We start from the raw sequence: 49,488 nt of genomic DNA, 5'->3' as shown, positions 1-49,488 counted from the left end.
CGTGAAAGTCGCCGTAAGCCGATGTCTGTGAAGTAGGTTTCACGCGAAAACCACGAGCGGGCGCAGGAGCGCCCCGTTAGCCTGAAAGACTTTCATGGTCAGGGGTGGCAGGCCCCCCTTCCATGGCCGTTAGCCGGTGGCAGTTTTCGTGATCACCATCTAAAATCCGTAAGGTACGCAGGCTTGGCCGGCTAAAACCTCAACCTCCGGTGGCCGGAGCCACGACCAAGGCCCTGCGGCAAATCCCGGACGCCACGCCGGGGGGACGTTCGAGCAGGCGGCCACGGTCTTCTTCGACCCATCGTGCCCAAGGTAGCGGATTACGACCCTGCACCCGGCGAACCTGACGCGGAAGAAGATTATGATGAACAACAAGAAGCGATGGACGAGGTGCTTTCAAAGAAGGCAAGAAGATACCTGCTTCACACATCGCAGGCGTTAGGTTTCAAGGGGTTAATGATGGCTGCCGACAATCGATACATAGCAAACGAAGACACTTACCTCCGGATCGCTAAATCAGCAGTCGCAGACCAGTTTTCGTCCGGCGCTGCCTTTGAAGCTTTCTAGAAAAATATCGAAAGCCCGGAGCGTAAGAACCTGTTCCTTTTAACGCCTCTGGCTACCACGCAGTTTTGGGCGAACGCTTACTTAATCCGCCAGACGATCAACTGAGAAAGGGGGCCGATCTCAATTAGATTTTTCTCCGCTGGCCGAAATAAATTGAGCCGGGCGGCTTATCGCAGAAATCTTAACCGAGCGTCACCGGTATGAAAGGCTTCGTTTACGTCATGTCCAACAAGGCAATGCCTGGACTGGTAAAAATCGGCTATTCGACAAAGCATCCGGAAATTCGTGCGGAGGAGCTAGATGGAACGGGGCTGCCTCACAAGTTTGTCGTGGAGTATTGCGCATTCGTCGACCGCCCAGATGTGCTTGAGCAACGAGCGCATAAATCGCTCGTACTTTACAATGAGGCCAAAGAATTCTTCCGTATTAGCGTCGAACAGGCCATATTCTGCATTCTGGACATTGCGCAACGGACGGAAACGCACCTGTTGTACGAAGAAGGCGACCTAGAGTCCCGAGAGGCAGCGAAAAGAGATAGAGACGAACGGGAGAAGTTCCACTCGTTTCTCGCCAACGAGAGAAGACTGATAATTGCTACGGAAAAGAACGCTCTCGACGCTCTCTTGACGATTATCTGGCGCCACTTTGATTCTAAGGCAGGGGATAGGCCGCGTGACGCATGCGGCGCACTACCTGTATTCACTGAAGCGTGGTTCCTAAGTGCGATGCGATCCGCTTCGGCACGCCATCTAAAGCCGGTCGCGATATACGACTGGATTAAGACTTTCCTCGAAGAACATAGAGCAATGCCGACGAGGGCGGAAGCGGATGAGTGGGCGCAAGAGGAGAAAACATATCGAGCCGCAGATACGGGCAACCGTTCCGACTATCGCATTCTCGTGAACCGTGTTTTCTCGGTTGACGAGATAGTGGCGGGGCGGACCTATTGGGAAATGGAGGATTTGCAGAGGCAATTGCGCAGACTATTAGGGCTGCCTCAGTGGAAAACGCAATTCGAGGAATCCTATTCTTGTCAACAGACTACCGTGGACCGCATAAAGAGCTTCCTGGGAATTGAGGGTGAATATCAGAAGCAAATGAGGGAGATATCGGACCCCCGGAACTGGCTTGATCTTAAAAGAACAACGTTCGGCCAATCCGTACAGCGGTACTGTCGCATCGCATTCCCGAACGACGAATTATTTCTTCGGCAACCCGGTGATGCCGAGATGAGCGAACCTCTTAGGGACGGTCAGGAGTCTCGAGTCGGAGACACGTTAGTCTTTGCCCATAAGATACACCCTCGCGAGATTGAAGAAATAAGGAAAGAGCTTGAGCGTGCGATTAAACCGAGGGTTCTCCAACGAATGGAAAAGAGCGGCTTCATCAAGTTGAAAGACGCTCGGAAGGAGTATAAGTCCGCAGGCTGGCGGTCGGCCTACGACTTTGGTGACCACAGCATCATTATTTGGAACACGGCCGATAATCTGGAGGCGGTGCTGTGGCATGAGGGGACGCACTCCGGAGATCTTGGAGTGATTAACCGGGGATGGCGCGCACTGCATGAGCAGTTGGGGAGGCAAGCGCAGAATGGAGATGCAGCGGTGAGACGTGCGCTAGTGACGGCAGATACAGCGATAGGTTTGGAACAGATGAAGGGGCCTCCCCTCGAAGTGATGACATTGAAGCAGCGAGAGACGCTGGCCTATTTTGTCGAACACGCGACGGAGAGGGAGCAAGCGAAGCCGAGTGGACTGTTGGGGAGGATCGCCGGAGAAGCAAAAGCGGCTTGGCGTGCAAGTCCACTGGGTCAGGAGTTCGCGCGAAAGGGAGTGCAGTTCAAACTCACGGATACTGAGGGGCTGGCGCTTGCGCGGAAGATGCTGAGGGGTGGGGAGGGGAGGAAAGAACTGCTGGATCGGTATGTGAGGGAGGGGAAGATTACGGAGGCCGAGAGGAGGGGGGAAGAGGCAGAAGGACGATGGTAGTCTCGTGATGTCCATGACCTATCCAGTCATCCAGGTTCCGGAAATGGCCTCGGCCCAGTTGGAGCAACTGGGCACCAAGGAAAAATTCTGGTTTCGTGCAGCGGACGGCGCCTGGGTTCTGTTCAAGGAGGGCTATCCGGGTAGCGGCGAGCACTGGGCCGAGAAGGTGGCCTGCGAAGTGGCGCGGCTGCTGGGATTGCCCCATGCCGAGTACGACCTCGCAGTCTGGCGGGGGCGTCTCGGCGTCGTCTCTCCGTCGTTGGTCCCCCAGGAGGCGCGTTTGATCCTGGGGAACGAACTGTTGGCGAAGAACTTTCCGGACTACGCGGAGGCCGGGCGCTTTCGGGTTCGGCAGCACACGGTGCGACGGGTTCTGGCGGTCCTCGGGGCAACCGGTGCGGGAACTCCATCCGGCTGGACCTGCCCAACAGCAGTGGCTGACGCCGTTGGGGTGTTTGTCGGATACCTGCTGCTCGACGCCCTGATTGGCAACCAGGATCGGCACCACGAAAATTGGGGCCTGATAAACTCGGCGAGGCATGGACTTACCCTCGCCCCGACCTTCGACCACGCGTCCAGCCTCGGGCGCAACGAGACCGACGAGGTCCGGATCGAGCGGCTGACGACCAGGGATTCCGGGCGCAGCGTGAGGGCTTACGCTGCGCGGGCCACCTCGGGACTTTACGAGACGCACACGAGTAAGAAGGCCTTGTCTACACTGGATGCCTTCACACATGCCTTGTGGGCTAATCCGAGTGCCGCCGCGTACTGGCTCGAGTGCCTCGACGGGCTGGATTCCGCCCACTTTGAGACCATCTTGAACGAGGTGCCGGGGGATTTCATGACGCAGCCCGCCCGAGACTTCGCCCTACGCCTGCTCTCGGCGAACCGGGACCGCTTGCTGCATCTTCCATCGGAAGCATTGATATGAAAGCATTATTCGTGGCCGTGCAGGATCATGACTCACGCTGCTGGGCGCCCGTGGCGAGACTGACCCGGGAGAATGGCAGCTACCGTTTCGTCTACACCGAGGGAGCGCGTGATCTTCCTGGCTTCACCCCCTTCGGGCGGATGACAAACCTCGAATCCCAATACATCTCCAATGAGTTGTTTCCGCTGTTCGCGAACCGCGTGCTGCCGAAATCGCGGCCGGAGTATCGGGACTATCTTAATTGGCTTGGCCTATCCGCGGCGGACCATGACGCACTTGATGAGTTGGCGCGGACGGGCGGCTTACGGGCGACGGACACGATCGAGCTGATCCCCTACCCCGAGGCGACGGCGGATCGCTGCTACGTGGTCTATTTCTTCGGGCGCGGGCTGCGGCATCTGGCCGCGGAAAATCAGGCACGGATTGGCTCCCTGGATGTCGGGGAACGGCTTCACCTTCTTCACGATCTTCAGAATCCTATCGATTGCATGGCGCTTATGTTGCGCACCGGTGACCCCGTGTCCATTGTCGGCTATGTGCCGCGTTATTACGCCGCCGACTGGACTCGACTCATTCAACTGGCAGGGGCCGAGGCCGTCATGGTCACCGTGGAACGCGTCAACCAGGACGCGCCCATGCAATACCGCCTGTTGTGTAAACTCTCCGCGCCCTGGCCGGCAGCGTTTTCGCCTTGCAAGGACGGACAGTACCGGCCGATCTCGACGCCTACCAGCCCTGCACCCCATTGAATACCGGGGAGAGACCACAATTTCGTGCTTTTCTCACGGCAGCACAAGAATGTGGTCTGCCCCGTGAATTCCTCTAATCCAAATAAACTGTCACTGGCGCTGCGAAATCGATCAGGACGAGCGTTTGGAGTAGCCGTCAGCGAATCCCGACCAGGAACGTTTGATGGGCTCCCGTTGTGCCTGATCGATCAGATCCCCGAAGCGGTTTTGGGCTTCGAACGCTGTCACCACAATCATGATGCGCTCCAAATCAGATGTTTTAGCTGGGCATTTCGCGGGCAGTATACCTATTTCCCGCCAATTGAAGCGACGGCCAGCACGAGGTAGCCGACATAACCACCCAGCATGTCGGTCACGAACCGCACCAGCAGTTCCGGCCGGGTCGGGAGGCGGATGCGGTCGCGCTCGTCCGGATACCAAACCGCCGCCCGACCCGGCGCCCAGGTCCGGAAGACCGCCCAATCTCAGGCCTAGCAGGCTGTCGGACTTAGTGATGCAACCGATTGAATGCAAAGAGTTTCCTCTTTTGCGCCAAAAAGTCGTTTTCCTGTTTAATCAATCGGTTACGCCATCAAGTCCGACAGGCTGCTAGGCGATCCGGGTGTTCGGCGCGGCGGCCTCCAGTGCGGTCGTGATGGAGAGGCCCGAGGTCGCCAGCCAATCGTCGCCCCGGAAGAGCGGGTAGGCGACCGCGCCCGGCAGACGGCCGGGGGCTGGATCGAAGCGCCCGCAGGGTGCGAGCGCGGTCACACCCACTCCATGGCCATACGCGATAAGCGCATGATCTTAAGATACAAATAATCCGATGTGCTAAACTTAGGCCAAGACCGCGGTTTTACAGATTGCAACTGCAACTTTCAATTTGTAAACTCGCCACATGATCCCCCGACATGCCACCGACACCGCCCTGCGCCTCGCGCGTGGCTTCCCGATCCTCGCGATCACCGGCCCGCGGCAATCGGGCAAGACCACCCTGGCCCGGTCGCTGCGTGCCGGGCGCGCCTATGTCTCGCTGGAGGAACCGGACCAGCGCGAGGCGGCCCTGGTGGACCCGCGGGGGTTTCTGGCCCGCTTTCCGGACGGGGCGGTGATCGACGAGGCGCAGCGGGCGCCCGAACTGATGTCCTACCTGCAAGGGCTCGTCGATGCCCGCCAACGGATGGGGGACTTCGTGCTGACGGGCTCGCAGCAGTTCGGGCTCATGTCGCGCATCACCCAGTCCCTGGCGGGGCGGGTCGGACGGATCGAACTCCTGCCATTCTCGTTGCCGGAGTTGGCCGAGGCAGGGCTGCTGCCCGGGGACCTGGATACCTTTCTGTGGCGCGGGGGCTATCCCCCGCTCTATGACCGGCCGCTCGCACCTGACGACTGGTTCCCGAGCTATATTGCGACCTACCTGGAGCGCGATGTGCGGCAATTGCTGGCGGTGCGGGACCTGGCACTCTTCCAACGGTTCGTACGGCTGTGCGCCGCGCGTACCGGGCAATTGCTGAATCTGTCGGCGCTGGCGAACGACTGCGGGATCTCGCACACCACGGTCCGGGACTGGCTCTCCGTATTGGAGGCGAGCTATCTGGTGATGCTGTTGCCGCCCTATTTCCGCAATTTCGGTAAACGGTTGGTCAAGACGCCCAAGCTCTATTTCCTCGACACCGGGCTCGCTGCGGCCCTGCTCGGGATCAAGGACGCCGCCGCGCTCAATCTCCACCCGCAGCGGGGTGCATTGTTCGAGACACTGGTGGTCGGCGAATTCGTCAAACAGCGCTTCAACGCGGGCCGGCCGGCCGGGCTCTGGTTCTGGCGGGACAATACCGGCAACGAGGTGGACCTGCTCTTGGAGTCGGGCACGCACCTGCAGCCAGTGGAGATCAAGTCGGGCGCCACCCTGGTCCGCGACTGGTTGCGCGGGATTGAGAAATGGCGCGCCTTCGCGGGCGACGACGCCTTGCCGGGCTGGCTGATCTATGGAGGCGAGGACGGCTATACACGCGAGGGGGTCGAGGTGTTTCCATGGCGCTCGATCGGGGCGGCGGCCGGGCGGACCTGAGCGCGGTATTGGATTAACCTAAATTCGGCAGTTCGCACCACAAAGGCACAAAGATCACAACGAAAGACAACGGGTTAATGTCATGATGCGAATCACCTTGCCGGTGATGAAATATTTCGCCTTAACGCATTGAAATTATTTGTGTCCTTCGTGTCTTTGTGGTGCATCTGCTCTTTCTAGGATTAAGAGTCGGGGCGGGACGCCCCCGCTCCGGTTAGAACCGATACCCCTTGGGCACCACCACGATGCCTTCGGCCGAGACCGGGAAGCGCTCGACATCGTGCTTGTGCTCGAAGCCGATGCGCTCCTTGGCGGGGACCTGCACGTCCTTCTCGATGATGCAGTTACGCAGGTTGGCACCGGCCCCGACCTGCACCCCGTCGAAGAGGATGGAGGAGTCCACGATGGCGCCGTCATGCACCCGCACCCGCGGGAACAGGATCGAGTGGTTGACCCCGCCGCCGCTGATCACGGTACCGGCGGAGAGCATCGAGTTCACGAAGATCCCCTCGGTGCCGCTGGCCGCCCCGGGCACGGTACGTGCCGGCGGGTATTGGCCCTGATAGGTCCGGATATTCCAGTCGGCCTGATAGAGGTCGAGCGGTGGATCGGCCCGCAGCAGGCCCATGTTCGCCTGGTAGTAGGCGTCGATCGAGGCGAGGTCACACCAGTAGCGGTCCGGCGTCACCCGGCCCCGCGCGCCGCCGAAGCGGTAGCCGCACGCATTCACCGCGCCGAGCAACGGGGCGATGAGGTCCAACCCCAGGTCCTCGTCCGGCCCTTCCCGGGCGGGGTCCAGGGCGGCGAGCAGCCAGGACTTGTCGAAGCAGTAGACACCCATGGTGGACAGCGGCTCGTCCAAGTCACCCGGGACACCGTCCACCGGGGCCGGTGACAACGCCAGAACCCGCCCGTCCGCGCCCAGTCCCACCAGGGGTTGCACGCCGGACCCCGGCTCACGGACGCCACGCACCGCCAAGGTCACCTGGGCGCCGGACTCGCGGTGGGCGCGGATCAACTCGGCGTAGTCCATGCGATAGATGGCCTCGCCCACCAGCACCAGCACCTGACTGGCGGCGCTGCGCTCCACCAGGTAGCGGTTCTGCCGGATGGCATCGAATGGACCACCATACCAGTTGAGGCCCTCGCGCTGCTGCGGCGGCACGGCGGTGATGAACTCGCGAAACTCCGGATTGAAGATCGACCAGCCGTCGCGCAGGTGCTTGTGCAGCGAATGGCTCTTGTACTGGGTGAGCACCAGCACCTGGCGAAGACCCGAGTGCAGACAGTTGGCCAGGGTAAAGTCGATGACCCGGAACATACCGCCGAAGGGGACGGCGGCCTTGGGGCGATCGATGGTCAGCGGCTCGAGTCCGGTGCCGCGGTTGGCGGCGAGGACCAGTGTCAAGGTGTTGGAAGGCATGGGTCAGTCCATCAGGTGTGTTTAGGTGGGTCTGAATCGGCCATGAACCCGAATGCCGATCCGACAAGCCATTCCCCTATTTGCGTTCATTCGCGTTCATTTGCGGACCCTACTCTTGGTGGATTGACCCCGGCCGCGCCACCGCGGCGTCGATGACCCGCTTCATGTCGCGCACCGCCTGGTCCAACCCGCAGAACAGCGCGCGGGCGACGATGGCGTGACCGATGTTGAGCTCCCGTATCCCAGGGATGGCCGCGACCGCCTTGACGTTGTGGTAGTCGAGCCCATGCCCGGCATTGACCTGGAGCCCGAGTTCCAAGCCCACGGCGACCGCGTGACGGATGCGCTCCAACTCCAGCGCCTGCTGCGCCGGGACCTGGGCGTCGGCATAGCGGCCGGTGTGGATCTCCACCACCGGCGCACCGACCGCGCGGGCGGCCTGAAGTTGCACCGGATCGGGGTCGATGAAGAGCGACACCCGCACCCCGGCCTGCGCCAGCATGGCACAGAAATCAGTGAGTTCGGCCTGACGACCGGCCACATCGAGCCCGCCCTCAGTCGTCAGCTCGGCGCGCCGCTCGGGCACCAGACAGCAGTCCGGCGGACACAGCCGCGCGGCGATGCGGCCCATCTCCGCCGTGGCGGCCATCTCCAGATTCATGCGGGTCACCAGGATGTCGCGCAGCAGCTCCACGTCCCGATCCTGGATGTGCCGACGGTCCTCGCGCAGGTGCAGGGTGATCAGGTCCGCCCCCGCCTGCTCCGCCACCAGGGCGGCCTGGATCGGCTCCGGATAGCGGGTACCCCGCGCCTGCCGGATGGTGCAGACATGATCGATATTGACCCCGAGCAGGACCTCGGGCGATGCTATGGTGCTCATGGGATATCCTTAATGCATATATTAAGAAAGAAATTTATCACGCCAAGGCGCCAAGACGCCAAGAAAAATCAAGAGCATCTGGACAACATCCGAATCACCCGACGGGTGAGTCAGCAAGCGGCGATAACGCATTGAAAACCCTTGGCGAGCTTGGCGTCTTGGCGTGAGAACTGCTCTTTCTTAGGGTTATCGACTCATCGACTGGTTTCTTGGCGTCTTGGCGCCTTGGCGTGAGACTCTTGAGAAATCTGGGTTGAGTCGTCTTGCTTGGCCTCTTGGCGTGAGATCATTCCTGGCGCCCACCCCGCCACTGCCGGAACAGTTCCCGGCTCTTCAGCGGCTTGGGACCAAGATGGGGTTGGAGCAGGCGTCGAAACAGGGCGCGCGCCTCGCGGGCTTGAGCGGGCGCAAGCGCCTCCCCGCGGGCCAGCGCCAGCAGGGTCGCGCCCGAGACCCGCTCCCCCGCAGCCGCGGCCGGGGCCGCTCGGGTGCCGCGCCCAGGCTCGACCAGATAGTGACGGTCGGGCGCCACCGGGGTACCCCCATCCACCACCAAATCCAGTGACGGGGCATAACCCAAACCCTCCAGCAGGCGCAGTTCGAACTGTCGCAGGACCGAGTCCAGGTGCGCGCCGGCGGCCAACTCGCCGAGGGCGGCGTGATAGAAGGCAAAGATCGGGGCCTGGGGATCATGGCGGCCGAGCAGGCGCATCAGGAGCTCGTTCAGATAGAAGGCACAGGGCAGTGCCGGCCCGCCGAGGTCGAAGGGGCGTGCCGCCGCCTCGACCCGGGTCAGGGTCAGCACCTCGCCACGCCCCACCACCCCCACCCAAAGCGGTTGGAAGGGTTGCAGGAGGGCGCTCGTCGGGCGGCGCCCCCGGCGCGCACCCTTGGCAATGGCCGGGAACCGGCCCTGGCCCTGGGCAAACAGCTCGACCAGGAGGCTGGTATTGCCATAGTCCCGCCGATGCAGCACCAAGGCCCGGAGCAGACCGCCGGCACCGCTCACCCGTCGTGATACCCCAGACGGGCCAACGCGCCCTCGTCGCTCGACCAGCTCTTCTTGACCTTCACCCAGACCTCCAGGTGGACCGAACAGCCGAACAGCTTCTGCATCTCCAGGCGGGCCTGGGTGGCGGTCGCCTTCATCGCCTCGCCGCCCTTCCCGATCAGGATCGCCTTCTGTCCCGGGCGCTCGACCCAGATCAGTGCATTGATTCGGTAGCGCCCGTCCACGGCCTCGAAGCGCTCGATCTCGACCGTCGTGCGGTAGGGCAACTCCTCGCCATAGCGCTGCACCAGTTGCTCACGCAGCAGCTCGGCGGCGAAAAACCGTTCCGAGCGATCGGTGATCTGATCCTCGGGGTACTGGAATTCACCCTCGGGCAGGGCGGCGACCACTGCCCGCTCCAGCGCCTCGATCCCGTCTCCGCGGGCGGCGGAGACCGGAATCAGTTCGAGGAACGGGTAGCGCGCCGCCAGCCCCTCCAGGTGCGGCAGCAGGACCGACTTGTCGGGGATCCCGTCGACCTTGTTGATCACTGCAATGGCCGGCAGCCCCGCGGTGGTCAGGGCCTCCAAGGCCAAGGCATCCTCATCGGTCCAGCGCAGGGCCTCGACCACCAGCAGCACCAGGTCGGTATCGCCGATCGCCGAGCGGGCCGCGCGATTGAGATAGCGATTGAGCGCACCCTCGCCCCGGCGATGGATGCCGGGGGTGTCGACAAACAGGATCTGGCCGTCGGGACGGGTCCTGATCCCTAAGATCGCGTGCCGGGTGGTCTGTGCCTTATGCGAGGTGATGGCCAGCTTCTGGCCCAGGATGCGGTTGAGCAGGGTGGACTTGCCCACGTTGGGCCGCCCGATGATAGTGACGTAGCCGCAGCGCGGCGGTGTCTGATCAGCCATGAGCGACCTGTCCTTCGAGTTGTGTCAACATGGCATCGGCGGCCGCCTGTTCGGCGCGCCGCCGACTGCTGCCCTCACCGCGGCTGTACCGCCGATCGTCCGGCAGCACGCAGCTGACCGTGAAGCTCTGGGCGTGCTGGGTCCCGCCGACCGTCAGCACCTCATAGTCGGGGATCGGCCGACGGTGTGCCTGCAGGAACTCCTGCAAACGGGTCTTGGGGTCTTTACTGGCTCGCGCGTCATCGAGTTGCTCCAGGGGCGTACGGAAAAGGTTGGCCACCACCGTCTGCGCACGCGCAAATCCACCGTCCAGATAGACCGCCCCCAGCACGGCCTCCAGTGCGTCCGCCAAGATCGAGTCACGCGTGTGACCGCCGGTGCGCAGTTCACCGGTGCCCAGGCGCAGATAGTCCCCCAGTTGCAGGCCGCGGGCAAGTTGCGCCAGCGACTCGCGCTTGACGAGCGAGGCCCGCATCCGACTCAGGGTTCCCTCGTCGGCCTGCGGGAAGCGGTCAACCAAGGACTCGGCGACGGCAAAGCCGATCAGTGCGTCGCCGAGAAACTCCAACCGCTCGTTGTTCACCGCCCCGGCGCTGCGGTGGGTCAGGGCCTGCTGGAGCAACTCCAAGCGGGCGAATGAATGACCCAGGACGCGGGCCAGGCGGCGGCTATCGGTAGTCACCGGCCCTTGACCACCACCGCGTGATGGAAGGTCAGCACCGCGTCGATGTTGAAAAAGAGATGCGTCCGCTGCTCATAATTGACCCCCAGATCGTAGGTGCCCTCCCCGGCACTGGCGACCGTGAACGACTTGAGATCGAGGTTACGGACGTCGTTGATATTCATGCGGGTCTCCACGGCGTTCAGGACTGCCGCCTTGCCCCCCAGGAAGGGCTCGGGCGCGGCGGCCACTTCGTTCATAATGGATCGCACCGTCATGAAGCCCATATAGCCCGGGCCCAGCTTAAAGACCAAGGTCATCACGAAAATGACCACGAGTACGACGAACAGCAGGCCGCTCGCCCCCATCCCCTTTTGCACAGCAGGCATCTTAGTCATCTTGATCACCCCCTATTGAATCAGGTTACCGAGTCGATCCCAGGCGATGGGCGGAAAACCCGCCCGCTCGCCGTCCCAATGCATCCAGATGGCAAAGGCCTTGCCAACCAGATTACCCTCCGGCACGAAGCCCCAGCAACGGCTATCGTTGCTGTTGTCACGATTATCGCCCATCACAAAATAGTGCCCAGGCGGCACCGTCACCGGCCCCTGCGCGAGCACGTCACAGCCAGGCGGCAGGTCCGGCCGCCCCGCGACCACCAACCGGCGGTGCGCGACGCCGTCCAAGGTCTCCACCGCGTCCCAAGCGCCGGTCATTCCCGCCCCGGAAGCCACCCCGGTATAGCGCCCGATCGGCACTTGACCCTGGGGCTTGCCGTTGAGATAGATCGTCTTGTCCCGATAGAAGATCGTGTCGCCCGGCACGCCGACGACCCGCTTGATATAGTCGGTCTTACCATCCATCGGATACTTGAAGACCACCACATCGCCGTGCCGCGGCTCCCCGATGGGCAAAAACTTGGTATTGAGGACCGGCAGCCGCAGACCATAGGCGAACTTATTGACCAGGATGAAGTCACCGGTCAGCAGGGTCGGCATCATGGAATTGGAGGGGATACGGAAGGGCTCGACCACAAACGAGCGCAACAACAGAACGATGAGGATAACCGGAAAGAACGATCGGGCATACTCGACGAGCATGGGTTCACGCCCAGCGGCCGCCCCACCCGGCGCCGCGCGACGTCGTGGCGCAAAGGCCACCGCATCCACCAGCCAGATGCCGCCCGTCACGGCGGAGGCCAGCACCAAAAAGGCCGGAAAATCGAAATTCATGGACATCTCAGATAGTCAGATTCAAACCCGGCCAGGCGCAACCAGTCCGCGACCAGTCCCCGCCTTGCCCTCAATTGTCCTTGCCCACTTGCAACACGGCCAGGAAGGCCTCCTGGGGGATCTCCACACGCCCCACCTGCTTCATGCGCTTCTTACCCTTCTTCTGTTTGTCCAGCAGTTTGCGCTTGCGTGACACATCCCCGCCATAGCACTTGGCCAACACGTTCTTGCGCAGGGCCTTGACCGTGGTGCGGGCAATGATCTTGCTGCCGATGGCGGCCTGGATGGCCACCTCAAACATCTGCCGCGGGATCAAATCCTTCATCCGCACCGTGATATCCTGGCCGCGGGTCTGGGAGATCGCGCGATGCACGATGGTGGAGAGGGAGTCCACCTTGTCGCCGTTGATCAGCACATCGAGCTTCACCAGGTCCGAGGCCTGAAAGCGCTTATGCTCGTATTCAAATGAGGCATAGCCGCGACTCGCCGACTTGAGGCGGTCGAAGAAATCGAGCACCACCTCGGCGAGCGGCAATTCAAAGGTCACCTGCACCTGGCCGCCCAGATACTGGATCTGCTTCTGCACCCCACGCTTCTCGATGCACAGGGTCATCACGTTGCCCAGATAATCCTGGGGGGTGAGGATGTGGGCCTCGATGATGGGCTCCCGGACCTCGCTGATCTTATTCGGCTCCGGCAGATTGGCCGGGTTGTCGATGCGGATGAGCTCACCGTCCTGCCGCAGCACCTCATAGACCACGGTAGGTGCCGTAGTAATCAGGTCCAGGTCATATTCGCGCTCCAGCCGCTCCTGGACGATCTCCATGTGGAGCATCCCCAGGAAGCCGCAGCGGAAACCGAATCCCAGGGCCTGGGAGACCTCCGGCTCATAAAAGAGCGAGGCGTCGTTGAGACGCAACTTGCTCAGGGCCTCGCGCAGGTCCTCATAGGCATCGGAATCCACCGGGTAGAGCCCCGAGAAGACCCGCGGGCGCATCTCCTTGAACCCCTCGAGCTTCTCCCCCGGGCGCTCGGGCCGGGTGATGGTGTCGCCCACCGGCGCGCCGTCGATTTCTTTGATGGAGGCGATGAGATAGCCGACCTCGCCGGGGCCCAGGCTGGGGCGCTCAATCTTCTTGGGGGTAAAGACCCCCACCGAGTCCACCAAATGGCTACGCCCGGTGGCCAGCATGACGATCTTGTCACGGCGACGGATCTCGCCGTTCATGACCCGCACCAGCGAGACCACGCCGACATAGGGATCGAACCAGGAGTCGATGATCAGTGCCTGCAGGGGGGCATCGCGGTCGCCCTTGGGCGGCGGTATGCGCTGCACCAGCGCCTCCAGCAGGTCGGGGATACCCTCGCCGGTCTTGGCACTCACCCGCAGCGCATCCTCGGCCTCGATGCCGATGATCTCCTCGATCTCCTTGATCACCCGCTCCGGCTCGGCATTGGGCAGGTCGATCTTGTTCAAGACCGGCAGCACCTCCAGCCCCTGCTCGATGGCGGTGTAGCAGTTGGCCACGCTCTGCGCCTCCACCCCCTGGGCGGCGTCCACCACCAGGAGCGCGCCCTCGCAGGCGGCCAGCGAGCGGGAGACCTCATAGGAAAAGTCCACATGGCCCGGGGTGTCGATGAAGTTGAGCAGGTAGGTGCGCCCGTCCTTGGACTTGAAATCCAGGGCGATGCTCTGGGCCTTGATGGTGATCCCGCGCTCGCGCTCCAGGTCCATCGAATCGAGGACCTGGCTCGACATTTCGCGCGCGGTCAGTGCCCCGGAGAGCTGGATGAAGCGATCCGCGATGGTCGACTTGCCATGGTCGATGTGGGCGATGATCGAAAAATTACGGATATGGCTGAGGTCGGTCATCGTTATGGACCGTCGCTGGTCTCGTCAGGTGATCGCGGGGAGCGGCGGCGCGCGGATGCGGCGGCGTTGCAGGCCGCCCAGGGGAACCGCAAGAAGTTCGCCATGATAACAGAAACGGGGCGCACCGAGCGTTCATCCCAACTCCGGAAATTGCTCACGCCAAGACGCCGTGAGCAAATCTCGGCTTTTGGCTCAGTCATATTTCGAGTCCTTCCAGTGTCGCAGCGCAGTAAAGACCGCCGCGTGCCCCTGGAGTGGATGCCCCACAAAGCGCTCGGCGGCGGCGATGACCTGGGGCTCGCCGGTACGCAGGAAGGGGTTGGTGGCGAGCTCCTCCGCCAGCGTGGACGGGACCGTCGGCAGGCCCTGGGCGCGGCTGGCCGCCACCGCCCGCTCACGCTCAATCACCGCCGGGTTGTCCGGCTCCACCCAGCGGGCGAAGCCCAGGTTGGCCAGGGTGTATTCGTGGGCGCAGTAGAGCCGCGTCGCCGGGTCCAGGGCCGCAATGCGTCGCAGGGAGGCGGACAGGCGTTGCGGGGTATCGCCGAAGACCCGCCCGCAGCCGGCAGCAAACAGGGTGTCCCCGCAGAACAGCACGCCCTCGCCCAAAAAGGCGATATGGGTCGTGGTATGCCCCGGGACCTCCCAGGCCGTGAAGCGACTGGCAAGCCCCGGGGGCGCGACCACCTCCCCCTCCCCGACCCGCTGGGTCAGGCCGCGGATGTGTGGGTCGTGTGGGCCGATGATCGTCACGCCCGGGAAGGCCAGCGCCAATTCACCGAGCCCGCCCACGTGATCCCCGTGGTGATGGGTCACCAGCATGGCGCGCAGTCGCAATCCCTCGGCCGCCAGGGCCGCCAAGACCGGGTCCGCATCGCCCGGGTCCACGACCACGGCGTCGCGGCCGGGCGGCTCGGTCAGGAGCCAGATGTAGTTGTCGTCGAAGGCGGGGATGGGGCGGATGTTGAGCATGGATAAGGGTCCTTATTGGCTTCAGGATGACAGGTCCGCCAGGTCATAGGTCGCCGTGGCCTCCGCCACTGCCCAGCGAATCGCCGCGGCGGTCTCCTGGCCGATGCCCGGTACTTCGGCCAGTTCGTCCGCCGGGGCGGCCATCACCGACTCGATAGTACCAAACCGCTCCAGCAGCCGCTTGGCGCGCGCCGGCCCGATCCCCGGCAGCCCTTGCAGGATGCGGCTTTGTACCCGTGCCTTACCGCGCGGCCGGCGCCCCTTGCGGGGCAGCGACCCGGCCGCGAAGGCCCGCCCCTGACGGGCCGCGAACAGCATCAACCGCGCCGTCTCCGCCGGGTCCAGCGAGCGCAGCAAGGGGATACCAAGAAACAGGGTCAGGGCGACCAGCGCACCCTGGATCGCCTCGCGCCGCATGCGGCACTCGGCCAGGTCCCGCGTGGAGCCCTCCAGGATCACGGCCGTACGCAGTGGCGCCTGCGCCAACCGCAACCCCTGCGCAAAGAGCCGCCCGTCCTTGATCGAGGCGACCAGGTCCGGCAGGGTCTTACGCTCGAACAGCCACGCATCGTCGACCAGATAGTCGCCGAGCGGCAACCGCGCCACCCGGGTCTCGATCCCCTCATGGCCGCGCAGGGCCGCCAGGACGGCACCGGCAGACTCGCGGTCATCGACGACGACGCAGACGGTTTGGCTGGCGGCCATGGAGCAGCGCCCGACTACCCGCCCTCGATCCCATCGAAGAACTCGACCACCCCGGTGGCCAGCGAATATTCCGCACCCACCACGACCAGGCCCTCGTGCTCGATCAACTGTTCCAGGACCTCCGAGCCATGCCGCAGATGGCTGACCGACACCCCGACGTTGGCCCGCACGGCGTGCCGCACCAGCGTCTCCATGTCGTGCCGCAGCTCGGTCCGCAGCAGGCCCTCGACGGACGGTCGGATGCGATCGACGATGGAGCGCAGGTTACGCGACTGGCTCGCCGTCGGGCGCTGCAGCTCCTCCAGGGTGGCGAGCACCGCCCCGCACTGGGAATGTCCGAGCACCACCACCAGGCGGGTGCCATAGCGCTCCGCCGCGAACTCAACGCTGCCCACCTGCGAGGGCGCCACGATGTTGCCGGCCACCCGGATGACGAACAGATCGCCGAACCCCTGGTCGAAGACGAACTCCGCCGGTACCCGCGAATCGGAACAGCCCAGCACGATCGCACAGGGCGCCTGTCCCAGCGCCAACTCGGCGCGCCGCGCATGACTCAAGAGCGGCTCGCGGCTCGACGTGCCCGCCACAAACCGTTGGTTTCCCTCGCGCAGACGCGCCAAAGCCTCAGATGCGGAAATCATTCAACCTCATGTATCAGAAAAGTAGGGTCCGCTGTGCGGACCTGTGACCGCACCGCGAGCGCGGTGGCCGGGGCGCCCAAACTCCAGCAGAGCGGCCCCCGTAAGTCAACCGCATCCGCGACACCGCGGCGGATGGCGACGGCGCAGGTTGGCAATCCCCACCCGCCGCCCCCAAATCGGCGACTTCAGCCCGCGCGGAGAGCCCCATGCCCAAGTCCACTGCCCCGATGACACTGCGCGAGTCGCTCGCCTTTCTCGACTGGGTCTACAACCCCTTCCAGTCACGCGACGTGATCCGCGTCTATGACCTGCTGTCCACCCGCACCCCGAGCGCGCGTGGACTCTGGCTGAACCTCGGCTACTGGCGCGACGCCAACACCCTGGACGACGCCTGCGAGGCGATGGCCGCGCTGTTGGCGGAGCGCGCCGGGATGGGACCGGCGGATCGGGTGCTGGATGTCGGATTCGGGTTCGCCGACCAGGACATCTACTGGACCAAACACTACCAGCCGCAGTCCATTGTGGGGCTCAACATCACCGCCAGCCAGGTGGCCGCCGCCCGCACCCGGGTCGCCGACCTGGGGCTCGCGGACCGGATCGACCTGCGCGAGGGGTCAGCGACCGCCATGCCGATCCCGGACGCCAGTGTCGATATCGTGACCGCGCTGGAGTGCGCCTTTCATTTCAACACCCGCGAGGCCTTCTTCGCCGAGGCCCTGCGCGTCCTGCGCCCCGGCGGGCGCCTGGTGGTGGCCGACATCCTGCCCATGCCCGTCGAACAATGCTGGGTCGGACGGCAGCAACAACGGCTGTCCTGGTGGGCGGTGGCCGCCAAATTCCCCATCCCGGAGGCCAACCGCTACACCCGCGCCGAATACGGCCCCCGGCTCGCCGCCCAGGGCTTCACCGACACCCAGGTCGAGTCCATCCGCGCCGACGTCTATGCCCCGCTACACCGCCACCTGGCCGCGGACCCGAGCGTCACGCAGCGGCTCCACCCCCTGGCCAGGCCGCCGCTGCAACTGGCGCTGATGGTCTCCGCGGAAACCATCTACCGGGGGCTCGACTATGTGCTGGCGAGCGCGCGCAAGCCGGGGTGAACCGCGGGGATACTCAATCAGCAGATAGACCATCGGGCGGATGCCCATAAGGCGATCCGCCGTCAGACCTCAGATCATTGCCCCAGGACGGCCCGCCAACCACCGCGGCTCGGCAGTACCAGCGCCCTCTTAAGATAGGTTGCCGTGACGGCCTTGGCTGAGGTGATATTGCTCAGGGTGCAGGTCGCGCCGACCTGCCCCGCGCAGTCCCCGCGCCAACCGGCGAAGATAAAACCAGCGCCAGGCCAGGCATTGCAGACGCTGGTGCCGGCCAGCGCGACCGGGTTGGGTGTGCAACTCACCATGCCGCTACCGGCCGGACTCACGCTGGTCACGATGGGGAGTCCGGCGGCCAGTTGGGCATTGATGTTGGGGACAGTCTGCCCGGCGGTGACGGACAGGTCCATAGCGCCACTCACATCACTGGCGTTGTCATAGCACTCGGAGGCATAGGCGCCGTTCCAGCCATTGAAGCACACCCGATAGGTCCCGGCGGCCAGCCCGCCGAGGTCGTAGGCCCCGCTGAACGCGGTGGATACACTATTGCCCACACCTTGCCAATAATTTTGATTGGCATTCCATGTCAGGGCATATACTTGGATACCACTCAGGGGAACCGCGCTACCGTTGGTGACGACACCGGTGATATGTCCGGCAAACGCCAGTTGGGCATTGATGTTGAGGACGGTCTGCCCGGCGGCGACCGGCAGGTCTCTAGCGCCATTCACATCACTGGCGTTGTCATAGCACTCGTGGAGATAGATACCATTCCAGTACTCATTGAAGCACACCCGATAGGTCCCGGCGGCCAGCCCGCCGAGGTCGTAGGACCCGTTGGCCGCGGTGGATGCACTATTACCCGCGCTTTGCCAAAAATTTTGATTGGCATCCCATCTATAGGCTTGTACTTGGATACCAACCAGGGGAACCGCGCTTGCGTTGGTGACGACACCGGTGATATGCCCGGCAAGCGCCAGTTGGGCATTGATGTTGGGGACGGTCTGCCCGGCGGCGACCGGCAGGTCTCTAGCGCCATTCACATCACTGGCGTTGTCATAGCACTCACCGGCATAGGAACCATTCCGATCATCGAAGCAGACCCGATAGGTCCCGGTGGCCAACCCGCCGAGATCGTAGGTTCCGTTGGCCGCGGTGGATGCACCATTAACCCATTGCCAATAATTTTGATTGGCATCCCATGTCTGCGCTTGTACTTGGATACCAGCCAGGGGAACCGCGCTACCGTTGGTGACGACACCGGTGATGTGCCCGGCAAGCGCCAGTTGGGCATTGATGTTGGGGACGGTCTGCCCAGCGGCGACGGGCAGGTCCATAGCGCCATTCACATCACTGGCGTTGTCATAGCACTCGGAGAGATAGGCACCATTCAAGTAGTCATAGAAGCAGATCCGATAGGTCCCGGCGGCCAGCCCGCCGAGGTCGTAGGCCCCGTTGGCCGCGGTGGAGGCACCATTGCCCACCCATTGCCAATAATTTTGATTGGCATCCCATGTCTGCGCTTGTACTTGGATACCAGCCAGGGGAACCGCGCTACCGTTGGTGACGACACCGGTGATATGCCCGGCAAGCGCCAGTTGGCTATTGATATTTGGGACGGTCTGCCCGGCGGCGACCGGCAGGTCTCTAGCGCCATTCACATCACTGGCGTTGTCATAGCACTCGGAGGCATAGACACCATTCCAGTCATAGAAGCAGACCCGATAAGTCCCGGCGACCAGCCCGCCGAGGTCATAGGCCCCGTTGGCCGCAGTGGATGTATTACTTACCCATTGCCAATAATTCTGACTAGCGTTCCATATCTGGACATCTACAGTGATACCAGCCAGGGGAACCGCGCTAGCGTTGGTGACGATACCGGTGATATGTCCAGCGGAGGCCAGTTGGGCATTGATATTGGGGACGGTCTGCGCGGCGGCGACGGGCAGGTCCATAGCGCCATTCACATCACTGGCGTTGTTATAGCACTCGATGGCATAGACACCATTCGGGTCATTGAAGCAGACCCGATAGGTCCCTGCGGCCAACCCGGAAATGAGATAGCTACCGTTGGGGGCGGTCATTGTACCAACCCCCCCCTGCCAAAAGTTCCCATTGGCATCCCATATATAGGCAGTCGCGTTAATACCCGACAAGGGTGTATTGGCCATGTTGGTCACGGTGCCGCTGATGCCGCCGGCCTGGGCGGCGGTCGTCGCCCCCAACCAGAGCCAGAGCATTGTCAGAAGTGCCCAGGCGATGCCGGGGCGATGGCGCTTGGCAGTCAGTGCGAGTCGTGCATCGTTCATTGGTCTGGGTGCTCCATGTCAACAGGCGTCATAGCGATACACCCGGCGCCGGCCGGCACCGGGGCGCGAATGGTGGAAACATACGGGCGCGCGAAAGCGTCCGCTGCAACGGCGGAAGCGGAATCTCCGAGAGAAACGCTGGGATAAAGGCAATCAGTCAGTCGCCCTGGGGAAGGGTCGCACGCGAGGGGGGAAGCTGACGTCCCGATCGTCAAAACAACGTCCTCTGATTATCCAGACTGACCGCAGGCCACACGTCTTGGCCGGTTATTATTGAGCGCAGATACTACCCGAGCGATCCCTGGTTTTGCAACCGTTTTTTATGGCTGCGGCGTCATGACCCGATTTCGCAACGCCAAAAGAATCACATCCTGCCAATAGCCGGCGGGGCCTTCGTCATCATCACGGCCAGCGCGCTAGCCGCGAGGTCCCCCGGTTAATCGCTGACGGCGTCACGACCCGCGGCGCAGAGCGCCTGACACAGGCGTAACACCGCGTAGCGGTGTTACGAGACGACCGACAGTCGCCGACCGGAGGTCGGCGCTCCCAGGGTCAATGCATCTCCTCGCCGTAATAGTTGTCGGTGTAGTTCTCGAACTTGGTGTATTTGCCCAGGAAGGCGAGGCGCAGCGTGCCGATCGGCCCGTTACGCTGCTTGGCGATGATGATCTCGGCCACCCCCTTGTCTTTACTCTCGGTGTTATACACCTCGTCGCGGTAAATGAAAGCGATCAAGTCTGCATCCTGTTCGATGGCGCCGGAATTATGACTGACAATACCGTCCGCGAGCCAACTGGCCGGTCCCGGCACCGTCAGGTCATAGACCTCCTCCTCGCCCGCGGGCTCCACCACCAGCACCCGGTCCCAGAACAGGTCGCTCTGCGCCTGCTCAACAACGCCAGGGTTGCTCAGGGATGCGGTATCCGCACCGACCCGCTCCAGTGCATGGAACTGTTGCTCGGCGTCGATCGCCGGCCGACGCTGCGGCGCCTGCGGCTCCTGCTGGAACCGGGACAAGGCCAGGCAATCACCGGCACCCAGTTGACCCACGGTCTTCCAACCGTCACCGGCGAACAGGCGATGTTCCGCCGTGGCACGGATGGAACGCCCGCTGGCGAGGCGCACCCGCCAGACCGGGCGCCGGCCCACCGCCCAAATGCGGTCGGACTCCGCTTGGACCAACTTACCTTGTGCATCCACTGCAATCACTTGGGCCGTGGTGCCGACCAATTCCTGGATCGGTACCCGCCGCCCGTCCGCCAACACCACCGGCGTATCGCCGGTCACGCATTCGCGCAGGTCCGACATCACCGGCCGCTTGTTCGGCCGCTGCTCCAGGCTGCGGTTGAGCTGTGAAAGCGCAATCACCGGCACCGATAGTTCCTTGGCCAGGGCCTTGAGTGAGCGTGAGATTTCCGAAATCTCGGTGGTCCGGTTCTCATTCGACCCCGGGACCTGCATGAGCTGGAGATAGTCGATCACCACCAGTCCCAGATCGCCATGCTCACGCTTGAGCCGCCGCGCGCGGGCGCGCAATTCGGTCGGTGAGAGTGCCGGCGTATCGTCGATGAAGAGCGAGGCCGCGGCCAGGATATTGACCGCGGAGGTCAGGCGCGGCCATTCGTCGTCCTCCAGCTTGCCGGTGCGTACCCGATGTGAATCGATGCGCCCCAGCGAGGCCATCATACGCATCGCCAGCGCATCGCCCGGCATTTCCATACTGAATACCGCCACCGGCTTGCCACCCTGGATGGCGGCGTGCTCGGCCAGGTTCATCGCGAAGCTGGTGTTGTGGACGCAGATGTCATTGGCGATGAAGTTGTGGGTTTCCGGGATGGTCAGGTCGTAGACCTGGCGCGGACCCATGGGTTCAATGGCAACGATCTCGTCCCATATCAAGTCGCAATTGGTCTGCTCCCGTCGTCCTGCCAATGCCTGGCGGACGCGCTCCAATGCCGACTCCTTGGAAAAGATGCCGATCTCGGCCATGAAGGTCTGAATGGATCCGGGGTCGGTGATATCCAACTGCCAGGCAATCGCCGGCCCATTCGGCCCCTTCATCTCGCGCCGACGCAGTTTGGCGATGATCCCAAAGCGCAGCAACAGGTGCTGGACCTGCCGACCGAGCCGCTCGGCTACCGTGGCGTATCCGAGTTGGGACTGACCAGTGGCAAGCACCGTGGCCCAGCCGTCAGTGGCAAACAGCCGATTGAGGAACACCGCCAACTGCGCCTTGGGCAGCCGAAAAACCGGTTCCGGAACGAACTTTCCATGTGCGCCCTTACCCCAGAGGCCCAGCCCATCCAGCCAGCGGGTCAACGCATTCTGGGCATTCTTGGAGGCGCCTTCGCGCCCGTCCGGCAGCCACCCGGCCAGCTGACCGCCAAGCAGGCGCTCCAGCCCATCGAAGAGTGCCGCGCCGGGCATGGTGCGCCCCTTCGTCCAATTGCAGACACTCGCTGGACTGGCATCCAAGGCCAGGGCCAATTCACGCTGGGACCAACCCAGGCGGGCAATGGCCTGCGTGAGCGACTGGCCAAAGTGGCTGCGCCCGTCGGCGATCCGCTCGCGGTCGGCCGAGACGCAAATGTCCGTGGTGCGGGTGCGACGCTCCCGGATCACCGCGCGCACGCCACCGAAGGCCGCCACCGCCTCCACAAAGTCGGCCTGGATGCGCGGGTCCGCATTGGTGAGCTTGGGCGAGGCCGCGGTCAGGCAGCCGTCACCAATCAAGTAACCGAGCAGCCGGACCTCGCAGTCGCGCAGCGGCGTGTTGCCGAAGACCGGCAGGCGGCGCGGCACGGCCACCGCCTCACCCACCGCCAGTTCGGCCAGCGGACGCCAGCCGGTCGGGGTCAGATAGGGGTGACTCGCGGTGGTCTCGATCGCACGCCCCAGACGGGTCGTGACCCGGAACACCGGCTTCATGCCATCGTCCACATAGGCCGTCGGCTCCACTGGATGCAGACGCCAATCGTCACCCAGGGTCAACAGGCGCGCCCGCCGCCGACCCACGATGGTCTCGATGGTCTCGACACTGCCGTCATCCAACAGGATCTCGGTGCCGGCCTCCACGCACTTGCCCATCGACGGGCGCCCCGCCACGATGATCAGGTCCGAGGGCTGGAGTCCGGAGGTCATCAGGTCGAAGTCGGTGAAGCCGGTGGACAGCCCGGTGATGGGCTCGTCGCGCCGATAGAGGTCGTCGATACGCTCCACCGCCTTGGTGAGCAGGGCCTTGATGGGCTGGAAACCGGCGCCGCCGCCGCGGGTCTCCTGCTCGGCGATCTCGAACACCAGCCGCTCGGCCATGTCCAGCAGTTCGCTGGCGTCCCGACCGGCCGGGTTGTAGCCGCTATCGGCGATCTCGGTGCCGGCGGCGATCATCTGGCGCAGCACCGAGGTCTGGCGCACGATCTTGGCATAGGCCTTGATGTTGGCCGCGCTCGGGGTCTCGTTGACCAGGGTGCCGAGATAGGAGAGCCCGCCGGCCGCCTCCAGTTGCTCGGTGCGCTCCAGGGTCTCGGCCAGGGTGACCACGTCGAACGGCTGGTCGGCCCCGGCGAGCTTGGTGACGGCACGGAAGATCAGGCGGTGCTCACGCCGGTACAGGTCCCCCTCCACCACCATGTCGGCGATGCGGTCCCAGGTGCTGTTGTCCAGCATGAGACCGCCGAGCAGGGATTGCTCGGCGTGGATGTTGTGGGGCGGGACGCGCAGGCTCTCCATGGCGGCGTCTGGATAGTGCCCCAGGGGCTCCTGGTCGGTCGGATCGTGCATAGTTCCCTCGGCGGGCGCGCACCGGCGGCATGACGCTCGGCGATGGCTCAATGAATGGCAAAGCCGCCCCAGCGCCCGGACCCCTGGTCGGGTGGGCGCGCACGGTCGCACTGGGGGACGGGATAGCCGGGGATTGTGGCCCCTGCCCCACGGGGGGACAAGGGGCAGATTGCAGGGCAGTGCGCCCCAGAAAGGGCAGTTCTCACGCCAAGGCGCCAAACTCGCCAAGGGTGCTCAGTGCAGTATCGGCATTGGACCATGGCCCGGCGGGTGATCCGGTGACTTGATCTACGCGATTGTATTTCTTGGCGAGCTTGGCGCCTTGGCGTGACACAAATAGACCTTGTAGATTCAGCCCCCGGCGGCGCCCAGGACACGTTCAGTGGTGCCCAAGGCATAGGGCTGGCCGTCGCGATCGAGCAAGAGCGTGGCCACCAGCGACACCTCCAACTCACGCCCGTCCTGAGTGCTGCGCCGGGTGCGGTACGGCTCCAAGGGCCGGCCGGCGGACGGCTCCCCAGCGGCGCGCAACTGGGCCAGCATCAGTTCATAGTCCGCCAGCGCGGCGTCCGGGATCAGTTGACGGATGTTGAGCGACAGGGCCTCGCCCTCGGTATAGCCATAGACGCGCACCGCGGCCGGGTTCCAGGCCAGGATGCGGCCATCGAACTCCTGCACGGTCATGGCGTCCATCGCATCGCGCACCAGCACCACCAGCCGTCGCTCCTCGGTCAGGGCCGTGCGCAGCCGCTCGGCCTCCTTGATCTCGTCGATCTCCATGAAGGTGATTACCGCCCCATCGATGCGATGGTCCAGGGTCTTATAGGGCCGCACCCGCACCGCATACCAGTGCCCGGCGTTGTCCTGCAGCTCCATGGTCTCCACGCTCAGGCGGTCGATCACGCGGCGCACCAGGGCCTCCAGATGCGGAACCTCGATGTTCGGCTTGATGTTACCGATGGGGCGTCCGAGGTCGGCGGCGATCAGATTCAGCAGGCGCTCGGCCTGGGGGGTGAACTGGCGGATACGCAACTCGTTGTCCAGCATCAGGATCGGTAGATTGATGCTGGACAGCATATTGGTGATGTCATTATTGGCAGTGGCCAGGGCCGCATTGCGATGCTCCAGCTCGTCATTGACCGTCACCAGCTCCTCGTTGGTGGACTGGAGCTCTTCCTTGGCCGTCTCCAGCTCCTCGTTGGTGCTCTGCAACTCCTCGTTGGCCGATTGGATCTCCTCGTTGAGCGAGCGTAGCTCCTCGTTGGTCCCCTCCTGCTCGGCGATGGCCGCCTGGAGATAGTCGCGGTTGCTGGCCAGCTCACGCTCCAGGGTGGCGATATAGTCGTCGCCCCCGACCCGCGCCGCGCCCTGACCCGCGGCCGGCGCGACGCTGGGCGCCGACCCGGTCTCCTCGAACAACACCAGCAGGCAGGGCTCGCCATTCACCGGCGTATGCAGCGGCAACACCTGGATGTCGACCACCCCCTCACCGCCATCGCGCTCATAGGCCACGGCCGGCATGCGCACCGCCGCCCCCGACTGCTGCGCCTGCGCCAGGGCAGCGCGCAGGGCCACGAACAACCGCCGACCGGCCATCTTGAGCAGATTCAGGCTCGCCGCCCCCGGGGTCGGGTCCAGATAGCGCCCGACCTGGCCACGGAAGTGCAGGATCTCCAGGTCGGTGCTCACGATCACCCCCGGCGGACTGTAGCGGGCCAGGATCAGATCATCCGCCTCCTGTTGGGGGTGGCGCCCCAGTCCGCGCGGTTTGGGCAACGGGGGTTCCGCCAGTCCGTCCTGCACCGGGGTACGCGGGGTGAACTCATAGCCCAGACGCCCGGCGACCGATTTTTTACCGTAGATCTTCGATGGCTGATCCACCAAGGCGAACAGGTCCGCCTGATGACCGATGGTCTCCGAAGGCCCGAGCATCAGGAACCCAGTCGGCTCCAGCGCATAGTGGAACACTTGCAAGACCCGCTTCTGCAATACCGGACCAAAATAGATCAGCAGGTTGCGGCAGGACACCAGGTCCAGACGGGAGAACGGGGGGTCCTTGACCACATTCTGGACCGCAAAGATACAGAGATCCCGCAAGGCCTTGCTCACCTGATAACCGCCGCTCACCTTCACAAAGAAGCGCCGCAACCGCTCCGCGGACACCTCGGCGGCAATCCGCTCCGGATAAACCCCACGGCGCGCCGTAGCAATCGCCTGCTCGTCGATGTCGGTGGCAAAGACCTGGATGGTGGCGATGGCGGGGGGCACCGCCTGGGCGCCCGCCTCCTCACCCAAATATTCGAGCAGGGTCATGGCCAGCGAGTACGCCTCCTCCCCGGTCGAGCAGGCCGGAACCCAGACCCGCACCTGGTTGGGGAACTCCGGTTGGGCCACCGCCCGCGCCCGATAGGCGGCGAAGACCCGCGGCAGCACCTTGGCGCGCAGTGTGGCAAAGGCATCCGGATCGCGGAAGAAACTGGTCACCTGGATCAGCATATCCTGGAACAGTGCGTCCAGCTCCGCCGGGTTGCCCTGCAGAAAGCGCACATAGTCGGCCAGGCGCTCCAGCTTGTGGACCAACATGCGCCGCCGGATGCGTCGCCGGATGGTGGTTTGCTTATAGAGTGCGAAGTCGTTACCGCTGCGCGAGCGCAGCAGCAGATAGATCTTGCTCAAGGCGTTGGTCGCGGCATCGCCCGACAGCGGCTCATCCGCCAACAGGCGCTGACGCAGCAAGGGGTGCCGGGCCATGCGCGCCAACTCCTGGGCGATCTCCTCCGGCGGCAGTACCAGGTCCGCACAACCGGCCGCCACCGCGCTCCCGGGCATCCCCCAATAGGCCGAGCTCTCCTGATCCTGCACCAGGGTGAGCCCGCCGGCGGCCTTGATCGCGGCCAGGCCGGCGGTGCCGTCCGAGGCGGTGCCCGAGAGCACCACCCCGATCGCCTGGTCGCCCTGGTCCTGCGCCAGGCTGCGCAGGAAGTCGTCCACCGGCAGGTGACGCCCGCGCTCGGTGATCCGCTCCAGGATCTGCAGCCGCCCGTGCAGGATGCCGAGCGTGACATTGGGCGGAATGGTGTAGAGATGATTGGGCTCCACCGCCAGGCCGTCGGTGGCCTCGGCGACCGGCATCCGGGTGGCGCTGCCGATCAGCTCCGCCAGCAGGCTGCGGTGCTGGGGGTCCAGGTGCTGAACCAGGACAAAGGCCATGCCGGTATCGGTCGGCAGGTGCTCCACCAGCCGCCGATAGGCCTCCAAACCGCCGGCCGAGGCGCCGATCCCCACCACCGGACAGCCGGGGGGCGCTTCCGCGGGCGTGTCCGCGCCCCCATTTCCGATCTCATCGACGCGCCTGTCGCCGGCCTCAGCGGCCGGCGCGGCAGCCGGTGACCCGGTGGCGTCGGGGTTCTGCGTTGGTTCGGACATACAAATGGCTCCTGGGTTCGCTGTGTGGTGCCGGCGCACCCGCTGTTCGACCGCCACAAGGCCGCGTGGCGCGCGAGTCGATGGATAGGATCAACACGATTTCGCAGGATTATCAGAGCATGGACCGCTCCGGCCATGACCTGCAATGTAAAATGCAGTAAAACGCTGCGAAATCGGTATGGTCCTGTTATTTTACGCCCCGGCGGCTGGAGCGGCTAACGGCCGTGGCGCCCGCAGCACCCCGAACGATGTGTCAATTACCCTAGCAGGCTGTCGGACTTAGTGATGCAACCGATTGAATGCAAAGAGTTTCCTCTTTTGCGCCAAAAAGTCGTTTTCCTGTTTAATCAATCGGTTACGCCATCAAGTCCGACAGGCTGCTAGGCGTCTGCGACCACCATGCCCTCCCCCCCCCCCCCCCCCCCCCCCCCCCCCCCCCCCCCCCCCCCCCCCACCCCCCCCCCCCCCCCCCCCCGCATCGGCATCCCCAATGACTGTCCTTAAGGACCTGTCCGACCGCTCACTCACGCAAGTCCTGGCCGCCCTGCGCCAGGAGGTGCAGGAGTCGACCGACCTGCGACAGGTGGTACACGACTTGCATGTCCACCAGATCGAGTTGGAGCTTCAGAACCGGGAACTGCGCGCCGCCCAGCAGGCCCTGGAGGAGTCGCGCGACCGCTATGCGGACCTCTATGACTTCGCCCCGGTGGGTTATGTCACCCTCCAGCGCAACGGCCAGGTCACCCAGATGAACCTGACCGCCGCCCGCTTGCTGGGGCGGGAGCGCGGGCGCACACCGCTGCTGTTCCTCGGTACACGACTCGACCCCAGGGCCGGGAGCCGCCTGCTCAGTGCCCTGGCGCGGGTGCTGGAGAGCGGGGAGCCGGAGTCGCTCGAGGTCGGTCTGCGCCCGCCGCCGCCGGCGACCCAGACGCGCGACCTGCGACTGCTGATCGAGCGCGCGGCGCCGCCACCGGCAATGGTCGAGCCGCCGGCCTGCCGGGTGGTCCTGCTCGATGTCACCGAGATCAAGCAGGCCCAGGCCGCGGTGATGGCCGAGCGCCAGTTCCTGCAAGCGGTCATCGACGGGGCCGGCGACCCCTTGCTGGTCGTCACCCCGGATTACCGGGTCCTGCTGATGAATGCAGCGGCGCGGGCGGCGGCCGGCAGCCGCACCGGCACGGCGACCCAACCACTGACCTGCTATCTGGCGACGCATGGGCGCGACACCCCCTGCGCCGGCCTCGAATCCCCCTGTCCGGTGCGCAGCGTGCTGGCCAGCGGCCAGCCGACCAAGGTGGTCCATCGGCACCGGGAGGCGAATGGGGAGGAGCGCGCGGTGGAACTGCTCGCCTCCCCCTTGCGGGGCCCCCAGGGCGAGGTCCTGGGCGTGATCGAGTCCGCCCGCGATATCACCGAGCACCTGCGGCTCACCGCACAACTCCAGGAGCGTGAGGAGCAACTCGAACACCTGGCCGAGCACGACCCGCTCACCGGGCTGCCCAACCGGCGGCTGTTCGCCGACCGCCTGACCCAGGCCATGCGTCGGGCCCACCGGGAGCGGCATCAGGTGGCCCTGCTGTTCCTGGATCTCGACGACTTCAAGGGCATCAACGATCGCCTGGGGCACGCCGCCGGGGATTGCATCCTCCAGCAGGCGGCGCAGCGCATGCGCGCCCTGGTGCGGGAGGGCGATACGGTCGCCCGCCTGGGCGGCGATGAGTTCATCGTCATCCTCGGGGCGCTGGAGCGGGGCGACGCCGCCGCCCGGGTCGCCCAGGCGCTGGTCGAGGCCTTCGCGGCGCCCTTTGAGTTGGACAGTCAACGGCTCCGCGTCACCGCGAGTATCGGCATCAGCCTCTATCCGCAGGACGGCACCGACGTGGACACCCTGGTGCGCAACGCCGACTCGGCCATGTATCTGGCCAAGGCCCAGGGTCACGACACCTTCCGTTTCTACACCCAGGAGATGACCGAGCGCGCACTGGCCCATGTAACCCTGGAGACCGCCCTGCGCCAAGCCCTCGACCAGCGGGAATTTGTACTCCACTACCAGCCCCAGCATGAGCTCGCGAGCGGACGGATCGTCGGGCTGGAGGCACTGATCCGCTGGCACCATCCAACCCTCGGACTGGTTGCACCGGATCGTTTCATCCCGCTCGCCGAAGCCACCGGGCTCATCGTACCCATCGGCGCCTGGGCGATGCGCACCGCCGCCGCCCAGATGCAGGCCTGGCAGGCCCAGGGGTTGCTCGCGGGGGTGGCCGTGACGGTCAACCTGTCGAGCCGCGATCTGAGCAATCCGCACCTGACGCAGGACATCGGCGCCATCGTCGCCGAGCTCGGCCTGCCGCCCGGCACCCTGACCGTGGAGGCGACCGAGACCTGGATCATGGCCAACCCAGAGGCCGCGGCGGAGAATATCCGACGCCTGGCGAAGCTGGGCATCGCAGTGGGCATCGACGACTTCGGCACCGGTTACTCGTCGCTCGCCACCCTCAAGCGCCTGCCGGTGCGCGCGCTCAAGATCGACCGCTCATTCGTGGCCGGACTGCCGGGGGGCGCGGACGACCGGGCCATCGCGACGGCCATCCTCACCCTGGGTCGGGCACTGAATCTCACGGTGATCGCCGCGGGGATCGAGACCCGGGCCCAGGCGGACTGTCTAAAGGCCGCCGGCTGCCGCATCGGCCAGGGCTTCCTCTACAGCCGCCCGCTCCCAGCGGCGGCCTGCGCGGCCTATTGCCGCGAGGCCGCGGCAATGGTTTAGTGAGCGCTTACGCGCGCCCATGGGCGCGGCGTCTCGCCGCGATTGAGCCCCGGCTGTCGACCGAGGCTTCATCGTGCCGGGACGGCGCTCCCACCGCGCCAGGGTCTATACTGACGCCTACCAAGCCGGTTCGTCGCCCGCCGCGGGTCCCGAACCGCCCCACTCACCAATCCAGCGCGAGCGCCGCATGGCCACCCTTCAAGACCTCTCCGACCACGCACTGTCCGAGATCCTCGCCGCGCTGCGGCAAGAGACCGTTGAAGTCACCGATTTGCGGCGCGCGATGCAGGACTTCCAGATCCACCAGCTTGAGCTGGAGATCAAGAACCGGGAGCTGCGCTCGGTCCAACAGGCCCTGGCGGAGTCCCGGGACCTCTACGACTTCGCCCCGGTGGCCTATGCGACACTCGACCGCCGCGGCCGGGTCACCCGGATGAACCTGGCCGCCGCCCGCCTGCTCGGCGTGGCGCACGAGCGCACCACCAGCCTCTTTCTGAGCTCCCGACTCGCCCCCGGTGGGATGTGGCTCCTGCTCGCCGCCCTGGAGCACGTCTTGGACACCGGCGAGGAGCAATCGATCGAGGTGGACCTGGCCGCGGAGGCAGAGCACCCGCGCACCCTGCGGCTGGTGATCCACCGTGGACCGGATGACCCGCCCACCTGTCTGGTGGCACTGCTCGATCACACCGAGCAGCAGCGGCTCGCCAAGCAGTTACAGGAACGCGAGCACGACCTCGTACAGCTGGCCCACCACGACGCACTCACCGCGCTGCCCAACCGACTGTTGTTCGTCGACCGCCTGGCCCAGCTGCTGCGTCATGCCCGTCGGGAGCAACACCAGGTCGCCCTCTTGTTCCTGGACCTGGATGGACTAGCCAACATCAATGACAGCCTGGGGCACCCGATCGGGGATCGGGTGTTGCAAGAATCGGCCCGGCGCCTGCGCGAGCAGATGCGCGATGACGACACCGTCGCCCGCTTCGGCAGCGATGAGTTCACCATCGTCCTGGGGTCCATGGAGCGCGGCGAAGACGCCGCGCTGGTGGCAGAAAAGCTGCTCGATGCGTTCAAGGAACCCATCGAGTTCCCTGATCGCTCGCTCTATGTGACGGTGAGCATCGGCATCAGCCTCTACCCCCAGGACGGCGCCGACGTACACACTCTGGTGCGCAACGCCGACGCGGCCATGCACCAGGCCAAGGCGCACGGCCGCGACTGCTTCCAGTACTATTCGCAGGAGATGACGACCCGCGCCGTGGCCCAGTTCTCGGTGGAGACGGCCCTGCGCCAGGCCCTGGCCAAGGGGGAGTTTGTACTCCATTATCAGCCCCAGCACGATCTCGCGACCGGGGCGATCGTCGGGATCGAATCATTGATCCGCTGGCGCCACCCCCAGCAAGGGATGATCGGTGCCGAGCGGTTCATCCCGCTCGCGGAGTCCAGCGGACTCATCATCCCCATCGGCGCCTGGGTGATCCGCACCGCCGCCGTCCAATTGCATACCTGGCGCGAGCATGGGCTGCTGGCCGGCGTGACCCTGTGGATCAATCTGTCGCACCGCGAACTGCGCACCGCCAACCTGGCCGAGCGCATCGCCGCCACCCTCACCGGGGTCCATCTGGAACCCGGCGCCCTGGCAGTCGAGATCAACGACGGCAAGGCCTTGGCCGAATCCGCCTCGGCGCTCGCGAACATCCGACACCTGATCGAGCTGGGGATCGCGGTCACGATCGACGACTTCGGCACCGGCAATACCTCGCTCGCCTCACTCAAACGGCTGGCGGTGCGCGGACTCAAGATCGACGGATCAGTCGTCCACGGACTTCCGGGGGACGCGAACGACCAGGCTATAGCGCGCGCCATCATCGTCCTGGGCGAGGCGCTGGGGTTAAGGGTCGTCGCCGAATGCATCGAGACCGCCGAGCAGGCACAGTCGCTCAAGGCCGCCGGCTGCCGGATCGGTCAGGGTTACCTGTTCACCCGGGCGCTGCCGGCGAGCGAGTTCGAGGAGTATTGCCGTCGCATTGGCACCCCGCAGGAGTAATTCTGCAAATGAACCTATTTCAATCGCTGGCTCACATCAGAGGCATTCATCATGATTGGTCTAAAACCGCGATGCAATGGTCCGCAGGGGCGGCTCGGCCTTCTGTGCGTTGCACTCTCTTTGCCCTTGGCGACACCGCTCACTGCCGCCACCATCCGAGTCGATGACGACAACACGACCACTGTCCAGCAGGGTACCGTGCAGTATCCTTATAATTCGCTACAGATTGCCATCGACCAGGCTGCCAACGGCGACACCATCCAGGTGGCCCGCGGAACTTATGGTAACATAGACAACAAAAACAAGGCACTGACTCTACTCGGCGGCTATCCGGGCGCGACCGCCACGGATTATCAGGCCGGCGTGGGCGGAGACTTCGTACAGCAGAGCGCCATGCAGGGCGGCGACACGATAATCAGCGGAGGCGCTGCACAGATCGGCGTGACCCTGACCCGCAACACCCCAGACGCGGCGTTTTTTCTGATATTTGATCGCTTGACGGTCAGCGCCAGCCGCAAGGGCATCCTGTGCGACAACGCCGTCTCCTGGCCGCAGGCCAAAGATGTCACCATCAGCAATAGCATCATCGAAAACAACGGCCTGCCAGGCGATATATCCCTCGGCGCGGGCATTCTGCTATGCGGCGAGAATGCGACGATTATCAACAATCTCATTCGTAACAATCAGGGCGGACGCGGAGCCGGGTTAACGACCTTAGGCAGCGTTATGAATGTGTTGATCAAGGGCAACCGGATCGAAAACAACATCTGTTACGACGATCATGGCGGCGGCATTTATCTCGCCGGCACGGCCATTCTGGAAGATAATCTGATTAGCGGCAACCGGATTGATCTCGGTTACGGATGGGGGGGCGGGGTGCTCATCCTCGGGACCGCGAAAATGTCCCGGAACATCATCACGGACAACTATGCCCCAACCTATGGCGGCGGTGTCTTTATCGATGAGGGCGCAACCGCCGAACTGGACCATGAATTGATCTATCGCAATCGCATTGCCGTTGGCGGGTATGGCGGCGCGGGGCTAGCTGTCGACAATGGCGCCCCGGGTCCATCCCACCTCACACTCACCAACAGCACGGTGGCGGAGAATGTCTCAGACAACCGGTTCGGCGGCAGCGGTCTCTATATCGACAATGTCTCAACGGCCACCGTCAGGAACTCTGTCTTCTGGGGCAATGGCACTGATTTTTATGTGCGGACGGGAAGCAGCCTGAGTGTGACCTATTCGTTAAGCCAACAGGGTTGGAGCGGGGCCGGCAATCTGTCGCAGGATCCGCTGTTTGCCAATCCCACCACCGGCGATTTCCATTTGCGCTCGCGGGCGGGACGCTACAATCCGGCCACGGCCAGCTGGGTCATCGATGCCGAGCACAGTCCGGCCATTGACGTCGGCGACCCCAGCGCCGCCTTCGTCAACGAACCGGCACCCAACGGGGCCCGGGTCAATCTGGGCGCCTTCGGGAATACCGCACAGGCAAGCCTCAGCGATGGCACGCCGCCCACTCACCGATTGACCCTGACCAATCGCGGGGGCCCGCTCGGCAGGGTCGTCAGCACCCCGGCGGGAATCCTTTGCGGCACCACCTGCAGCGCCTTGTTCGTCGCGGGGACCCAGGTCGTCCTGACCGCCTCAGCCACGCCCGGGTCGGTCTTCACGAGCTGGGGCAATGCCTGCCAAGGACGCCAAACCGACTGCATCGTGACACTCAGCGAGGATCGTCTAGCCACGGCCACGTTCATGACACCGGGCAAAGGCGGCTGGTGGCGAGCGATGCCATGGCTGAAACAATGATTGCCCGCTAGCAGGCTGTCGGACTTAGTGATGCAACCGATTGAATGCAAAGAGTTTCATCTTTTGCGCCAAAAAGTCGTTTTCCTGTTTAATCAATCGGTTACGCCATCAAGTCCGACAGGCTGCTAGGGCGCCGCCTTGGCACACACCGGCGGCAGCAGGTCGCTCAGGCGCTGCGGCGGGAGCCCCAGGCGCGCGCCATAGATGATCCGATAGGCCAGCACCCGCTCGACATAACCGCGGGTCTCATCGAATGGGATGGCGGCAATCCACCGGTCCGCCGCCATGCACTGCGCCGGCAGCCAGCGTGCGACCCGCTGGGGTCCGGCGTTATAGGCCGCGGTGGCCAGGGCGGCATGGCCGAGGCGATCCCGCAACTGCGCCAGATAATGGCTGCCGAGCTGCACATTGAGCGCGGGGTCGAGGATGGCCGCGCGGGTCGGTGGCGGGAGCCCCAGGTCGGCGGCCACCTGCCGCGCGGTGGCCGGCATCAACTGCATGAGCCCTAAGGCCCCGACCGGTGAGGCGACGGTCGGGTTGAATACACTCTCTTGGCGGATCACCCCATAGACCCAGTCCGGCGGCAACCCGCTCGCTGCGGCCTGCGCCTGCACCTGATCCCGATAGGCCAGCGGAAAGCGCAGCTCAAGGTCATCCCAATAGCCCGTGCGAACCAGGGTATAAATGGCCTGGTCGTGCCAACGCAGCGCGTCCGCCACATAGGCCGCCGCCAGCAGGTCCGGCCGCTCCAGTGACCGGGTCAGGGTGCGCCACTCCCGGCGCATGTCCGCCTCGCGCCCGAGCAGACGCAGCAACCGGATACGCAACAGCGCAGGCGCGGCGGCCAGGCGACGGATCCGCTCGGGCTCGGCCGGGACCGGCTGCTGCTCCAAGGCATAGGGCAGTCCCAGCCGATCGGCGGCCAACAAACCCCAAAGGCTCCGCTCGGCGGCCGCCTGGGTCAGCGTGACGCGCGCCGCCGCCTCGTCGCCCAGGGCCGACTGGGCGCGCCCCAACCAGTAGAGCCAGCGGTCGCGCTTCTCGGCGCTATCCGGCATCCGCCCCACCCAGGCAGCCACCCACGACCAGTCTTCCTGGGCGATGGCCGCGCGCAACCGACGCTCCTGCGCCGCCAGGTTGTCCGCACCGGCGGACATCCCATCCCAGATGGCCAGGCCCGTCGGGTCCCCGGCGGCGGTGAGCGCCCGTCCCACCGCGGCCAGGGCCAGGTCGGCGGCCGCCGGATCCGTGGCCAACAGCGCGCGGCCGGTCCTCAGCGCGCTCGCCGCCCCCTGCGGATTGGTGCGGGCGAGCCGGGCAATCCCATCGGCGAGGATGGCCGCGGCCAAGGGATCGGCGGCGGGCGTTGGATCAGGCTCCAACACCAAGGCCGGCCGCGCCCGCACCGCCAGCCAGCGATCGAGCCGGGGGCGCTCCGCCGCCGGCAGGTCGGTTCCCAGGCGGCGCGCCAACCCGGTCTCCCCCGCCGCCAGCGCGAGGCGGATGCGCTGCCAGAGCAGCACGCTATCCAGACCGCCCTGCGCCCGCCAGGCGGCAAACACCGGATCGCAGGCCGCTGGCTGAGGGTGGCCGACGAGCCATAAGGGCTCCAGACGCACCGGCGTGAGCGCGCGCTCGGCCCGACCAGTCTCGATCAATGCGCGCAAATACAGACAGCGCCGCTCGATCGAGTCATCGTCCTCCCGATACAGACGCGCCAAATCCGCCCAGCGCCCGGCCGCGGCCAGGCGCTGCACGGCGGCGGCGCGCACCCGCTCGGCCTGGGGCGTATCCGGAAATTCGGCCAGGAAGCCCGCGAGCGTCGCGTCCGGCGCCGACTTGAGGTCGAGGTCGGCGAAGCGCAGATAGGGATAGAGCGGATCGACGCGCAGTCCCTCCAGCAGCGCAGTGAAGGCGGCCCGGTCCCCTGCCTTCAGCGCCGCCTCGGCGTTCAGGAACCCCGCGAGATCGGGCTCCTGGGCCCGCGCGGTCGCCCCGAGGAGCAACGCCAAGGCCAATAACGCAGGCTTGAGGGTTATAGCGGTACAACGCAACATCAGTACCTCTCATCCTAAAATCCACAGATGAACAGAGAGTCTAGCCGATGAAGATGGGACCTTTGTGTTCATCTTTGGATTTTGGGATCAGTCATAATGGCGTACCCGCCGCAATTGCCGTGACCGACGCGAGCCCCCCAGATGCACCCAAACCTTGAGCGACTCAGCGAGGTGCTGCGCGCGGCCGCCGGCAGCGAAATCATGCCCCGCTTCCACCACGCCAAGTCCAGCGCGAAGGCCGACGGCAGCCTGGTCACCGAAACCGACGCCGCCGCCCAGTCCAGCATCGCCGCGGCCCTGGCCCGCGCCTATCCGGGTATTCCGCTGCTTGGCGAGGAGATGAGCGAGGGCGAGCAGGCGCGCCTGCTCGGCGCCGCCGACCAGGCCGTGTGGGTCCTGGACCCCGTGGATGGCACCAGCAATTATGCCGGCGGCTACCCCGGGTTCGCCGTCTCGCTGGCCCTGCTCGAGGGCGGCCAGGTGGTCCAGGGGGCCGTCCTGGACCCGGTGCGCGACGAGTGCTTCTGCGCCATCCGCGGCGGCGGTGCCTGGTGCAACGGCGCGCCGATCGCCCCCTTCGCCCCCGGCCCCAGCCTCGGCGACTGCCTGGCAATGGTCGACTTCAAACGGCTGCCCCCCGCGCGCATCGCGGCCCTGTTCCGCCCCGGGGGCTTTCGCTCGCAGCGCAACCTGGGGGCCTCGGCCCTGGAGTGGTGCTGGCTCGCCGCCGGGCGCTTCCAACTCTATCTGCACGGCGGGCAGAAGCTGTGGGACTACGCCGCCGGCCAACTGATTGCCGTCGAGGCCGGGGCCGCCTACCGCGGCTACCGGCCCTATGGCACCGCGGCGGCGGCTGGGATCGACCTGGAACCGCGACTCCAGGTGGCCGCGGCGACCCCCGAGCTGCTCGAACAATGGCTCGCCTTCATCGAACTGCCGTTCACGCGACCTTGAGTCGCGGCCTGGGGCCGCCCCTACGCGCGTAGGAGCGGCCCCCGGCCGCGACGGATTGCCGCGATGTCCAATGGCCGCAAATCCGCTCATCCCAAGAGAGATCCAATGACCGAAGACACCAGCGAACACGACATGACGCTCGGCAGCGGCATCGCCGCCTTCGAATCCAAGCAATTCTCCCGTGCCGTCGGGCTGCTCGGCCCCCTGGCCGCGGCCGGCGAGCCGCAGGCCCAGTACCGCATCGCCATCATGGCCCAGAACGGACTCGGCATGACGCGCAACCCCGCACTCGCCTACCGCGCCATGCAGGCCGCCGCGGTGGCCGGCCTGGGGCTCGCCCAACATGGACTCGGCTATATGTACCTGACTGGCGAATGCACCGCGCAAGACCCGGCACGCGCCGCCAAGTGCTTCCGCCTGGCCGCCGACCAGGGCCTGGCCGGTGCCCAAGCGGCGCTGGCCGAGCTCTATGAGGAAGGCCGCGGGGTCCCCCAGGACAGCACGGAGGCCGCGCGTTGGCGCAGTCTGGCCGGACTGGATTGAGCCCCGCCAGTCGGTCAGCCCCCGCGACCGGCGCCCTTAATCACAGAAAGAGAGTTTTGCGGCCTAACTGCCCTTCTTAGGTTTATAAGGGTCCTGGTGGCTCGCAATCCACTGAACACCCAGGGCCGCGGCGTCGAGCGGCGGGGCATAGAGATAACCCTGAACATAAGGACACCCCAGGCGCAGGAGCTCCAACGCCTGGCACGGCCGCTCCACTCCCTCCGCGACCGTCTCCAGGTTCAGCATCGCGCCGATGGCGACGATGGCACGGGTGAGCGGCGCGTCCCCGTGGCCCGCGCCGAGGTGGTCGACGAATGACTTGTCGAGTTTGAGGATATCCATGGGAAAGCGGTGCAGATAGGCGAGCGAGGAATAGCCGACCCCGAAATCGTCGATGGCCAGGCGCACGCCCTGCGCCTTGAGCGCGGTCAACTGGCTGAGCGCCTGCGCGGTCCCCTGCATCAGGGTACTCTCGGTAATCTCCAGGACCAGCGACTGGGGGTCCAGTCCGGAGCGCTCCAGCGCGTCCGCCACATCCTGGACCAGATCGGACTGCTGAAACTGACGCACCGAGATATTCACGGCCACGTGCCAAGCCATCCCGGCCGGCAACAGGTCCTGCCAGACCCGGGCCTGACCACACGCCTGGTTGAGGGCCCAGCGTCCGAGTAACACCATCAGTTCGCCCTTTTCCTCCGCCAGCGGGATGAAGACCTCGGGGGGTAGCAGACCGCGGCGCGGGTGCTGCCAGCGCACCAGGGCCTCGACGCCGGCCAGGGTATTGGTGGGCAGGTGGATGATCGGCTGGTAATAGACCAGGAACTCACCGCACTCCAGAGCGTGGCGCAGGTCCAGTTCCAGATCGATCCGCTCCCGGGCCGCCGCCTGCATCGCCGGCTCAAACTGGGCATACCCCTGCTTGCCGCTGTGCTTGACCCAATACATGGCCAGATCCGCCTTGCCGAGCAGGGTATCGACCCCGTCGGTCGGGACGCTCTGGGCGATCCCGATACTCGCCCTGACCGGGACCTCCCGCCCCCCCAGCGCGATGGGCTCCGCCAAGCGGGCGGCAATGCGCTCGGCCAGCGCACCCGCCGCGGCGGGCGGCAACGGCTCCTCGACCAGGATCGCCAACTCGTCGCCACCCAGGCGGGCGACCGTGTCCGATTCGCGCGCACACTGGTGCAGGCGCTCGGCCACCACCTGCAACAGGGTGTCGCCGGCGGCGTGACCCAGGCTGTCGTTGACCGCCTTGAAGTCGTCCAGGTCCAGATAGAGCAGGGTGAGGCTCCCCTGGGAGCGCGCGGCCCGGATCAGCGCATGCTCCACCCGGTCGCGGAACAGGGTGCGATTGGCCAACCCGGTCAAGGGGTCTTGAAAGGCGAGTTGCCGCAGCCGCTGCTCAAGTCGGCGCCGTTCGGTGATGTCGCGGCTGTTCAACACCACGCCACCCACCGTGGGGTCCGCGGTCAGATTGGTGGCCAGGGTCTCGATGTCACGCCAACTGCCGTCGGCATGCCGCAACCGCCACTCGGTGGACGCGGTCACCGCCTGACTGGCGAGTACCCGCCGCAGAAAGTCGGCGGCGTGGCGCCGATCCTCGGGGTGGAGCAGGTCGAGCAGGTCGGTGTCGGTCAAGGCCGCCGGCGCCAGGCCCAACACCCGCTGGGCGGCGGCACTCACGAAGCGGATGTGCCGGTCCGGCCCCATCAGGCTGATCACGTCGGACGAATGGCGCACCAGTGCAGCAAAGCGCGCCTGCGTCGCCCGGGTCGCCTGCGCGGCCCGCAGCCGCGCGATCTCCCGCGCCGCGACGGCCTGCCGGACCATCACCAGGACGGTCAGCACCGCCGCCGCGAGGATCAGCCCGCCCAGGGCGTCCCCCCAATGCACGTAAGGGACCTCGGGCACCAGTCCAAAGGCGACGAGCAGCAGCAAGGCGTAGGCGCCGGCGACCGACAGATAGGGCAAGAGACCGGCACCCCAGTCGGACGGACCGTCCACACTCGGCACACCCGCGGCAGCGATCCGGTACTCCAGATAGGGACCCACCATCATCAGACAATAGGCGAGGGCATAGAGCGCATCCGTCAGCCCCCCAGTGGCATAGCTGCCGGCCAGGACCTGGTAGGCGAATCGGGTATCGGCCAGGAACAGGCAGACCAGACCGGCCACCAGCCAAGCGAGCGGCGCACCGCTGCGCCCCCGGCGGCGCTTGAGCACCAGTGCAGCCGCGGCAACCAGCAGCGCCGTATCGCCCAGCGGCGGGGCCTGGGTCAGCAGCAGTTGCAGCGTGCTGTTGTAGTGGACCTGGGCCATCGGCCGCAGCAGAAAATACCAGACCATGACCCCGACCCCGATCATGACCACGCAGACATCGAGCCAAAACTGGACCCGCTCGCTGCGGCTCTCCAGCGGTCGGATGAAACACAGCAACCCCGCCAGCACCAGCGGGATAAAACTCAGATAGCCGAGATCCGCGGGCGAGGGAAAGGGATTGACCCCGAGCAGGACCTCGTAACCAAACCAGCCAAGGTTGCCGAGCCAATACGCGAGAGCGCCCAGGGCGAGCAGCCGCCAACCGAGCCGCGTGCGGCGGTTGAGCCCCGCGGATCGGGAGGCCCGCCAGGTGAGACCGAAGAGCGAGACCGAGAGCACCAGGTCGGCCAGGTCGGCGAGGAGTGCCACCCGCGCCTCGCCCCCCCAGTGAAACGGCACCCAGAGCAGATAGCAGGCCAACAGGGCAAAATTGACCGCCAACACCCAGGTGCCGGGGTCATCCAAGACCGGGACGGTCCCGGGCAGTCGTCCGGGGGCAGTACCCGCCGGGGCGCAAATCGCAGACGGATCGGACATCGTTCGGTCACTCAATCCAATGGCAACCAGGGTCGGTAAAAGGGCCAGATTCCCGCACCGTTGTCAAGCAGCGCTCATTTTTATCACCGAATCACCTACTGAGGGCTTCCCGACGGTGCCGCCGCGCGTTACCTTGCCGTACCCAGAACCTAGCGGCCCGACTCCGGTGCTAGACACACGGACCTTCAGGTGACAAGCCATGGCAAAAAAACCGACCACATCCGATAAGAACGCCACTGCGGCCCGCCGCGAGACCGGATCGAGCACGGCCACGCCGCCGCCCGCCACGACCACCCCGGCGGTGCCAAGTGTAACATTGCCGCCCGCGGCGCCGGTCGCGGCGGCGACCCAGCCCCCGAGCGGGACACCCGCCCCCAAGCCGACGCCGCCCGCGACGCGCGCCCCCGCAAGCGTGAGCGTGAAGACGAAACCCACGCGGGGCGAGACACCAAGCGCAAAGACCGCGCCCGGCGAGCCCCCACCGCCAGCGACGCCAGCCGCGCCGGCGACGGCCGCGGCGCCGACGCCACCCGCGGCACCCCCGGTCGCCACGCGTGCGCCCGACCCCGCTGCACCAGTCGCGAAGCCAGTGCCGGCGAGCGCCGAACCGGCGAGCCCACCGGTCGCGGAGCCGTTCGCCGAACCGCTTGTCGAACCGGGGGCAGTCGCGGTCGCCACGGCGGCCGCGCCGACACCCGGGGCCCAGCCCCAGTCCGGCTACCAGCCGGAGCCCGACCCGCACCCGGCGCCGCCGCCGGTCTACCACGAGCCGCGACCGAGTTTGTACATCGTCCACATCACCCCGGAGATGGCACCGGTGGCGAAGGTCGGCGGTCTGGCGGATGTCGTCTTCGGCATCAGCCGCGAGCACGCCATCCGCGGCAACCATGTCGAAATCATCCTGCCGAAATATGCCAACCTGCGCTACGACCATATCTTTGAGCTGCACGAGGTCTATCGCGACCTGTGGGTACCCTGGTATACGGGCGCCATCCATTGCACCGTCTTCTTCGGCTTCGTCCACGACCGCAAGTGCTTCTTTATCGAGCCGCACTCCCAGGAAAACTTCTTCAACCGCGGCAGCATCTACGGCTTTGCGGACGATGTGCTGCGCTTTGCCTTCTTCTCCCGCGCCGCGATCGAGTTTCTGTGGAAGGCCGGCAAGCACCCGGACATCATTCACTGTCACGACTGGCAGACCGCGTTGGTCCCCGTGTTCCTGTACGAGATCTATCAACAGCTCGGCATGACCCACCCGCGGGCCTGTCTGACCATTCACAATTTCATGCATCAGGGTCAGACCGGGGCGGAACTGCTGCGCGCCACCGGACTGAATCAACCGGAGCGCTTCTTCGACTATCTGCGCATGGGCGACAACCAGCATAAGGGCGCGCTGAATCTGCTCAAAGCCGGCATCGTCTATTCCAACTTCATCACCACCGTCTCGCAGCGCTATTCCTTCGAGACCAAGGACCAGGGCCAGGGCTTCGGTCTGGAGCCGACCCTGCATACCCATCACATGAAATATGGCGGGGTGCTCAACGGGATCGACTATGACGTCTGGAACCCCGAGGTGGATACCGCGATCCCGGTGCGCTATGGCGTCGATCATATCGACGGCAAATATGACAACAAACGCGCACTGCGTCACCGGCTGATGCTGGCGGACAACGACAAGCCCATCGTCTCATTCATCGGCCGACTCGATCCGCAGAAGGGCCTGGAATTGGTGCGGCATGCCATCTTCTATGCCCTGGAGCGCGGCAGCCAGTTCGTCCTGCTCGGCGCCAGCCCGGACCAATCCATCAACAACGATTTCTGGGCGCTCAAGCGCATGCTCAACGACAGCCCCGACTGTCACCTGGAGATCGGTTTCGACGAGGACCTGGCCCACCTGATCTATGCCGGGGCGGACATCATGCTGGTGCCGAGCCAATTCGAGCCCTGCGGCCTGACCCAGCTCATTGCGCTGCGTTATGGCACGGTGCCGGTGGTACGCACCGTCGGCGGCCTGGCCGATACGGTCTTCGACAAAGACCACTCCGACCGACCGCTCGATCAGCGCAACGGCTACCGTTTCGATCACTACGACCGTCCGGGACTGGAATCCGCCCTGGGGCGCGCCATCGACTGCTATTACCAATACCCGGAGCACTTCCGTGAGCTGATGAAAAACGGCATGCGCGCCGATTACTCCTGGAACCACCCGGGCCAGGACTATCTGAACATCTACGACTTCATCCGGGCACGCTAATGAAGATTTACAACCTGTTCCCCCTGCTCGCCGGCCCCTTCGACACCTGGGAACCGCACCTGGCACGCGCCGCGGCCATGGGCTTCGACTGGGTGTTCGTCAATCCCATCCAGCAACTCGGACACTCCGGCAGTCTCTATTCCATCGCCGACTATTTCGCCATCAACCAGGCGCTGCTGCGCCCCGGCTCCAAACTTAGCCCGGACGATCAGGTGCGGGCCATGGCCAAGACTGCCGCTGGGCTCGGTCAATCGCTGATGATCGACCTGGTCATCAATCACTGCGCCGAGGACAACCTGCTGGTCCGAACCCACCCGACCTGGTTCATGCACGAACACGGCCGGGTCGCCCATCCATTCTGTATCGAGGAGAACGGAATCAAGGTCGTCTGGCGCGACCTGGCCCAATTCGACCACCAGCAGGCACTGAAACGCCCGGATGACCCCAACGGCCTGCTCGCCTATTATGTGCGCATCGTCAAGCACCTGATCGGGCTCGGCTTCCGCGGTTTTCGCTGCGACGCGGCCTATCAACTCCCCACTGAGATCTGGCGCCAACTCATCACGCGGATCCGCCGTGACCATCCCGACACCGTCTTTGTCGCCGAGACCTTGGGGTGTACCCCGGCGCAGACCCGCGACACCGCCTCGGCCGGCTTTGACGCCATCTTCAACAGCGCCAAATGGTGGGACTTCCACGGCGACTGGCTGCTGGAGCAATACGAGGCCACGCGCCACATCGCCCCCTCCATCGGCTTCCCGGAGAGCCACGACACGCGGCGCATGTTCGAGGAATTCGAGGGCAATGCCGACGCCCTGCGCCAGCGCTATCTCTTCACCGCACTGTTCGCCACCGGCATCATGATCCCGATGGGCTTTGAATACGGTTTCCGCAAGCGACTCGACGTGGTCACCACCGTCCCCGCAGACTGGGAACAGGCCAATGTCGATCTGACCGAATTCATCACCCAGGTCAACGCCATCAAGGATCGGACGCCCACCCTCTGTGGCGAAGGCCGCATCGATCGCCTGGAGTGGCCGGACCCCTCCATCCTGGTCCTGCGTAAACACGCGATCAATGGCTCGGGCCAGGTCCTGCTGATACTGAACAAGGACCCGTGGAATCGCCAGCGGTTCTATACCGATGACCTCTACCGCCTGATTCAGTCCCCCGGTCCGCTGCTGGACCTCTCCCCGGACTGGCCGATGCAAGACCTGCCGACCCCATTTGAATTTTGGCTCGGCCCCGGCATGGCCCGCGTACTGGTCGCCACCGCGCCGCCTTGAGCGATAGGCCACACGTATACAATCGAGCCTGGTCGGACGATGCCGGACCGATTGTGCGGCCGGGTCGGCCGGGTCGGCCGGCCTTGGTCGCCTTTTTCGCACACTTAAGTTTTTGGTCTGAACGCGAGAAAAAAATGCACAACAGCGCTTGTCCGCGTATTCAGGAATACGTTAACCTACGGCCGTTTAATACCCTGCGTTTCGACGTCGCAGCGCGCTATTTCGCGGTCGCTCGGTCTGCGTCCGAGATCGTCGCGCTTCTGAATGAAAAAACAGTCTTGGAAAACGACATTTTTGTTCTTGGCGGCGGCTCAAACGTTCTTTTCTCAACGGACTTCAATGGTATTGTCATTAAAATTGAGATCCCCGGTAAGACGGTCATATTTGAGGATGACGATTATGTAGAACTCGCGATCGGCGCGGGCGAAGACTGGCCTTCTGTCGTTGAGTTCGTCGTGTCAAAAGGATGGGGCGGAATCGAAAATCTTGCCATGGTTCCCGGGACCGCCGGCGCCGCCCCGGTCAATAATATTGCCTGTTATGGGCACAATTTACATGAGAGCCTGGTGTGGGTGGAATCGCTCGATTTGAATAGCGGCACGATCACTCGCCTAGCTGTCGACGAGTGCGCTTTTGGTTACCGCACCAGCATCTTCAAAAAGGAGCTCCGCGGACGCCATATTGTCGTCCGGATCTGTCTGCGTTTGCGTAAGAACCCGATCCTGAATACCAGTTATACCTCAAGATACGAGTCCGTTTACGGCGAAATGGCTAGCCTCGGCCCGCCCCCTTATGGGGTGCAAGACGTGTTTCGCGCGATTGTCAATATCCGGAAACGAAAGTTGCCGGACGTTGCCACCGTGGGCACGGTCGGGAGTGTCTTTATGAATCCCGTGATTACCGCACAACAACTAAAAGACATCAGGGTCAAATGCCCCGACATACACTATTATCCAGCAGAGCACCTCATCTACGGCGATAATTCCAATCGCGACGATACGGCAACTGGACGGGTCAAGATACCCGCCGCCTGGCTCATCGAGGATATGGGATTGGCCGATAAAAAGATCGGCCAATGCGGCATCTGGAAAACTCAGCCGCTGAATATTGTGAACTATGGCGGTGCAACGCCGGGAGAATATCTCGAGTTTCTGAAAATGGTCAGAGATGAGGTCTACGAGCGGTATGCCGTCACCCTCGATCCCGAGGTGGTCATCATCTGAGAGGGTACGGGGGCAGGTGGAGGTCGCGACCTCAGCCGGCCGGCGCCCCATCCACATTGCGCTGTAACCACAACTCCAGCAAGGCCAGGTGCCAGAGTTTATTTCCCTGGATACGGGTATGGTGCATATCCGGGGCGGCCAGCAGCCTATCCAAGTACTCTTGGCCGTAGAGCCCACGCTCGCGACTGGCACTGGAGGTCAGCGTATCGCGCATCAGGTCCAGAAAGGCTCCGCGCACATATTTGAGCGCCGGCATGGGGAAATAGCCCTTGGGTCGGTCGATCACCGCGTCCGGCAACAGGCCGCGCGCCATGGCCTTCAGGGGGTATTTGCCGCCCTCGCGCAGCTTGAGCTCCGGCGGGCAGCGCGCGGCCAGTTCGACCAGTTCGTGGTCGAGGAAGGGCACCCGCGCCTCCAGGCCCCAGGCCATGGTCATGTTGTCCACCCGCTTCACCGGATCGTCGACGATCAGTGTGGTGACATCCAGTCGCAGGATGGCGTCCATCAACGCGTCCGCCCCCGGCGCCTCCAGCAGCCCCGCAAGCAGCGCCGAGGTGTGGTCCGGCCCCGCATAGGCCGGCCCGATCATCCGCAGATACTCCGCGTGGTCGCGGTCGAAATAGTGCTTGGCCAGGCGCTCCACACGCGAACCGAACGCCTCGGCCTGGATGCGCGGATACCAGAAATAGCCGCCGAAGACCTCGTCCGCCCCCTGGCCCGACTGGACCACCTTGATCTCGCGTGAGACCTGTTCGGCCAGTAGATAAAAGGCCACCGCGTCCTGGCCGAACATGGGCTCGGTCATGGCGTCGATCGCCTCCGGCAACCGTTGCAGGACCTGTGCGTTGGGGACCTGGAATTTGCAATGGCGGGTGCCGTAGCGCTCCACCACCTGATCCGAGTATTCAAACTCGCTGCCCGACTCCTCCGGGGTATCGTCGAAGCCGACCGAAAAGGTGCGCAGGTCCTTGACCCCCGACTCGGCCAGCAGCGCGACCAACAGGCTGGAGTCGAGCCCCCCCGAGAGCAGCACCCCCACCGGCACGTCCGCCACCTCGCCGTGCTGCTGCACCGCTTGACGCAGCCCCTCATGGATGGCGGCGAGCCAGTCGCCCTCGCTACGGGGCACGTCCGGGCGGGTGGCGTCCAACGCCCAGTAGCACTGCTCGACCTGCCCGCCGTCCGCGTCGATCCGCAGCCAGTGGGCCGGCGGGAGCTTACGCACCCCCGCCAGGATGGTGCGCGGCGCCGGCACCACTGCGTGCAGGGTAAAGAGATGGTGCAGCGCCACCGGGTCGATGCGGGTGTCCACGCCGCCCGCCGCCAGCAGGGCCTGGGTGGTCGAGGCGAAGCGGAAACCCTCCGCCTGCCTGGACCAATACAGCGGCTTGATGCCGAAACGGTCGCGGGCCAGGAACAGCACCCGTTGATTGGCGTCCCAGAGCGCGAAGGCGAACATACCGCGCAGGCGTTGCGGGCAGTCCGTGCCCCAGGCGTGCCAGGCCTTCAGGATGACCTCGGTGTCGCCGTCGGAGAAGAAGCGGTAGCCCTTGGCCTCCAGTTCTGCCCGCAAGGCGCGATAGTTATAGATGGTCCCGTTGAAGACCAGGGCGAGCCCCAGCTCCGCATCCACCATAGGCTGATTGGAGCGCACCGACAGATCGATGATGGCGAGCCGCCGGTGGCCGAACCCCAGGGCGCCGTCGCTATAGCTGCCGCCATGGTCCGGCCCGCGACGGGCGAGCGCCGCCATCATGGAGTGGACCGCCGTCAGGTCCGCCGGGGCGCCGTCGAGGCGCAATTCACCACAGATACCGCACATAGGATTGCGCTCCCGAAACCGCAGGGTCTCACCGACCGGCAGGCAGGGTGAGTGTCCGCAAATAAAACAATAGATGGAGTCCGGAGCCCCCCCGCACCAGACCGCGCAGGCGCCCCGCCTGTGACCTGATCCTGCGCCGTCCGGCCGCGACGCTCACGGCACGCAGATGGTCCCACGGGCAGGCCCCAGGTTGCAAAGGCCCGGCGCCGACCCTAAATCCCCGGCACGCCGCGACGGCCCCCCCCGGGGGCCGCTCGCATCAGGACCCTGGGGACCGAGGACGACCCTCGCCCCCGCCGCCACCCCAACCCCCGGAGAGCCCCAACCATGGCCCACCAACTGCCCGCCCTGCCCTATGAGAAGGACGCACTCGCACCCGTGATCTCGGCCGAGACCATCGAGTATCACTACGGCAAGCATCACCAGACCTATGTGACCAACCTCAACAACCTGATCCCGGGGACCGAGTTCGAGCACCTGTCGCTGGAGGAGATCGTCCTCAAGTCCAGCGGCGGGGTCTTCAACAACGCCGCCCAGGTGTGGAATCACAGCTTCTACTGGAACTGCCTGAGCCCCACCGGCGGCGGCGCCCCCACCGGCGCCCTGGCGGACGCCATCAACGCCAAGTTCGGCTCATTCGACGAGTTCAAGAAGGCCTTCAGCCAGTCTGCCGTGACCAACTTCGGCTCCGGCTGGACCTGGCTGGTGAAGAACGCCGACGGCTCGCTCGAGATCTTCAATACCGCCAACGCCGGCTGCCCCCTCACCTCCGGCAAACACCCCCTGCTGACGGTCGACGTGTGGGAGCACGCCTATTACATCGACTATCGCAACGCCCGGCCAAAGTATCTGGAAACCATCTGGGAGAAGATCGACTGGGCCTTCGTGGCGGCCAATTACGCCGGTTGATTCGATGTCCCGCGCCAACCTCGACCTCCAGCAGGAGCCGCCCCGCTCCAGCCGAAAACTGTGGCGGTCGAGTCTATCGTGAAACCGCAGTAGCGGTTTCACGATTGGTAAAGAGCCAGGGTCTCTCGCTACCAAGCTCCGCTCGGTAGCGGACGTCCTGGAAGGCCCGCTTTCAGTGGCCTGTCATCGGCGCTGTCCCTCATTCGGTCACGCGAACCGGGCCGTTGGTTCGGCCACGATGCGCGCGACAGGGACACCACGCCGGGTAATAACGATTTCCTCGCCGGCCTCCACTTGAGCCAGCACGGCAGACCAACGGGACTTCGCGGCCGCCACGGTCAGCGTTTGCATCAGCACCTCCAGATGAGTGAGTCATCTGACTCTATCATGGAAGTCCGATTTCCGGGCACGCCAGCGCGCCCCGGCTTCTTGGGCCTTGATCATCATTCCGGCCAGGCCATCGGTCCGCACAGCGGACCCTACGGCTTGCGCCGCGCCCTTAGGGTCCCCTGCGCGGTATAGTGGAGCGAAAGCGAGCATGCAAACACGCGGCATCGTCCAGATCATCGCCGCCGCGGACGGCGCTGATATCGCAGAGGCCATCCGCGCCCAGCTGTCGGGGGTGGCGTCAGTCGCCGCCGGCACTATGGCGACCACCCTGCCGCTGCCCCACGAGAACGCCGTCCTGGTCTTCGTCCTGACCGACCAGGCCGTGGCGGACCCGGCCGTCGGCGCCTATGCCGCCCTGGCCGCCGGGAGCCGCTTCGCCATCCTGCCCGTGGTCCCCACCCGCACCGGTTTCGACTTCCGCACCCTGACCGGAGCGCTCGCCTTTCTCGGCACGCTCAACGCCGTCGGCTGGGACGAGGGCGCGACCCCGGGGGACGCGGTCATCACCGCGATCCGCCGCCACCTGGGGCTGGAACCCTTCCAGCGCGACTGTCGGCTCTTCGTCTCCTATCGGCGCAGCGATGGCACCGCAGCGGCCGAGGCGATCTATCGGCACTTGCGCGTCAGGGGATTCGACGCCTTCATGGATACCAAGGATGAGGCCATCGAGCCGGGCGAGGCGTTCCAGACGCGTATCCACGAGGTGATATTGGAGAAGGACTTCCTGCTCTTGGTCGACTCCCCGGACGCGGCCGACTCCGAATGGGTGCGGGAGGAGGTGAGCGGCACCATGAACAACCGCGTCGCCATCCTCGTGGTACGGGTGGGCGGCAGCGAGGGCTTCCCCCAAACCCGGGACCTGCCCGCCCTGGACTGGGGGCCGGACCAGGAGTCGTGCCTGTTCGAGCTGGAACGCGCCGTGCGCTCCCGGCTCGCCGTCCGGCGCTCCTTTGACCGGCGGCTGCAACAGACCGTGGAGACACTCAAACGCCTGCTGCCCGCAGCGACCACCGCGCAAGGACACCGCCGGCTGCTGCTCAAGGTCGGCAAGGGCCGGTCGGCCAACCGTTGCCTCTTGGAGTTCGAGGATGCACCTTACAATCTGGCCCGCATCCACCGGCTCGCGCTCGGGCGCCGGAAGGTCGCCAAACACAAACGCCCGGGACATGCGGTGCTGGTCCACCGCGGTCGCCGCCTGAGCGCCGAAGAACAAGCAGCGGTCGATTGGGCACGCCGCGACCCCTCTGTGCCAATGTAGGTGAGACAGCACCCCCCGGTTAAATTACTGTAGGGCGGTCTGAAGGAGATCACCGATGGCAACGCATGTGAAACACGTTCTGGTCGACGCGCTGGGGGAGGAAACGCAGGGAGCCCGTAGG

At 64.9% G+C, this 49,488-nt stretch carries 35 protein-coding genes; 16 read left to right on the top strand and 19 right to left on the bottom strand.

The window, feature by feature from the left end; all coding sequences use genetic code 11:
- Positions 1-303 precede the first annotated feature (303 nt).
- The 4 genes from QZX93_RS24950 to QZX93_RS24935 all read left to right on the top strand — a co-directional run bounded on the left by QZX93_RS24950 (position 304) and on the right by QZX93_RS24935 (position 4,235).
- Positions 304-567, top strand: coding sequence for a hypothetical protein (locus QZX93_RS24950; protein ID WP_295392103.1), 264 nt, complete (start codon positions 304-306; stop codon positions 565-567).
- 200 nt (positions 568-767) lie between these two features.
- Complete coding sequence (locus tag QZX93_RS24945; protein ID WP_295392105.1) at positions 768-2,555, top strand: GIY-YIG nuclease family protein; 1,788 nt, start codon at positions 768-770, stop codon at positions 2,553-2,555.
- Between the two features lie 13 nt (positions 2,556-2,568).
- Positions 2,569-3,486 (top strand): hypothetical protein, encoded by a 918-nt coding sequence (locus QZX93_RS24940; RefSeq protein ID WP_295392106.1) that lies wholly within the window; start codon positions 2,569-2,571, stop codon positions 3,484-3,486.
- Positions 3,483-4,235, top strand: a complete 753-nt coding sequence (locus QZX93_RS24935) for an HIRAN domain-containing protein (protein ID WP_295392108.1) — start codon at positions 3,483-3,485, stop codon at positions 4,233-4,235. Before QZX93_RS24940 ends, QZX93_RS24935 begins: the two co-directional genes overlap by 4 nt.
- A 588-nt stretch (positions 4,236-4,823) precedes the next feature.
- Here QZX93_RS24935 and QZX93_RS24930 read toward each other — a convergent pair.
- A complete protein-coding gene (locus QZX93_RS24930; protein ID WP_295392110.1) occupies positions 4,824-4,985 on the bottom strand; it encodes a hypothetical protein in 162 nt (53 codons plus the stop codon).
- A 127-nt stretch (positions 4,986-5,112) separates the two neighbouring features.
- Here QZX93_RS24930 and QZX93_RS24925 point away from each other — a divergent pair, with 127 nt between their 5' ends.
- Entirely contained in the window at positions 5,113-6,282 is a 1,170-nt protein-coding gene (locus tag QZX93_RS24925) for an ATP-binding protein (RefSeq protein ID WP_295392112.1), read from the top strand.
- Between the two features lie 214 nt (positions 6,283-6,496).
- Here the strand turns inward: QZX93_RS24925 and QZX93_RS24920 are convergent, their stop codons facing one another.
- The 11 genes from QZX93_RS24920 to QZX93_RS24870 all read right to left on the bottom strand — a co-directional run bounded on the left by QZX93_RS24920 (position 6,497) and on the right by QZX93_RS24870 (position 16,577).
- Complete coding sequence (locus tag QZX93_RS24920; protein WP_295392114.1) at positions 6,497-7,705, bottom strand: sugar phosphate nucleotidyltransferase; 1,209 nt, start codon at positions 7,703-7,705, stop codon at positions 6,497-6,499.
- A 109-nt stretch (positions 7,706-7,814) separates the two neighbouring features.
- Positions 7,815-8,585 carry a pyridoxine 5'-phosphate synthase gene (pdxJ, locus tag QZX93_RS24915; RefSeq protein ID WP_295392116.1) on the bottom strand — a complete coding sequence of 257 codons (771 nt, stop codon included), beginning with the start codon at positions 8,583-8,585 and terminating at the stop codon, positions 7,815-7,817.
- Positions 8,586-8,871: 286 nt separating this feature from the next.
- On the bottom strand, positions 8,872-9,594 hold the full coding sequence (gene recO, locus QZX93_RS24910; protein WP_295392118.1) for a DNA repair protein RecO: 723 nt from the start codon (positions 9,592-9,594) through the stop codon (positions 8,872-8,874).
- The gene (gene era / locus QZX93_RS24905) at positions 9,591-10,493 is read right to left on the bottom strand and encodes a GTPase Era (protein ID WP_295392120.1); all 903 of its coding nucleotides are present in this window, start codon (positions 10,491-10,493) and stop codon (positions 9,591-9,593) included. The genes recO and era overlap by 4 nt, the downstream gene beginning before the upstream one ends.
- On the bottom strand, positions 10,486-11,175 hold the full coding sequence (gene rnc, locus QZX93_RS24900; protein ID WP_295392121.1) for a ribonuclease III: 690 nt from the start codon (positions 11,173-11,175) through the stop codon (positions 10,486-10,488). The genes era and rnc overlap by 8 nt, the downstream gene beginning before the upstream one ends.
- The gene (locus tag QZX93_RS24895; RefSeq protein WP_295392123.1) at positions 11,172-11,543 is read right to left on the bottom strand and encodes a DUF4845 domain-containing protein; all 372 of its coding nucleotides are present in this window, start codon (positions 11,541-11,543) and stop codon (positions 11,172-11,174) included. The genes rnc and QZX93_RS24895 overlap by 4 nt, the downstream gene beginning before the upstream one ends.
- 21 nt (positions 11,544-11,564) lie before the next feature.
- On the bottom strand, positions 11,565-12,386 hold the full coding sequence (gene lepB, locus QZX93_RS24890; protein ID WP_295392125.1) for a signal peptidase I: 822 nt from the start codon (positions 12,384-12,386) through the stop codon (positions 11,565-11,567).
- A 70-nt stretch (positions 12,387-12,456) separates the two neighbouring features.
- Positions 12,457-14,259, bottom strand: a complete 1,803-nt coding sequence (gene lepA, locus QZX93_RS24885; protein WP_295392127.1) for a translation elongation factor 4 — start codon at positions 14,257-14,259, stop codon at positions 12,457-12,459.
- A gap of 192 nt (positions 14,260-14,451) precedes the next feature.
- The gene (gene gloB, locus QZX93_RS24880; protein WP_295392129.1) at positions 14,452-15,231 is read right to left on the bottom strand and encodes a hydroxyacylglutathione hydrolase; all 780 of its coding nucleotides are present in this window, start codon (positions 15,229-15,231) and stop codon (positions 14,452-14,454) included.
- 21 nt (positions 15,232-15,252) lie between these two features.
- On the bottom strand, positions 15,253-15,936 hold the full coding sequence (locus QZX93_RS24875) for an ERCC4 domain-containing protein (RefSeq protein WP_295392131.1): 684 nt from the start codon (positions 15,934-15,936) through the stop codon (positions 15,253-15,255).
- Between the two features lie 14 nt (positions 15,937-15,950).
- On the bottom strand, positions 15,951-16,577 hold the full coding sequence (locus tag QZX93_RS24870; protein WP_295392132.1) for a carbonic anhydrase: 627 nt from the start codon (positions 16,575-16,577) through the stop codon (positions 15,951-15,953).
- Between the two features lie 206 nt (positions 16,578-16,783).
- Here QZX93_RS24870 and QZX93_RS24865 point away from each other — a divergent pair, with 206 nt between their 5' ends.
- Positions 16,784-17,677, top strand: coding sequence for a methyltransferase domain-containing protein (locus QZX93_RS24865; RefSeq protein ID WP_295392134.1), 894 nt, complete (start codon positions 16,784-16,786; stop codon positions 17,675-17,677).
- A gap of 74 nt (positions 17,678-17,751) precedes the next feature.
- On the opposite strand, the gene QZX93_RS24860 is transcribed toward QZX93_RS24865, so the two are convergent.
- From QZX93_RS24860 to QZX93_RS24850, 3 genes are all read right to left on the bottom strand, one after another.
- Positions 17,752-19,983: a carboxypeptidase regulatory-like domain-containing protein gene (locus QZX93_RS24860; RefSeq protein ID WP_295392135.1), complete on the bottom strand. Its 2,232-nt coding sequence runs from the start codon at positions 19,981-19,983 to the stop codon at positions 17,752-17,754.
- A gap of 552 nt (positions 19,984-20,535) precedes the next feature.
- Positions 20,536-23,763 carry a replicative DNA helicase gene (gene dnaB, locus QZX93_RS24855; protein ID WP_295392136.1) on the bottom strand — a complete coding sequence of 1,076 codons (3,228 nt, stop codon included), beginning with the start codon at positions 23,761-23,763 and terminating at the stop codon, positions 20,536-20,538.
- Between the two features lie 351 nt (positions 23,764-24,114).
- Positions 24,115-27,189, bottom strand: a complete 3,075-nt coding sequence (locus QZX93_RS24850; RefSeq protein ID WP_295392137.1) for a chemotaxis protein CheB — start codon at positions 27,187-27,189, stop codon at positions 24,115-24,117.
- Positions 27,190-27,679: 490 nt separating this feature from the next.
- Between QZX93_RS24850 and QZX93_RS24845 the strand changes: the two genes are divergently transcribed.
- From QZX93_RS24845 to QZX93_RS24835, 3 genes are all read left to right on the top strand, one after another.
- The gene (locus QZX93_RS24845; protein WP_295392139.1) at positions 27,680-29,959 is read left to right on the top strand and encodes an EAL domain-containing protein; all 2,280 of its coding nucleotides are present in this window, start codon (positions 27,680-27,682) and stop codon (positions 29,957-29,959) included.
- A gap of 187 nt (positions 29,960-30,146) precedes the next feature.
- A complete protein-coding gene (locus QZX93_RS24840) occupies positions 30,147-32,003 on the top strand; it encodes an EAL domain-containing protein (protein WP_295392141.1) in 1,857 nt (618 codons plus the stop codon).
- Between the two features lie 51 nt (positions 32,004-32,054).
- On the top strand, positions 32,055-33,815 hold the full coding sequence (locus QZX93_RS24835; protein WP_295392143.1) for a nitrous oxide reductase family maturation protein NosD: 1,761 nt from the start codon (positions 32,055-32,057) through the stop codon (positions 33,813-33,815).
- Positions 33,816-33,940: 125 nt separating this feature from the next.
- Here QZX93_RS24835 and QZX93_RS24830 read toward each other — a convergent pair whose 3' ends face one another.
- Positions 33,941-35,872, bottom strand: coding sequence for a transglycosylase SLT domain-containing protein (locus QZX93_RS24830; protein WP_295392144.1), 1,932 nt, complete (start codon positions 35,870-35,872; stop codon positions 33,941-33,943).
- 141 nt (positions 35,873-36,013) lie between these two features.
- On the opposite strand from QZX93_RS24830, the gene QZX93_RS24825 reads away from it, so the two are divergent.
- Together QZX93_RS24825 and QZX93_RS24820 are read left to right on the top strand one after the other, a co-directional pair.
- Positions 36,014-36,826, top strand: coding sequence for an inositol monophosphatase family protein (locus QZX93_RS24825; RefSeq protein ID WP_295392146.1), 813 nt, complete (start codon positions 36,014-36,016; stop codon positions 36,824-36,826).
- A gap of 105 nt (positions 36,827-36,931) precedes the next feature.
- On the top strand, positions 36,932-37,369 hold the full coding sequence (locus QZX93_RS24820) for a sel1 repeat family protein (protein WP_295392148.1): 438 nt from the start codon (positions 36,932-36,934) through the stop codon (positions 37,367-37,369).
- A gap of 63 nt (positions 37,370-37,432) precedes the next feature.
- Here QZX93_RS24820 and QZX93_RS24815 read toward each other — a convergent pair whose 3' ends face one another.
- Positions 37,433-40,225, bottom strand: a complete 2,793-nt coding sequence (locus tag QZX93_RS24815) for an EAL domain-containing protein (RefSeq protein ID WP_295392150.1) — start codon at positions 40,223-40,225, stop codon at positions 37,433-37,435.
- Between the two features lie 199 nt (positions 40,226-40,424).
- Here QZX93_RS24815 and QZX93_RS24810 point away from each other — a divergent pair, with 199 nt between their 5' ends.
- The 3 genes from QZX93_RS24810 (at position 40,425) to murB (ending at position 44,988) form a co-directional block, all read left to right on the top strand.
- Positions 40,425-42,479 carry a glycogen synthase gene (locus QZX93_RS24810; RefSeq protein ID WP_295392152.1) on the top strand — a complete coding sequence of 685 codons (2,055 nt, stop codon included), beginning with the start codon at positions 40,425-40,427 and terminating at the stop codon, positions 42,477-42,479.
- On the top strand, positions 42,479-43,765 hold the full coding sequence (locus QZX93_RS24805; RefSeq protein WP_295392154.1) for an alpha-amylase family glycosyl hydrolase: 1,287 nt from the start codon (positions 42,479-42,481) through the stop codon (positions 43,763-43,765). Before QZX93_RS24810 ends, QZX93_RS24805 begins: the two co-directional genes overlap by 1 nt.
- Positions 43,766-43,899: 134 nt before the next feature.
- Positions 43,900-44,988 (top strand): UDP-N-acetylmuramate dehydrogenase, encoded by a 1,089-nt coding sequence (gene murB / locus QZX93_RS24800; protein WP_295392156.1) that lies wholly within the window; start codon positions 43,900-43,902, stop codon positions 44,986-44,988.
- A 31-nt stretch (positions 44,989-45,019) separates the two neighbouring features.
- On the opposite strand, the gene QZX93_RS24795 is transcribed toward murB, so the two are convergent.
- The gene (locus tag QZX93_RS24795) at positions 45,020-46,810 is read right to left on the bottom strand and encodes an N-acetylglutaminylglutamine amidotransferase (RefSeq protein ID WP_295392159.1); all 1,791 of its coding nucleotides are present in this window, start codon (positions 46,808-46,810) and stop codon (positions 45,020-45,022) included.
- A gap of 327 nt (positions 46,811-47,137) precedes the next feature.
- Between QZX93_RS24795 and QZX93_RS24790 the strand changes: the two genes are divergently transcribed.
- The gene (locus tag QZX93_RS24790; RefSeq protein WP_295392160.1) at positions 47,138-47,719 is read left to right on the top strand and encodes a Fe-Mn family superoxide dismutase; all 582 of its coding nucleotides are present in this window, start codon (positions 47,138-47,140) and stop codon (positions 47,717-47,719) included.
- 207 nt (positions 47,720-47,926) lie between these two features.
- Here the strand turns inward: QZX93_RS24790 and QZX93_RS24785 are convergent, their stop codons facing one another.
- A complete protein-coding gene (locus tag QZX93_RS24785; protein WP_295392162.1) occupies positions 47,927-48,070 on the bottom strand; it encodes a type II toxin-antitoxin system prevent-host-death family antitoxin in 144 nt (47 codons plus the stop codon).
- Between the two features lie 187 nt (positions 48,071-48,257).
- Between QZX93_RS24785 and QZX93_RS24780 the strand changes: the two genes are divergently transcribed.
- Complete coding sequence (locus QZX93_RS24780) at positions 48,258-49,367, top strand: toll/interleukin-1 receptor domain-containing protein (RefSeq protein ID WP_295392164.1); 1,110 nt, start codon at positions 48,258-48,260, stop codon at positions 49,365-49,367.
- Positions 49,368-49,488: the final 121 nt, after the last annotated feature.

This window comes from uncultured Thiodictyon sp., from assembly GCF_903946935.1.
Classification (GTDB): domain Bacteria; phylum Pseudomonadota; class Gammaproteobacteria; order Chromatiales; family Chromatiaceae; genus Thiodictyon.
This window is presented reverse-complemented; position numbering and strand designations above follow the sequence as displayed.

Bases quoted from the DNA above. Each gene is read 5' to 3' on its own strand.
- QZX93_RS24830 (WP_295392144.1), bottom strand. From the start codon at position 35,872: ATGTTGCGTTGTACCGCTATAACCCTCAAGCCTGCGTTATTGGCCTTG.
- QZX93_RS24795 (WP_295392159.1), bottom strand. From the start codon at position 46,810: ATGTGCGGTATCTGTGGTGAATTGCGCCTCGACGGCGCCCCGGCGGAC.
- QZX93_RS24810 (WP_295392152.1), top strand. From the start codon at position 40,425: ATGGCAAAAAAACCGACCACATCCGATAAGAACGCCACTGCGGCCCGC.
- pdxJ (WP_295392116.1), bottom strand. From the start codon at position 8,585: ATGAGCACCATAGCATCGCCCGAGGTCCTGCTCGGGGTCAATATCGAT.
- QZX93_RS24825 (WP_295392146.1), top strand. From the start codon at position 36,014: ATGCACCCAAACCTTGAGCGACTCAGCGAGGTGCTGCGCGCGGCCGCC.
- QZX93_RS24815 (WP_295392150.1), bottom strand. From the start codon at position 40,225: ATGTCCGATCCGTCTGCGATTTGCGCCCCGGCGGGTACTGCCCCCGGA.
- QZX93_RS24870 (WP_295392132.1), bottom strand. From the start codon at position 16,577: ATGATTTCCGCATCTGAGGCTTTGGCGCGTCTGCGCGAGGGAAACCAA.
- QZX93_RS24895 (WP_295392123.1), bottom strand. From the start codon at position 11,543: ATGCCTGCTGTGCAAAAGGGGATGGGGGCGAGCGGCCTGCTGTTCGTC.
- lepB (WP_295392125.1), bottom strand. From the start codon at position 12,386: ATGAATTTCGATTTTCCGGCCTTTTTGGTGCTGGCCTCCGCCGTGACG.
- QZX93_RS24785 (WP_295392162.1), bottom strand. From the start codon at position 48,070: ATGCAAACGCTGACCGTGGCGGCCGCGAAGTCCCGTTGGTCTGCCGTG.
- QZX93_RS24860 (WP_295392135.1), bottom strand. From the start codon at position 19,983: ATGAACGATGCACGACTCGCACTGACTGCCAAGCGCCATCGCCCCGGC.
- QZX93_RS24845 (WP_295392139.1), top strand. From the start codon at position 27,680: ATGACTGTCCTTAAGGACCTGTCCGACCGCTCACTCACGCAAGTCCTG.
- lepA (WP_295392127.1), bottom strand. From the start codon at position 14,259: ATGACCGACCTCAGCCATATCCGTAATTTTTCGATCATCGCCCACATC.
- QZX93_RS24865 (WP_295392134.1), top strand. From the start codon at position 16,784: ATGCCCAAGTCCACTGCCCCGATGACACTGCGCGAGTCGCTCGCCTTT.
- gloB (WP_295392129.1), bottom strand. From the start codon at position 15,231: ATGCTCAACATCCGCCCCATCCCCGCCTTCGACGACAACTACATCTGG.
- dnaB (WP_295392136.1), bottom strand. From the start codon at position 23,763: ATGCACGATCCGACCGACCAGGAGCCCCTGGGGCACTATCCAGACGCC.
- QZX93_RS24935 (WP_295392108.1), top strand. From the start codon at position 3,483: ATGAAAGCATTATTCGTGGCCGTGCAGGATCATGACTCACGCTGCTGG.
- QZX93_RS24920 (WP_295392114.1), bottom strand. From the start codon at position 7,705: ATGCCTTCCAACACCTTGACACTGGTCCTCGCCGCCAACCGCGGCACC.
- QZX93_RS24820 (WP_295392148.1), top strand. From the start codon at position 36,932: ATGACCGAAGACACCAGCGAACACGACATGACGCTCGGCAGCGGCATC.
- QZX93_RS24940 (WP_295392106.1), top strand. From the start codon at position 2,569: ATGACCTATCCAGTCATCCAGGTTCCGGAAATGGCCTCGGCCCAGTTG.
- QZX93_RS24945 (WP_295392105.1), top strand. From the start codon at position 768: ATGAAAGGCTTCGTTTACGTCATGTCCAACAAGGCAATGCCTGGACTG.
- era (WP_295392120.1), bottom strand. From the start codon at position 10,493: ATGGCTGATCAGACACCGCCGCGCTGCGGCTACGTCACTATCATCGGG.
- QZX93_RS24925 (WP_295392112.1), top strand. From the start codon at position 5,113: ATGATCCCCCGACATGCCACCGACACCGCCCTGCGCCTCGCGCGTGGC.
- murB (WP_295392156.1), top strand. From the start codon at position 43,900: ATGCACAACAGCGCTTGTCCGCGTATTCAGGAATACGTTAACCTACGG.
- QZX93_RS24780 (WP_295392164.1), top strand. From the start codon at position 48,258: ATGCAAACACGCGGCATCGTCCAGATCATCGCCGCCGCGGACGGCGCT.
- QZX93_RS24840 (WP_295392141.1), top strand. From the start codon at position 30,147: ATGGCCACCCTTCAAGACCTCTCCGACCACGCACTGTCCGAGATCCTC.
- QZX93_RS24875 (WP_295392131.1), bottom strand. From the start codon at position 15,936: ATGGCCGCCAGCCAAACCGTCTGCGTCGTCGTCGATGACCGCGAGTCT.
- QZX93_RS24790 (WP_295392160.1), top strand. From the start codon at position 47,138: ATGGCCCACCAACTGCCCGCCCTGCCCTATGAGAAGGACGCACTCGCA.
- QZX93_RS24850 (WP_295392137.1), bottom strand. From the start codon at position 27,189: ATGTCCGAACCAACGCAGAACCCCGACGCCACCGGGTCACCGGCTGCC.
- QZX93_RS24835 (WP_295392143.1), top strand. From the start codon at position 32,055: ATGATTGGTCTAAAACCGCGATGCAATGGTCCGCAGGGGCGGCTCGGC.
- QZX93_RS24805 (WP_295392154.1), top strand. From the start codon at position 42,479: ATGAAGATTTACAACCTGTTCCCCCTGCTCGCCGGCCCCTTCGACACC.